This window comes from Streptomyces sparsogenes, assembly GCF_001704635.1.
Classification (GTDB): Bacteria; Actinomycetota; Actinomycetes; order Streptomycetales; family Streptomycetaceae; genus Streptomyces; species Streptomyces sparsogenes.
The window spans coordinates 103,954-157,718 of the sequence record NZ_MAXF01000136.1 but is presented as its reverse complement, the minus strand read 5'-3'; the positions used below and the strand labels follow the sequence as shown (position 1 = coordinate 157,718).

Sequence of the window (53,765 nt, the reverse complement as noted above, 5' to 3'; positions counted from 1 at the left end):
TTGTAGGTGGGGTCGACGAGCAGCACCCGATCGTCCTCGTCGAAGAGCAGGACCCCGGCCGCCAGGGTCTCGGCCCTGGGTTCCGGGGTCTGCACGATGTCGCAGCTGCCGGCGCCCTCGCGGACGGCGTCGGCGATGTGCTCGGCGGTCTGCCGAGGGGTGAGCCCGGTGGTGTCCACGACATACGCGTCGTCGAGGAGCCAGGACAGCGCCGAGCGGTAGGGCGCCAGGTGGTCCAGGCACCACCGGCGGACGGATTCGCAGGCGTCCGGGTCGCCCGGTATCGCCTCGCGCTCCGCTATTCGTTCGCGCAGGATCGTTTCGTCAGTGTGCAGCAGCACATGCCGCACGGGGATCCGCCGGGCCGCGAAGCCGCCGAAGATCTCATCGCGGTACTCCTGTCTGAGCACTGTCATCGGCACCACCAGCGGGCCGCCCACCTCCGCGATCAGGGCCGCGCCGGTGTCCACGACCAGCCGCCGCCAGGACGGCAGGTCCTGATAGTCGGACACCTCCTCAAGGCGCTTGCGCGGCAGCATCATCCGCAGGCCGTCGCCGATCAGCTCCGGGTCGTAGAACGTGCTGCCGGGCAAGAAGTCCACCAGTTCGCGGGCCGCGGTGGTCTTGCCCGCGCCGAACGCACCGTTCAGCCAGACGATCACATTTCCCCCTATTCCATCGCCCCCTGACAGTTGCCCGCATCACCCTGCCACGGAAACGCGCGGCCGCCGGGGAGTGCCGGATCGCGCCGCCGCGTGGACGGCGGCGCGCGGGCGGCGGCGCGGGTTCCGGACATCTCCGGCGGGCCGTCGGCGCGGGATCGAGGTCGTCCCGGTCGGCCTCGGCGAACTGCCGGCCGAGGTGGGGAAGGCCGAATTTACCGATAAGGGGTGACGGCGCGCGCCGTCAGCACACGGGCAGTCCGGGGAGGGGCTGGTCGTTGTCGCCGCCCTTGATGTAAACATCGCTGATGAACACGTTGGTGTTGCCGCTGTCGTCGTCGGTCTTGGCCCACCACACGTTCGTCCACTTGCCGTAGGTCTCGCGGCGGCCCAGGTTCTGCTGGCAGTAGAAGTAGTTCAGGCCCTGGTTGAGGGTGCCCATCGGCTCGCCGCCGGCCGTGTACGAGGTCGCGGTGCGCCACACGTCGCAGTTGTACTTCCCGCCGCCGGCGTCATGGCAGACCGGGGAGGGGCCGGGGTCCGCCGAGCCGCCACCGCCGCCGCCCGCGCCCCCGGAGCCGTCGCCGCCTCCGTCCGAAGCCCCGCCGCTGCCGCCGTCCTTGCCGCCGTCGGCGTCGCCCCCGGAGCCGCCCGAGGCGCCCTTGCCGCTGCCGCCCGGCTTGCCCGAGGCGGACGGGGAGCCGGAGTCCGCGGGCTCCCCGGTCTTCTTCCCGCCCCTGTCCCCCTTGGCGCCGCCGCCGTCCTTCCCGTCCTTCCCGTCCTTGCCGTCCTTGTCGCCCTTGCCGTCCGTACGGCCCTTGTCGCCGCTCTTCCCGCCCTCCGGCGAGGCGGAGTGGGACGCGGACGCCGACGGACCCCTCTGGCCCACGGCCGCGGTCTTGTCGTCGTCGCCACTGACGAGCGCGTACGTCACGCCTCCCCCGGCGAGCAGGACCGCGGCGACCGCCGACGCGATCAGCGCCTTCTTACGGGCGGGCCCGCGCCCGGGCCGCCCCGCCGGTGCCCCGCCGCCCACCAGCGGCTCCTCGGCGGCCGACGGCGGGCCGAAGCCGGGCGGCGCGGAGGACGGCAGCGGGGAGAGCGGCGCGGAGGACGCCCCCGGGCCGGAAGCCTGCGGAACGGAGGGCTGGTGACCCGACGCCTGGGGGCCGGAGGCCTGGGAACCCGAAGCCTGGGGGCCGGAGACCTGAGAACCCGACGCCTGGGGGCCGGAGACCTGAGAACCCGACGCCTGGGGGCCGGAGACCTGGGAACCCGAAGCCTGGGGGCCGGAGGCCTGGTGACCCGACGCCTGGGGATCGGTTGCCTGGGGACCTGCCGCCGGGAACGCGGCGGGCGGTGCGGCCGTAGGCCACGAGGCGGAGGGCTGGGGGCCGGCGGGCTGGGCGCCGGCGGGCGGCTCGCCGGGCCCCGCGGGCGGCCGCGCCGCCGCCGAGCCCAGCACGTCGGGCACCGTCGGCGTCCGCCCGGCCCCGCGCGGGGCGATCCGCGGCTCCTCCCCCGCCGCCACGGCCGCCAGCATCGCCCCCGCCTCGGCCGCGGACGGCCGCGTCGCCGGGTCCTTGTCCATCATCACGTGCAGGACCGGCGTCAGCGGCCCGGCCCGGCGCGGCTCCGGCAGCGGCTCGGTGACGATCGCCGTCAGCGTCGACCACACCGAGGTCCGGCGGAACGGCGAGGAGCCCTCCACCGCCGCGTACAGGGTCATGCCGAGCGCCCAGACGTCCGAGGCCGCCCCGGGCTCCTGGCCCTGGGCGCGCTCCGGCGCGAGGTAGTCCAGGGAGCCGATCAGCTCGCCGCTGCGGGTCAGCTTGGTGGTGGCGTCGTCGCCCGGCGCCTCCATGCTCGCGATGCCGAAGTCGGTGAGGACCACCCGGCCGTCGTGGTCGAGCAGCACATTGCCGGGCTTCACGTCCCGGTGCAGCACCCCGGCGTGATGGCCCGCGGCGAGCGCGTCCGCCACCCTCGCGCCGATCGCCGCGGCCTCCAGGGGGTCCACGACGCCCCGCTCGTCTATCACATCGTCGAGCGACCGGCCCTCGATCAGCTCCATGACGATGACCGGGAGGCCGCCCTCGTCCGTCACGTCGTGGACCGTGATCACGCCGGAGTGCCGGATCCGCGCCGCGGCGCGGGCCTCCCGCTGCATCCGGACGCGCAGATCGGCGAGTTCGGGCCCGGAGGAGTCGGTGTAGGCGCGCAGCACCTTGACCGCGACCTCGCGGCCCAGCACCTCGTCGACGGCCTTGCAGACCACGCCCATGCCGCCCCGGCCGAGCGTGCCCGTCACGCGGTACCGACCGCCCAGCAGCCTGCCGGTCAGGTCTCCGCCGCTCTCCCCCGATGACACCGTGCCTCAGTCCCCCTTGTAAGCCGTGGTCGCGCAACAGCTTAGGGGCTACCGCCGACAGTCCCGCTCAACTCCCCAGCGTGGCGCGGTCGATGAGAGGAGCGGCCCGGGACCGCCACCACGCGGAGGCGGACCGAGCCCCCGGCCGACCGAGCCCCTAAAGGAGCGGGAGCGCCGCCGCGGCCGCGCCGACCAGGCCGGCGTCCGTGCCCATCTGCGCGGGCACGACCTCCAGGCCCTCGACGAAGGACAGCGTCGCGTAGTCGCGCAGCGCGCGCCGCAGGGGCGTGAAGAGCACGTCCCCGGCGCCCGCCACCCCGCCGCCGATCACGGCCACCTCGATCTCGACGAGCGTGGCCGTGGCCGCGATCCCGGCGGCCAGCGCCTGCGCGGCGCGCTCGAAGGAGGCGCGGGCGACCGGGTCGCCGGCCCGCGCCGAGGCGGCGACGGCCGCAGCGCTCGTATCGCCGTCCGGGCCGGGGCGCCAGCCGCCCTCCAGGGCCCGGCGGGCGATGTTGGGCCCGCTGGCGATGCGCTCGACGCAGCCGCGCGCGCCGCACGGGCAGGGGTCACCGTCCAGGTCCACACTGATGTGGCCGATGTGCCCGGCGTTCCCCGTGGGGCCGGGGTGGAGGCGGCCGTCCAGCACCAGGCCGCCGCCGACCCCGGTGGAGACCACCATGCACAGCGCGCCCGTGCGCCCGCGCGCCGCGCCCTGCCAGTGCTCGGCCGCAGTCATGGCCACCCCGTCGCCGACCAGGGCGAGCGGCAGGTCGCCGACCGTCTCGCGGACCCCGGCGACCAGGGGGAAGTCGCGCCAGCCGGGGATGTTGACGGGGCTCACGGTGCCGACGCCGGCGTCGACGGGGCCCGCGCTGCCGATCCCGACCGCGGCGACCCGGGACCACTGCGCGGAGCCGGAGAGCTCCTCGAGCACCGCCGTGACCTCGCGCATCACGATCTCGCCGGCCTCCTGGGCGGGGGTGGCGCGCCTGGCCCGCGCCACCAGCTTGCCGCCGCCGTCCACCAGAGCGCCCGCGATCTTGGTCCCACCGATGTCGAGTGCGGCGATGAGGTCACGTGGCATAGGAATCGACTCCCCCGGCGGGCATAGGCGTATCGCTGTGAGGCAACAGTCTTCCCTGCCGCTGACAACGTTGTCCAGGGGCTATGCTCGGACACCCTTCCGCACCACGACCAGCGACGGGACAAGCGCACCGTGACCGAAACCGCCCCGGGCACCGCCACCACTTCGCGCCGCTACGGCACCCGGCCCACCATGAAGGACGTCGCCGCGCGCGCCGGGGTCGGCCTGAAGACGGTCTCGCGGGTGGTCAACGGCGAGCCGGGGGTGACGCCCGACACCGAGCGGCGCGTGCGGGAGGCCATCACCGCGCTCGGCTTCCGCCGCAACGACAGCGCCCGCATCCTCCGCAAGGGCCGCACCGCCAGCATCGGGCTGGTCCTCGAGGACCTGGCCGACCCGTTCTACGGGCCGCTGAGCCGCGCCGTCGAGGAGGTCGCCCGCGCCCACGGCGCCCTGTTGATCAACGGTTCGAGCGCCGAGGACCCCGAGCGCGAGCAGGAGTTGGTGCTCGCGCTGTGCGCCCGGCGGGTCGACGGCCTCGTGGTCATCCCGGCCGGGCGCGACCACCGCTATCTGGGCCCGGAGATAGCGGCGGGCGTCGCCACGGTGTTCGTGGACCGCCCGGCGGGCCGTATCGACGCCGACGCCGTGCTCTCCGACAGCTTCGGCGGCGCGCGTGACGGCGTCGCCCATCTGATCGCCCACGGCCACCGCCGCATCGGCTTCATCGGCGACCAGCCGGGCATCCACACCGCCGAGGAGCGGCTGCGCGGCTACCGGACGGCGATGGCCGAGGCCGGGCTGCCGGTCGAGGACGCCTGGGTGTCCCTCGGCCCGACCGACCCGGCCCGGGTCCGGGCGGCGACGGCCGCGATGCTGGACGCCCCGGAGCCGGTCACCGCCCTGTTCGCGGGCAACAACCGGGTGACGGTCACCGTCGTACGGGTGCTGAACGAGCGCCCCGCGCCGGTCGCCCTCGTCGGCTTCGACGACTTCGAGCTCGCCGACCTCCTCTCCCCCGGCATCACCGTGATCGCCCAGGACGCGGCCCAACTCGGGCGCACCGCCGCGGAGCTGCTCTTCCGCCGCCTCGACGGGGCGGGGGCCGAGCCGCGGCGGGTGGTCCTGCCGACCCGTCTGATCGCCCGCGGCTCGGGGGAGCTCCCGCCGGCCGCGTAACACGCCCACCAACGGACCACCCGGCTCGCCACGCCGTCCGTCTGCCGTCAGGCTGGGTCCGACGAAGCGGCCTTCCGGACGGTGCGACGGGACGAGGTGAGGCGCGATGGCCTGGTGCCGACTGGGGACGTTCTGCGCGGGGAGCCTGGTGGCGGCCATGGTGCTGGCATCCGCCGGATGCTCGAACGGCGGCGGCTCGTCGGCCCCCGCCTCCCGGGCCTCCGGGGCGATCGCCACGGCGACCGCCTCCGCGAAGTCCGAGCTGGACAAGATCAAGAACGGGGTGAGGGCGAAGGGCGACGTGAAGGCCGGCGCCGTCTCGATCGGCAAGGACGGCCACGCCGTCGCACCGATCACCGTCACCAACAAGCAGAGCGACGTGGTGAAGTACGCCGTGGAGGTGAACTTCCGCGACGCGAACGGCGATCTGGTCGACGTGGTCGTCCTGACGATCTCCTCGGTCCAGCCCCACTCGTCCAAGAAGGCGAGCGCGCGCAGCCACCGCAAGCTCAGCGGCCACCTCACGGCGCAGATCGGCGCTGCGGTGCGGTACTGAGGTCGCGGTGGCCGGTCTCAGGCCGCGAGCACCTTGGCCTTGGCCCGCTCGTACTCCTCGGCCGTGATGTCCCCGTGGTTCTTGAGCTCCACCAGCTCGGCCAGCTCCGTGGCGTGGCCGGTCGCCGCGGTCTCCCGCACGAACTGCTTCAGGTCCTCCTCCGCCTTCAGGGCCGCCGTCGCCTCGCGCTCGCCCATACCGCGCCCCCGGGCCACCAGGTACACGAAGATGCCCAGGAAGGGCAGGACGACGACGAAGAAGCACCAGCCCGCCTTGGCCCAGCCGCCCATCGAGTCGTCGCGGAAGAGGTCCCCGATCACGCGGAACAGCAGCATCAGCCACAGGACCCACAGGAAGACCCACACCGTGGTCATGAACACATTCAGCAGTGGATAGTTCATCGTCCGCCTCCATCCGACCCGCCGGCGGGCCGACGCGGGCTCCAGCCGGGGTCGACACTCTCAGCTTACGACTGCCGACCGCCCCCGGTCGGCGCAGCAGCGGATGCCGTTCGGGCGCGGGCGCGTACGAATGGAGACAGTGAAGTCGTCCCGACGCGGAGGCCGGAGAGGGCAGCCCATGGATCTGCAGATTCTCCCGCTCGCCGTCACCATGATGGCCGGGCCGCAGATCGTGTCCGCCGTCATCCTGGTGACCACCCCGCGCCCGGTGCGGGTGTCCCTGGCGTTCCTCCTCGGGGTGGCGATCGCCACGACCGTGGGGGTGGCCATCACGCGGGGAATCTTCGCGCTGTTGGGCCAGGTGGTCGCGCCGGGTTCCCCGTCCGACCGCGGCTCGGCCGGGACGGTGGTCCAGATCGTGCTGGTGGCGCTGCTGATCGCCGCCGCGGTGAAGGCCTATGTGCGGCGGGAGACGGCCGAGCCGCCGAAGTGGCTGGGCTCGCTGATGGAGGCGGGCCCCTGGCGGGCGTTCACCATCGGCTTCCTGGTCATCCTGTGCATGCCGTCCGACATCCTGGTGATGCTGACCGTCGGCGCGTCCTTGGAGCAGCATGGCGAGGGGCTGGTGGCGGCGCTGCCGTTCATCGGGCTGACGGTGCTGGTGGCGGCGTTGCCCCTGCTGGTCTTCCTGCTGCTCGGCCGGCGTGCCAGGGAGACCATGCCCAGGCTCCGGGAGTGGCTGACCTCCCACAGCTGGGTGGTCACCATCGGCACCTGTCTGCTCTTCGTCCTGCTCCTCCTGACCCCGTGACGGCCTCGTCCCGACCGACCCCGCGCGGTCGGCCGAGGCCGGTCAGGCAGGCGGCCAGCGCGACGACGAGCCCGAGCGCCCCGACGGTGCGGACGGTGACCCGCGGCACGCGCAGCAGCGCGTCGAGGAGGTCCGCCGCGGCCGCCCTGGACAGCACCCGCGGCGGCACGTGGTCGAGGCAGTAGCGGCGGGCGACGGCCAGGCCGACGGCGAGGGCGAGGGAGGTGACGGCGGTCCCCAGGGCGGCGCGGGCCAGGGCGCGGCGGCGTCGGCGGGCGAGCAGGATACCGGAGGCGCCGAGCACCGCGCTCAGCGCGGGCAGCCAGGCCGCCGCCAGGTCCAGCAGGCGTACTCCCCGGCGCACCCCGTCCAGTTCGGCGGAGCGGAAGAGGACCATGCGGCGGTGGACCTCGGGGATCTCCGCCGCCGAGGAGAATCCGGCGTTCAGCAGGTGCCGCTTGGCCTTCTCGACGGTCGCGCCCACGTCCAGGGTCACGGTGTCGCCGTCCACCGCGACCGGCCCGTGCCCTTCGCCGGTGAGGACGTGGACGAGGGCGGAGTGGGCGGCCCGGTTGACGCCGACCCAGACCGCCGGGAACTGTTCGCTGCGCACGACATGCGCCGCCACTCTCGTCAACGCCTGGTCGACGGCCGGGTCCAGCTTGGCGCCGAGCCCCTCGACGGCGTCGGCCGCCGTCGGCGGCAGCCCTTGGCGGCGAAGCCAGGAGGCGATGTCGGAGGTGATGTCCCGGCCGCTGTGCCGGGCGTCGAGGGCTCGGCGGACGTGGCGCAGCGCGGCGTCCTGGATCGCGGGGTCCTTCGCGAGCGGGCGGACGGTCGCCACGTAGCGGTCGGTGTCGAGGAGGACGTCGTGGAGCCATGCCGACACCACGCACACCGGTACGAGCAGACAGGCGAGCGCGATGAGCAGTCCCGACGCGGTGCTCCTGGCCAGGTCCCGGGCCCCGCGGCGGCGCGGCGGGCCGCCGCCCGCCCCCTCGGCGGCATGGTCGTGCGGTGGTGTCGGGGGCCTGCCCGGAGGGTCGTCGGGGGCGCCGGTCATGACAACATCTCCGGCCTTCCCCGGCGATTCCGCATCCCGGGTGAGGCGTTGGAGTGAGCCGGTACGGACCCGGCGGGGGCCGGCGTCGGCCCGGGCCCCGGCGCGGGGCCGCCGGGGTCAGCCCGCGCCCGCGCCGGGGGCGCGGCCGGACAGGGCGTCCAGGGTGGCGCGCGGGAGGCCGGTGAGGCGCTCCACCTCGGCGCGGTCCACCGCCCCGCAGTCCAGGCCGCGCAGCAGGTAGCCGCTCAGGGCCCTGGCCGTGGCCGGCTCGTCGGCGATGGCGCCCCCGGCGCCGCCCGCGCGGTTCACGTACGCGGCCAGGCGGGACGCGGCCTGGGGCAGGCCCTCCCGGTAGAAGGCGTAGACGGCGGCGTAGCGGGTCGGCAGATGGCCGGGGTGCATGTCCCACCCCTGGTAGTACGCGCGCGCCAATGAGCGCCGCACCAGGCGGTGGTGGAGCCGCCAGGCCTCGTGGACCTGCTCGGTCGTCCCGACGGGGAGGACGTTGGTCGAGCCGTCGGAGAGCCTGACGCCGGTGCCGGCGGCGGCCACCTGCATGACGGCCTTGGCGTGGTCGGCGACGGGGTGGTCCATGGACTGGTGGGCGGCGCTGACCCCGCAGGAGGCGCTGTAGTCGAAGGTGCCGTAGTGCAGCCCGGTGGCCCGGCCGCCGGCGGCGTCGATCATGCGGGCGACGGTGGCGCGGCCGTCGGGGCCGAGGACGGCCTGGGTGGTCTCGATCTGGATCTCGAAGCCGATCCGGCCCGCGGGCAGGCCGTGGGCCTTCTCGAACTCCCCGCACAGCCGGGCCATGGCGGTGACCTGTTCGGCGTAGGTCACCTTCGGCAGGGTGAGGAGGAGCCCGGGGGGCAGGCCGCCGGCGTTCATCAGCCCGGTGAGGAAGATGTCGAGGGTGCGGATGCCCCGGTCCCGGACGGCGGCTTCCATGCACTTCATGCGGATGCCGACGTACGGCGGCGCGGTGCCGTCCGCGACGGCCGCGGCGACCAGGGAGGCGGCGCGGGCGGCCGCGGCGTCCTCCTCGGCGTCGGGGCGCGGGCCGTAGCCGTCCTCGAAGTCGACGCGCAGGTCTTCCACCGGCTCGCGCTCCAGTTTGCCGCGCACCCGCTCGTAAACCGGTTCGGCGAGGTCGTCCCGGAGGCCGAGGACGGCGGCCAGCGCGGCGGGGTCGGGGGCGTGGGCGTCGAGCGCGGCGAGGGCCTGGTCGCCCCAGGCGCGGACGGTGCCCGCGGTGAGGAGGTCGGCGGGGACGTAGACGGTGTGGACGGGCTGGCGGGTGCCGGGGTCGCCGGGGTAGCGGCGCGCGAGTTCGGCGTCCACGCCGGCGAGGGAGGCGGCGATCCCGTCCCGCACGGCGCCGGGAAGGCTTGTCGCGAACGTCTCTGACTGCTCCATCCGCACACCCACCGCCTTTCGTGATACGGAATCCAGAATCCGCCGAGCGAACTTATCGACGGCCCGATCGCAGGTCAACACCGCCGCGGGAACGCGCGGACGCCCGGAAACGCGGACGCCCGGAAACGCGGACGGCCCCCGCGCACGGCGCATCGTCCGCGTGCGGGGGCCGTACGGCGAGGGGTCAGCCCTTGCGGGTCTTGATCTCCTCGGTCAGCTGCGGGACCACCTCGAAGAGGTCGCCGACCACGCCGTAGTCGACGAGGTCGAAGATCGGGGCCTCGGCGTCCTTGTTGATGGCCACGATCGTCTTCGAGGTCTGCATGCCGGCCCGGTGCTGGATCGCGCCCGAGATACCGGTGGCGATGTACAGCTGCGGGGAGACCGACTTGCCGGTCTGGCCGACCTGGTTGGTGTGCGGGTACCAGCCGGCGTCCACCGCGGCGCGCGAGGCGCCCACGGCGGCGCCGAGCGAGTCGGCCAGCGCCTCGACGATCGGGAAGTTCTCCGCGCCGCCGACGCCCCGGCCGCCGGAGACCACGATCGCGGCCTCGGTCAGCTCCGGACGCCCGGTGGACTCGCGCGGCGTACGGGAGGTGATCTTCGTGCCGGTGGCCTGGTCCGAGAAGGTCACGGACAGCGGCTCGACCGTGCCGGCGGCCGGCGCGGCCTCCACGGCCGCCGAGTTCGGCTTGACCGTGATGACCGGCGTGCCGTTGCTGACCCGGGACTTGGTGGTGAAGGCGGCGGCGAACACCGACTGGGTCGCGACCGGGCCCTCGTCGCCGGCCTCCAGGTCGACGGCGTCGGTGATGATGCCCGAGCCGATCCGGAGGGCCAGCCGGGCGGCGATCTCCTTGCCCTCGGCAGAGGAGGGCACCAGCACGGCGGCCGGGGAGACGGCCTTGTAGGCAGCCTGCAGAGCGTCCACCTTGGGGACGACGAGGTAGTCGGCGAACTCGGGCGCGTCGGCGGTCAGCACCTTGACCGCGCCGTGCTCGGCGAGCACCGGGGCGGCGGCGTCGGCGCCCGGGCCCAGGTGGACGGCCACGGGCTCGCCGATCCGGCGGGCCAGGGTCAGCAGCTCGAGGGTGGGCTTACGGACGGCGCCGTCCACGTGGTCGACATAGACGAGGACTTCAGCCATGGGAATCGATCTCCTGCGGGAAAGGTACGGGCGGTTGGCGGTGCGTCGGGCGCGGCCGGGTCAGCGGAAGGGCCGACCCGCGGGACCGCCTCCTCAGATGAACTTGCGCTCCGCGAGGAACGCGGCGAGCTGCTTGCCGCCCTCGCCCTCGTCCTTGACGATCGTGCCCGCGGTGCGGGCCGGGCGCTCCGTGGCGCCGTCCACCGCGGTCCAGGCGCCCTCCAGGCCGACCACGTCCGCGTCGATCTCCAGGTCCTCCAGGTCCCAGGAGGTCACCGGCTTCTTCTTGGCGGCCATGATGCCCTTGAAGGACGGGTAGCGGGCCTCGCCCGACTGGTCCGTCACCGACACGACGGCGGGCAGCGAGGCCTCCAGCAGCTCGCTCGCGGTGTCGCCGTCCCGGCGGCCCTTGACCGTGCCGTCCTCGACCGAGACCTCCGACAGGAGCGTGACCTGCGGGACGCCCAGGCGCTCGGCCAGCAGCGCCGGGAGCACGCCCATGGTGCCGTCGGTGGAGGCCATGCCGCAGACGACCAGGTCGTAACCGGTCTTCTCGATCGCCTTGGCCAGCACCAGGGAGGTGCCGACGACGTCCGTGCCGTGCAGGTCGTCGTCCTCCACGTGGACGGCCTTGTCGGCGCCCATGGACAGCGCCTTGCGCAGCGCGTCCTTCGCGTCCTCGGGCCCGACGGTCAGCACGGTGATCTCGGCGTCGTCCGCCTCTTCGGAGATCTGCAGCGCCTGCTCGACCGCGTACTCGTCCAGCTCGGAGAGCAGGCCGTCCACGTCGTCGCGGTCGACGGTCAGGTCTTCGGCGAAGTGCCGGTCGCCGGTGGCGTCGGGCACGTACTTCACACAGACAACGATCCTCAAGCTCACGCCGGCTCTCCTACTGCATCGTCTCTTCGTCAGCTGCCTTGTGCAGGCAGCATAGGCGCCATCGGGTGCGGATTCCGGCCGGTCGGCGACCGGGACCGCCCTGCACCGATCGAAATATTACTCGTCAGTACATCCAGGGTGTTCCCCGTAGGCAACCCGGTTGAACTGTGACCTTGCCAACGGCCGCCGCCGGTGGGCTCAGAGCACCGCGCCGAGCGCCGCGATCACGTCCGCCGTGCGGGGCTGACCGGCCGCGCGGCGCACCACGCGACCCCCGGCGTCCAGCACCAGCACCGTGGGGGTCCGTACGACGCCCAGCCCGCGCACCAGGTCCAGACGCGCCTCGGCGTCGATCTCCAGATGCGCCACGCCGTCCACCATCCGGGCGACCTCGGCGAGGACGCGCCGGGTGGCCCGGCAGGGCTGGCAGAAGGCGCTGGAGAACTGCACGAGCGTCGCCCGCTCCCCCAGCGGCGCGCCGAGCTCCGCCGCGCCCAGCCGCATGCCGTCGTCCGTCCCGCCCTGCCCGCTTCGCACCCGCCGTCCTTCCGTTCGCTCCCGGCTCCGCCCCCCGCCGGTTGCAGCGCCGGGACACCCCCGGGCATTCCTCTCCGCGCCCGCCCCGGCGCACGCTCCGCCCCGACGTGATGAGGATCTCGCGGCCGGAGGGGTCCGCCCGGTAGGCAGACCGGCACGCCATGGGGCACCATCTGCCACAAGACCGAACCTACGGCCGCGTAACTTCAGTCGGGAGAGCCCTCCCAGGAGAAGATGAAGGGTCCCCCTATGGCAGAGCTCGTCTACCCGCCGGTGATCGGTGTCGCCCGCACCATGTTCAAGGCGCTGGACCTGCGCTTCGACATCAAGGGCACCGAGAACATCCCCAAGCGGGGCGGTGCGGTTCTGGTGAGCAACCACATCGGCTACCTCGACTTCGTCTTCTGCGGGCTGACCGCCCGTCCGGCCAAGCGGCTGGTGCGCTTCATGGCCAAGGAGTCGGTCTTCCGGCACAAGGTCGCCGGGCCGCTGATGCGCGCCATGAAGCACATCCCGGTGGACCGCGCGGCGGGCATGGACGCGTACAAGCACGCGCTGCGGGCGCTGCGCTCGGGGGAGATCATCGGGGTGTTCCCCGAGGCGACGATCTCCGAGTCGTTCACCCTCAAGAACTTCAAGTCGGGCGCGGCCCGGCTGGCCCAGGAGTCGGGGGTGCCGCTGCTGCCGATGGCGCTGTGGGGCACCCAGCGGCTGTGGACCAAGGGCCACAAGCGGGATCTGGGCCGCAACCACTTCCCGATCACGGTGCGGGTGGGCGCGCCCATGGAGGCCGATCCGACCGAGCCGTCGGACACGCTGACCGAGCGGCTGCGCACCCGGGTGCAGGAGCTGCTGGAGGCGGCGCAGCGGGCGTATCCGGTGCGGCCGAAGAACGCGGAGGACACCTGGTGGGTGCCGGCCCACCTGGGCGGCACCGCGCCGGCCCCGGCGCAGGCGGCCGGGCGGGGCCACCACTGACCCCGCCCTGACCGGGTTCCCGCCCGGCCCCCGCCCGGACCGTCAGGCCTTGCCCATCTCCTCGCGGAGCGCGGCGACGAAGCCGTCCACGTCCTCCTCCGTGGTGTCGAAGGAGCACATCCAGCGCACGTCGCCGGCGGCCTCGTCCCAGAAGTAGAAGCGGTAGCGCTTCTGCAGCCGTTCGGCCACGTCGTGCGGCAGCCGGGCGAAGACGGCGTTGGCCTGGACCGGGTGGAGGATCTTCACCCCGTCCACCGTGCGGACCCCCTCGGCCAGCCGCTGGGCCATGGTGTTGGCGTGGCGGGCGTTGCGCAGCCACAGATCGCGGGCGAGCAGCGCCTCCAGCTGGACGGAGACGAACCGCATCTTGGACGCGAGCTGCATGGACAGCTTGCGCAGGTGTTTCATCCCGCGCACGGCGTCCGGGTCGAGGACCACCACGGCCTCACCGAAGAGCATGCCGTTCTTGGTGCCGCCGAAGGACAGCACGTCCACGCCCACCGCGTTGGTGAAGGCGCGCATCGGCACGTCCAGGGACGCGGCGGCGTTGGCCAGCCGGGCCCCGTCGAGGTGGACCTTCATGCCGCGCTCGTGGGCGTGGTCGCAGATGGCGCGGATCTCGTCCACCGTGTAGACGGTGCCCAGCTCGGTGTTCTGGGCGAGGGAGACCACCTGGGGCATGGCCCGGTGCTCGTCGTCCCAGCCGTACGCCTGGCGGTCGATGAGCTCGGGGGTGAGCTTGCCGTCCTCCGTCTCCACGGTGAGCAGCTTCAGCCCGCCCACCCGCTCGGGGGCGCCGCACTCGTCGACGTGGATGTGCGCGGTGTCGGCGGCTATGACCGCGCCCCAGCGGTCGGTGAGCGCCTGGAGGGCGACCACGTTGGCCCCGGTGCCGTTGAAGACCGGGAACGCCTGGGCCGCGGCCCCGAAGTGGCTGCGCATGACCCGCTGCAGATGCTCGGTGTACTCGTCCTCGCCGTAGGCGACCTGGTGGCCGCCGTTGGCGAGGGCGAGCGCGGCGAGGATCTCCGGATGGGCTCCCGCGTAGTTGTCGCTGGCGAATCCGCGCAGCTCGGGGTCGTGGTGGCGGCGGGCGTCGGTGCGCCCTGGGTTCACGGCTCGGGGGTCAGCCACAGACGGGTTCCGTTCACTTCCCGGGCGGGCCGGTCCCAGAGTCCGGTGATGGCCTCGGCCAGCTCCTTGACGTCCGTGAAGCCCGCGAACTTCGCGTTGGGGCGCTCCGCCCGCATGGCGTCGTGCACCAGCGCCTTGACCACCAGGATGACAGCGGCCGCAGCCGGGCCGCCCTCGTCCCCCAGCTTGTGGAAGGAGTCGGCGAGCGCGAGGGTCCACGCCTCGGCGGCCGCCTTGGCGGCGGCGTACGCGGCGTTGCCGGCGGTGGGCTTGGAGGCTCCCGCCGCGCTGATCATCACATAGCGCCCCTTGCCGCTGCGCAGCAGGGCGTCGTGGAAGGCGAGCGAGGTGTGCTGGGCGGTCCGGATCAGCAGGTCGTGGAGGGTGTCCCAGTGGGCGAGCGGGGCGTCGGCGAAGGTCTTGCCGCCGCGCCAGCCGCCGACCAGGTGCACCAGGCCGTCCACCCGGCCGAACTCCTTCTCGGTGCGGTCGGCCCAGGCGCGGGCGGCGCGCAGGTCGAGCAGGTCGACGGTGTCACCGGTGACGGTGGCCCCGCCGTGGGCGTAGCGGGCGGCGTCCACGGCCTCGGCCAGGCGGGCCGGGTCCGCGTCGGAGGCGACGACGGTCGCTCCGGCCTCGGCGAGGCGGAGCAGCACGGCGCGGCCCGCCGGGCCCGCCGCGCCGGCCACCGCGACCACGGCGCCGTCCAGGGGACCCCCGTTGCTCGGCTCGTTGGGGGTGGGGCTCGACGTCAGGGTGGTCATGGTCGTCGCCTCCTCGTGCCCTCCGCTGTCCCCTGCCACCGGCTTCACGCCGCCTCCCGGAGGTCGCTGTCGGCCGTGATGCCCTTGGTGGAGGCGACCACATCGCGCAGCTTCTTGGCGAGCGCCTCGTAGAACATGCTGAGCGGGAACTCGTCGGGGAGCACCTCGTCGACCAGTTTGCGGGGCGGCCGGCTGAGGTCCAGGGCGTCGGGGCCCTTGGCCCACACCGAGCCGGGGTGCGGGGACAGGTAGGACGACACCAGCTCGTACGCCTTGAACCAGTGGACGAGCTTGGGGCGGTCGATGCCGTCGCGGTAGAGCTTCTCGATCTCGCCGCACAGCTGGTTGGTGACCCGCGGGGCGCGGTCCCAGTCGATGTGCAGGGTGTTGTCCGTCCAGCGTACGACGTCGTGCTGGTGCAGGTAGGCGAAGAGCAGCTGGCCGCCGAGCCCGTCGTAGTTGCGCACCCGGTCGCCGGTGACGGGGAACCGGAACATCCGGTCGAAGATCACGGCGTACTGGACGTCGCGGGCCTGGGCGACCCCTTCGGCCTCCAGTTTCACGGCCTCCTTGAAGGCGGTGAGGTCGCAGCGCAGCTCCTCGAGGCCGTACATCCAGAACGGCTGGCGCTGCTTGATCATGAAGGGGTCGAAGGGCAGGTCGCCGTGGCTGTGGGTGCGGTCGTGGACCATGTCCCACAGGGCGAACGCCTCCTCGCAGCGCCGCTGGTCGTCGAGCATCCCCCGGACGTCCTCGGGGAGCTCCAGGCGCAGCGTCCGGACGGCGGCCTGGCTGACCCGCCGGAAGCGGGCGGCCTCGCGGTCGCAGAATATGCCTCCCCAGCTGAAGCGCTCGGGGACCTCGCGGACGGCGATGGTCTCGGGGAAGAGGACCGCGGAGTTGGTGTCGTAGCCGGAGGTGAAGTCCTCGAAGGCGAGCCCGAGGTAGAGCGGGTTGTCGTAGCGGGTGCGCTCCAGCTCGGCCAGCCACTCGGGCCACACCACGCGCACCACGACCGCTTCGAGGTTGCGGTCGGGGTTGCCGTTCTGCGTGTACATCGGGAAGACGACCAGGTGCTGCAGGCCGTCGACGCGCCGGGCGGCGGGCTGGAAGGCGAGCAGCGAGTCGAGGAAGTCGGGCACCTCGAATCCGTCCTCGGCCCAGCGGCGCAGGTCGGCGACGAGCGCCCGGTGGTAGGCGGCGTCGTGCGGCAGCAGCGGGGCCAGCTCCTCGACGGCCTGGACGACCTTCTCGACGGCGGCCCGGGCCCGGGAGGGGGTGGGTGCGCCGTCGGCCTCGAAGTCGATGGAGCCGTCCTTGGACTGCCAGGGCCTGATGGTCTCCACGGCGCCCTTGAGCAGGGGCCACGACGGGTGCTCGATCACCCGAGCCGCACGGTCCGCGGCCTCCCCACGGCCCGTACCGTCACCACGGTCCGCAGACAGAATGCCACCCTCCGCCACCATGGACGAAAGAATTTCCGTCACAGCAACACCTCCACCGAAGAAATTAACGTGAAGCCACCGTATCCATCGATGGATCAACCACTCAAGTGCTGCTGCCGGAAAATGTTCTGCCCCACCCCCTCCACACCGATGTTTTTCCTGTGTCGCCCGGTCGTACACCCTCCCTTCGCCGACCCGCGCCCACCTCGCGGCCCCGCCTCAACCCCCGCGTCACAGTCGGCCGTTAGGCTGAGCGCCGCTTTGGGCAGCCGCCTCGGCACGACCAGCAGAGCCGACAGAACAGCGAGACACCGTTTTGACCTTTCTCACCATCGGACACCGCGGAGTGATGGGCGTCGAGCCGGAGAACACCCTGCGGTCCTTCCTGCGGGCCGAGCGCGAGGGCCTGGACGTCATCGAGCTGGACCTGCATCTGAGCAAGGACGGCGCGCTGGTGGTGATGCACGACGCCGAGGTGGACCGCACCACCGACGGCGAGGGCCCCATCGGCGACTTCACCCTCGCCGAGCTGCGCGGACTCGACGCCGGCCAGGGCGAGCGCATCCCCGTCTTCGAGGAGGTCGTGGACGCGGTCGGGGCGCCCCTCCAGGCCGAGATCAAGGACACCGCGGCCGCGCGGGCGCTCGCGGAGGTGATCACCCGCCGTGATCTGCTGGACCGGGTGGACGTGCTCTCCTTCCACGACGAGGCCCTCGCCGAGATCCGGACCCTGCTCCCGGAGGCCCGCACCGCGCTGGTCGCCAGCCGCTACGGGCTCGATGTGATCGACCGGGCCCGGGCGGTCGGCGCCGGAATGCTGGTCCTCAACATCCGCAGGCTCACCCTGGAGCTGGTCCAGCGGGCCCACGCGGCCGACCTCAAGGTCATCGGCTGGACGGTGAACACCCCGGACCACCTCAAGCTGGCCCGCGGGCTCGGCCTGGACGGTGGCACCACCGACTTCCCGGAGATCAAGCGGGCGGCCCGCTACACCGCGTGACCGCCCGCGCCGCGCCCCTCACCCCAGCGGCTTGACCAACAGCTCGAACTCGAGACCGGCGCGGCGCGGAATGCCGAAGCGCTCGTCGCCGTACGGGAAGGGCGTCGTCCTCCCCGTACGGGCGTAGCCGCGCCGCTCGTACCACGCGATGAGTTCCTCGCGGGCCGAGATCACCGTCATGTGCATCTCCCGCGCGCCCCACTCGGCCCGCACCAGCCGCTCCGCCTCGGCGATGATCGCCTTGCCGAGCCCGCCGCCCTGCAGCGCGGGGCGCACCGCGAACATCCCGAAGTACGCGTGCTCGCCCCGGTGCTCCAGCTGGCAGCAGGCCACCAGCTCGCCACCCCGCTCGACCACCAGCATCCGGCTGCTCCCGTCCCGCACCACGGCCGCGACCCCCTCGGGGTCCGTGCGCTGCCCGTCCAGCAGATCGGCCTCCGTCGTCCACCCCGCCCTGCTGGAGTCCCCGCGATAGGCCGACTCGATCAGCGCGACCAGCGCCGGCACATCGGCCTCGGTCGCGGCCCGGAAGGTGAGCTCGGCGGCGGGCCGAGCGGCGTCCACGGTGTCCATACGTCGGATGTCCTCTCCCTGCTTGCGATCCCCCGCCGCTCGCGGTCCCCGCTGCTCACGACACCGGGGGCGGCGGCAATCGACCCTAACCCGCCGCCGGTGCGTAGGGTCGGGCCATGGTGCACGTACTGAGCAGCCGAACCCTGCTGCGGCCGACCGACCCCGAACGCTCCCGCGCCTCCTACGGCGAGGCCCTCGGCCTCGCCGTCTACCGGGAATTCGGCGAGGGCCCCGAGCGCGGGACGGTCTACTTCCTCGGCGGCGGCTTCCTCGAGCTCTCCGGCCGCTCCGACACTCCCCCCGCCCCCGGCCTCCAGCTGTGGCTCCAGGTCGCCGACGCCCACGCGGCCCACGAGCAGCTCGCGGCCCGGGGCGTGGAGGTGCTGCGCCCGCCGCGGAAGGAGCCCTGGGGACTGATCGAGATGTGGATCGCCGACCCGGACGGGGTCAACATCGTGATCGTCGAGGTCCCCGGGGACCATCCGCTTCGCTACCGACCCGGGATGTAGCGGAACTCCTCGGCCGACCGCCGGCCGGGACGCCTCTCAGTCGCGGCTGAAGGAGTAGGCGCGCTCCACCCGCGCGACCTCGATGCTGTAGGAGGCGTACCAGCGTTCGCGCCCGAGCCGCTGTGCTTCGAGATGCTCGGGGTGGGCCTTCCAGGCCGCTATCGAGGCCTCGTCCGCGTAGTAGATGACGACGAGGTCCCGGCCGTCCTCGCCCGTCAGCGACTCGCGGCCCAGATAGCCGGGCTGCGCCTCGCCGAGTTCGGCCATGCGCTCGCTCATCGCCGCGTAGCCTTCGAGGTCCGCGGTCGGCCGGGTGGTGATGATGACCGCGTAGTACGGCGGCTCGGGGCGGACGAACGAGGTGGTCATGCGACAGGCCCTCCGTCAGTAAGGAGCGTACGGCGCAAGGCTACTGACATGATCCTCCGGTTACCACCGTCTGGCGGCCGCGTCCCGGTGGGGCCACCGGACGGCGATCCGCGGCCGCGTATCCTCCCCCGATGGACAAGATCGCCGTGCGGCTGGAGGCGGAGACCGCCCCGGGAGCGCCCGCGCTGTTCCTGCGCCCCTGGGGCCCGGCGGACGCGGCCGGCCTGGTCGAGTGGTGCCGGGACGACGCCCTGCGCCGCTGGACGAGGACGGACGTGGACGACGAGGCGGGCGCCGCGCGATGGATCCAGGAGCAGCGGCGGGGATGGGCGGCGGGAGACCGCTTCGCCTTCGCCGTGGCCGAAACCCACCCCGGGGCGGCCGACGGGCGGGTGGCCGGGCACGTGGTGCTCAAGAACCTCAACCCCGGCTCTCCCTCGGCCGAGGTCGGCTACTGGACGGCCGCGCACGCGCGCGGCCGGGGGGTGGCCCCCCGGGCGCTGCGGGCCCTGACCGACTGGGCCTTCGCCACCTTCGCCGGTGACGGGCTGACGCGCCTGGAGCTGCTGCACCAGGTGGACAACGCGGCGTCGTGCCGCGTCGCGCGGAAGAGCCGGTACGCCCTGGCCTCGCTCCTCCCCGCCACGCCGCCCGCGTTCCCGCTGGAGGGCCATCTCCACGTACGGACGCGCGACGTCCGAAGCCGCGACGCCTGAAGCTACGAGAACGAGTCCAGGCAGGTGAGTTCGCTGGAGACCTCCCACAGCCTGGCCGCCGCCTTGGGGTCCACGGCCCAGGGCTTGACCCCGCCGATCAGCATGTCGTCCGTGGTGGCGGGCTCGGCGATGTCGCAGTCCTGGCAGTACGCGCCGCCATGGCCGTCCAGCAGGGGCGAGGTGGCGGCCCACACGGCCGTCGCCGCGCCCTGGGCCGGGGTCTTGAAGCCTTCGGCGGGCTTGCCGTCGGGGGTGATCCAGCCCTGGGCGAGCTGTTCGTCGTGGGGGATGTGCCGCTGGAGGGGGGTGAGGATGCTGCCGGGGTGCAGGGCGAAGGCGTGCACCCCGCGGTCCGCGCCCAGCGTGTCGAGGTGGCGGGCGAAGAGGGCGTTGGCGGTCTTGGACTGGGCGTAGGCCAGCCACCGGTCGTAGCCGGCGCGGAAGTGGAGGTCGTCCCATCGGATGTCGGAGAGGAAGTGTCCCGACGAGGCCACCGACACCACCCGCGCCCCGCCGGGGACCAGTGCCGGGCCGAGGCGGTTGACGAGGGCGAAGTGGCCGAGGTGGTTGATGCCGAAGTGGGCCTCCCAGCCCGGGCCCACGCGGGTCTCCGGGCAGGCCATCACGCCCGCGTTGGCGATGAGGATGTCGAGGGCACGGCCGGTGTCCAGGAAGCGGTCGGCGAAGGCCCGTACGCCCTCCGGGTCCGCCAGCTCCAGCTCCCACACCTCCGTCCCCGTGACGCCGCTCAGGGCGGCGCGCGCCGTGTCGGGCCGGCGCGCGGGGACGACGACCCGGGCACCGGCCCGGGCCAGGGCCCGGGTGGTCTCCAGGCCGAGGCCGGAGTAGCCGCCGGTGACCAGGGCGGTCCTGCCCGTCAGGTCGATGCCGGTGAGTACGTCGTCCGCCGTGCTGTGCGCGCCGAAGCCGCTGCCGATCCTGTGTTGCTCGGTGATCATGTCCCAGACGCTAGGACTTGGAGTGCGCGCGAAGTCAAGCGCGCGGCCGGGGCCCGGGATCCGGGGCCGCGCTCCCCCGTTGCCCCCGTGCGCTCCCGTGTGCGGGGCCCGCGCCGGGCAGCCTCCCGGGGATCCGTCCGTCCCGGGAGGTGCGCCGTGCACGGACCGCCGCTCGCCGGCTGGCTGCTGGTCGCGCTGTGCGCGGCCACGGGGTCGTACTGCCTGCTGCGCATGCGCGGCGAACCGCCCGGCCGGCTGCGGCGGGCCGCGGGGGCGGAGGCGCTGATGGGCTGGGGGATGGCGGTGATGGCGGTGCCCGCCGCGGCGCTCGATCCCCGGCCGTGGGGCCCGCCCTTGCTCGCCGCGGTGTTCGGGGTGGCGGCCGTGCGGGCGCTGCTGCCCGGGCGGCGCGACGGCGGGCCGCTGGGGCATCATCTGCACCACGCCGTCGGGGCTTCGGCGATGGTCTATATGGCGCTGGCGATGGCGGTGGGCGGCCCGGCGGGGGGCCACGGCCACGCCGGGCACGCGGGCCAGGAGCGGGTGCCGGGCGGGGTGCCTGCGCTCACCGGCGCGCTGCTGGTGTACTTCGCCGCGTATGTGGTGTGGTCGGCGACGCGCCGCCTGGTGCCGGCCGCGCCGAGCGGCGGGGCGGGGCCCGGTTCGGCGGCCGGCTCGGGCGGCGGGGCCGGCGGCCTCGCCTGGTCGCGGCGGCCCGAACTGGCGGAGGCCTGCAGGCTGTCCATGGGAATCGGGATGTTCGCGATGCTCCTGACCCTCTGAGGTGGTGGACGATCACCTCAGGGAATCCGTCCTGACTGGCTGTTTGGCCTGGTGAGTTGCCTCGTTGGTCAGTCCCGGTCAGACAGGGTTCCCCCTCCGTGAGACAAGATCATCTCCCATCTGTCTCCCATTTCCCCATCCACGAACAGCACAAAGACCGACCCCGGGATGCACCTGGGGGATGAGCAGAGCCCGGGGTCGGTCGTTCAGTGAGGGGGGTTAGTGCGCCGCCGCTAGGCGGCATCGAGCATTCAGCACTGCCTTGCCGCCGTCTGGATATATCCAGCAGGTACCCCGATTCCTAGCCTGATCACCTCACGAGGCAAGATCGCGTAGGGGTCGAGATGGCGGAGGCGCGGCACCGGCGCATCGCTACTGACATGCAGCGCCGCGTCGACTCCGGTGAGTGGAAGCCTGGCCAGCAGGTCCCATCGCGCACAGACCTGGCTGTCGAGTACGGCGTACACGAACAAACCGTGCGGCTCGCTGTCGCCCTCCTCCGACGCCAGGGCGTGCTCGAGGGAGAGGCACGCAAGCGCCTGACCGTGGCTTACCCTCCGGCCGTGCGCGCACTCACCAACCCAGATGGCGACTGGTCGTTCGGCTCGGAGGTCAGCGGCGCCGGGAGGTGCCCCGCGACCGCACAGTTGGCATCGCGCCTCGACGTCTCCCAGCAATCCGTCTTGCAATGGGAGATGCGAGAGTGCTGGGACCCGGGGGGGCCGGTCGGCGATGCTCATCATCAGTTGGTGGCGCGGCCGGCGCCGCAAGCACTCCTCTGCCATCTTCGAGGTCGATGCCGTGCAGCTGGACGCAGGGCAGGCTCAGGCGTTGCGGCTACCTATGGACACGGTGGCCTATCGGCTCGTTCGAACTCGTCTTGACGCTGCCGGGCGTCCAGTTGAGACATCGGATTTGATCCTCCCGATGGATCGCTGGGTGCTTCGGTTCGGTCCCCGCCCACGGAGTCAGGGCCAAACAGGCTGATGGGCCTGAACATGCCAGAGTCGAGTGAACCGCAGGTGGACGCGTCTCGCTAGGTGCATGACGTAGATATATGCGATGGGCACTTAACTCGTCGTTGATTGGCCACAGTGCGTAGAAGTCCTGGCCAGAGCCGATAACTCACGGATGCCGTGTGGCACACACAGGGCTGCAGACCATCAGCTCGGCAGTCTCAGCCAACTGGCCGTTAAGGCCCGGCCGCAGCTGGATGGTGCCGATGGAGCGGCACGTGTAGAGGCGGGCCCCGCACCAAGCGCAGGCCAGTCCCTGGAGTTGCTCCGAGGTGAGTGCGCCCGGATCCGGCAGCCGCGTGTGGAGCTCCACCCAGATGTACCCGCCGTCGGGTTCGTGCCCGTAGTCGTCGGCGCTGGCGAGGGTCGCGTACAGCATGTGGCGCCCGGCGTCGCTGAGGACGGGCGGGAGGTCCGTCTCGATGCGGGTGCGGCCGGCACCGACGCTGAGCCGCGGGGTGCTGCCGGTGAGCGCGGCGAGCTGGGCGGCGATGGATTCGGCCCTGGGGCTTCGGTGGGGGCGGGAGTCGGCTCTAGGCTCGTGCACGTCTGCCTGCTCTCTCCAGGTGGTCCATGCCCCCGGGCCGGTCGCACGGCCGCGGGGGTCTTGCTGTTCCTTCCCCTAGCATGCCGTAGCACGCTTGGTATGCCCTATCTCGCCTGATCAGGTGTGGCATGCCTAGCTTGGCGATGTGATCGACTTTGCTCCTGATGTTCCGCGGTGGCGGCAGGTCGCCGAGGTGCTGCGTAAGCGGATCGCCGACGGCACGTATCCGCCGCGGACTCGCGTCCCGTCGGTGCTGGCGCTGCAGCAGGAGTTTGGCATCGCGACCGCGACGGGCCAGAAGGTGCACCGGGCGCTGCGCGAGGAGGGTCTGATCTACACGGAGCCGGGGCTTGGGAGCTTCGTCTCTCCGACCGCCGGGCAGGGGTGATTGTCACTGCCTGCCCGTAGGCTTGTTCGCATGCCCGAGACTCCCCCGCCCCCGGATGCGGCGCCTGCCGCTGCGGCGAATGAGGCGATCCGTCGGTTCATGGCGGACCGGGCTGGGAGGCCTTTGTTTGAGGCGGAGCGGGCCGAGTACGCGCGGCTCGTCGTGGCGTGGGCAGCAGCCCAGCGGCGCCCGGTCACCGAGGCGGCGTAATCACTTTGGCGGCACCGCCAAAGTGATGCTCAGATGCCGGAAGCTGGACCTGTGTAATGCAGGTCCAGCTCGCTGACCGTGACTTTCACGCCTCCCCCGTCATGCCGCCGCCCCGCCGGTTCGACGGGGCGGTTCGCATCCGAGTAGCCGCGCAGCCCACGCAGTAAATCGGATAGATGATTCAAGGGTACGCGCGGGTGCCGACGGCGCCGGGGCGTGAAGAGGCCCCCGCCGACGGGGGATGCAGCGGGGGCCGACACCAGTGTGGCACGGGCGGCCGTCCGTAGGGTGCGGCTCGTCCGGGTTCGCCACACCCTGGACGCATGGCCGGAGTGCAGCGCGTCGTCGTGCAGCCGCCCTCAGCTTCGGGCGGCCGGCGAGTACGCGTGGATGGGGTCATCCTCGGAGTCGCCTACGGTGAGGCCGATCTCCGGGAGTTTCTACGGCGGGCCGGCCTGCCCGACGCCGACGACATGGACCTCGAAGCGTCGCCGCTCATCGAGTGGCGCGGTGGCGGACCGGACGTGTGGTGACAGCACGGCGCCCCCCAAGCGGAGAGACAGCAGAACGCCCCGCCCTGTTCGCAGCTCCAGGAACGGGGCATCCGGGCCCGAAGGGCCAGGTTCAGTCCGTGGGACGGTCGGGCGGCGGGCAAGGGCTGAGCAGCGAGCGAGTCCAGTTCGGGTCGGGCATGCCCTCGAGACGCTCGTAGTCCGGGCAGTTCCGGTTCAGGCAGACGACTCGCTCCGGCGCGTCGGGCGGGCAGTACATTCGCAGGCCGAACGTCTTGCACGACGGGCACTCGGGGTCGGGGCACGGTTTCGTGTACTTCTCGACGAACTCGGTGAACGATGCGGAAATCATCGCGCCATGGTGCGCCCCTGCCCGGCGGTAATGCCACAGGTCGGCACAGACTTTCTCGGGCCGCTGCCCGACAGGCGTCGGCCCTCCCGTGGGGAGGCCGGGAGGGACGAAGCGCCCCGCCCGCACGAGACGGGGCGCAGAGGGGGATCAACACTCCGCCTGGGGAGCAAGACGTGCGATGCCCACCCACAGAGCGCACCTCAAGGTCGGCGTGGGGAAGGGGCCGGACGCTGATCTTCCACATGGTGGGGTAGCGCATAACGTTCCCTTATGCGCTCGCGTCGTCCGCTCGCAGCACCGGTTCCGTGCGGATGTACTGATAGACCCACGGACCGCCCTCGGGGTCAGTGTTCACCCTGGGGGTATAGACCGCCTGCAGTTGGTTCTCCGGCGGAAGCTGTACTACCACGCTGTCCGGGGGTTCCATCGGATCACCAGACACAGGCAGGGTCTTCCCGTCGAGCGGCCCTCCGGTGAGCGTGACGTCGTAGGTCGGTATCTGTTCCACGGGCGCGGTTCCCCCTCAGTTAGAGGCCGATGTCCTCGGACGCGGCATCGGTCCACTTGTCGGCTTCCCGAATGTAGCCCCAGAAGGCGGGGCTGTTCTCGGCGTGGCCGGACTGGGCGCGGATCTTCTCCTCGCGCTTGCCTGCTCGGCGTGAGGTGGTGATGAACCCTGCTCGCATGCTGTGGCCGGTCAGGCGAACGGAGAGGCCAGCCCGTTCAGCATTGCGGGCGATGATCTCCCGGACGGCCTCCGGCGAGAGGGCCCGGTCGCCGAGTTGGCCCCAGACGGTGACGGGCAGGAAGGCGGGCCCCGTGGTGATGCCTGCTGCCGCGCGCCAAGTAAGCCAGGCACGGACAGGGCAGGTGTCGGGGTTCTTGCCGTAGCCGACGACCACATCCCGGGGCGGGCGGCCCTTGACGGCGGGGACGTGGACTTCGAGTCCTTGGCTGACGTGGACGATGGTTTCGGCGCGGAGGGCGGCGACCTCGGCGGAGCGGCCGGCGATGGCGAAGGCCATGAGCCAGAGGGCGCGGTCGCGGAGTCCGGTGAGTCCGTCGGCGACGGCGGCGTTCATCTGCTGCAGCTGCTCGGGCGTCGCGGCGGGTGCTTTGCCTCGGCCGCGTGCCACGCGTTCGGGGTCGTTCTTCAGCGGCTTGAGGGCCTGGCGGGCAGCGACGGTGGCGGCCTTGGGGACTTCGACGCCGTGGTCGTTTCGCGCGGTGACGGTGACGCCGGTGATCCTGCGGTCGATGCTGTTGGGCGCGGCGAGCTTGATGGTGTCGAGCCAGACGACGAACCCGACGAGCGTGCCCTTGGTAACGGCGGTCAACGGCAGGGCCTGCCCGGTGCGTTCGCCGAGCCAATCGTGGAACTCTTCCCAGAGTGCCCAGTCGTTGGCGTAGCCGCGTTTGGTGTTGTGGGGGCGGATGGCGTCGAGGTGCTTCTCGGCTGCCTCTTCCATGGCGTGCAGGACGGCGAGCGTCGCAGCATCGTAGGCAGCGGGGGAACGGTCGCTGCTCGACGTGACTTGCAGGTCGGTCACGGGCGCTCCACCTCGTAGTCGTAACGGGGGGCGCGCTGACGGACGTTACGGGCGGCGTGCCAGAGCCATCCTGACCAGTCCCTGATCCATACGAAGTGCTCGGCTTCTGCGTCAGGTGCAGGTGGGACGAGGGCGGCGATGGATGCCAGGGCCGTGACCACGTCGTCCCGGGTGCCGGGATGCGAGGGGCCGATCGGCAGTTCCACGCCTGGGTGCGGCAGTTCGCCTTTCAGAGTGGTTGCGGCTTTGCCGATCCATTCGACAAGGTCTTCGATCCGATCGTAGTCACGGACCAAAACCGGGTCACGCGGGAGGGCTTGCACGGCTTGGGTCAGGTCTTCGACTGTGGCATCGAACGGGTGGGGCAGCTGATGTGTCATGAGTTCTAACCTCTCAGGCGATGTAGGCGGCGGGGGTGGCGCCCGGCTGGCGCGGGACGAGGTCAGTCACGGGCGTTCCTCGATCGCGCGAACAGTGTCGCAGGGGTACAGCACGGGAGCGTGGTCGGAGCAGTGGGCGCACTGCTGTGAGCGCTGCCCGTCTACGGGGTCGGTGTAGAGGACTGGCCTGTGCAGCTTCCGCACGCGAGCGAGAGCGGCCGTGGCGGGAGGCTCGGGCGCTTCGGCGTCCAGGATCCCGGCGAGAGCGATGGCCAGACCGACGTCCCCGGCGGTGCGGTCGCGCCACAGGATCGTGGCTTCGGTGATCGCCTTCAGCTTCGTGCGGAGCTGATCGCGCTCGACTCGCCGTTCGTCGGCGGCGTCGAACCAGTACTTGGTGGCCGCGACGTGCTCTTCAAGGCTCGCGGCGGGCACCTGCGTCGTTCGCATCACCCCGGCCTGCCGGTCCAGTGCGGTCCGGTACTTCGGCTCGTATGCGAGGCAGGACGCGCAGGTCGCCTCGACGCTCTCCGTCAGCGGGCCCTGTGCGGTTGAGCGTCCGCAGATGGCTGGGCCGGTCGCCCATGCGTCGAACATCGGCAGCCACTCGTATACGGCCAGGTGCACGAGATCCGGCTCGTCGGGGAGTTGGAGGCGAGCAACGGGGCGGAGGTAGCGACGGGAGCGGTCGAGACCCTGCTCGTCCCCGAGATGCACGTTGACGGTCATCGGTCACGCTCCCAACGCGCGGCCCAGTGTCGCTCCTGGTCGTCCATGACGCAGGCGTGGATGCCTGCCGCGCGCTGCCGCTCGAACATGGCGGCTATCCAGACATGGTCCGGGGCGTGGATCGCGAGGTCGGCCCACGCTTCGTCACTGAGTCGCATCGGGTCTTTCCGGTGGCCGCAGTCACACGGGCAGTTGGGGACGGGGTCGAGGAGGACGTTGACGCCCCAGCACCGGTGGTGCCAGTGCTGGGCGCACGCTTCGCACGCATCTCGCGGGATGACGAATCGCGTTGCCCACGCTGGAGGGCCATCCGTCTTCACATCGATCGGCTTCGACAGAGAGGCCCGGCGGACTCTGTTGCTTCGGCGGGAAGCGCGCCGAGCAAACAACTCATCAGGAGGGTTTGGAGGCATGTCTAATTGTACCGTTTTTTCGCCCGCGATATGGCATGTTATCGAGAGCCGCGCCGTTCAACCGCAGGCGCCCGGGGCGCCGTTGCGCAACCCCTCACCCTTGCGGGAATCTTGTTAGCACATCTTGATGGGGCATCAAGATGCGCTATCTTGAAGTATGAGCCACGACGACTCCCCCCGCCTCATCCCCACCGGCAAGTGCTGGTGTGGCTGCGACAGGGACACGAGCCTCGGCAGCTTCTTCACCCGGGGCCACGACAAGATGGCGGAAGCCGCGATCCTTGCTCTTAAGTACGAGGGCTCCGTGGCGCGGCTCCTCGACGAGCATGGCTTCGGCCCCCACAACTCCCTCAAGGAGACGGCTCTTCGAGCGAGAGTCTGGGAGCAGTGCCCGCACTGCAACTACGCCGGGGCTCCGGCCAGCATCCGCAACCACATCGGCAAGGACCATAAGGACGAGGAGAAGTGACCATGCCCACGAAACAGCCCGAGCCGACTGCCCCGCAGGCGGTAGCACTCACTCACATCGCGAAGGGAGGCACATACCGCTGGGAGCACAGCGGCACTTGGTACATCATCGCGCCGGACGGCACCACCATGTCCAAGACGACAGTGAACGCGCTGGTGCGGCGAGGATGGGTCGAGTACGGAACCCTGCGCGGCATCAAGCGGCCCCTGACTATCACCGAGGCCGGGAGGCAGGCCCTTCCGTCCGCCACCTCCTGACCCTCCCCCGCCCACGTCCGCGTGTGGGTCCGCCGCACCACCAACACAGAGGAGACACCGTGACCTACTCCGACTACATGCCGCCTGTCGGCGGCGAGAAGGCGAACTACTTCCCGCTCGAAGACGAATGCGTCGACGGGGACGGCCGGCCGTACCCCGAGCACGACTACCCGCCGGTCGGCGAGGGCAACGAGTGCCGCCGCTGCGGAGCCGAAGCCGACGACGTCGAGGAGAGCTGACCGTGACCACCCCGAAGGGACACTGCCAGGTGTGTGGCCGCCCCTATCGGCTGAAGAGCGACGGCACAGTGCGCTCACATTGGGCACGGAACCCCGACGGGACAGCCGCCGCCGGACTGAAGGACTGCGGCGGCGTCGGGGAGCCGCCCGCCGAGGCTCTGAACCGCGCCCTGACCGAGGCCCACACCCGCACCGTCGCTGACCTGGGCCAGGTGCTCGACGTCGAAGCCGGGCTCGCCGAGATCCTGAACCGCAGCAACGACAACAAGGAGAAGCCATGACCAGCAGGTCGGACCTGATCGAGACGCTACGGGCGTCTCGTGCTGTCATGTCGGAGAATGAGGCCGCCTACAAGGCGTACATCAAGGCGAGAGACGAGGCGAACGCCGCCTTCTGCCAGTACAGCAACCGATTCGGACTCCGCGACGCCCTCGCCGCGAAGAGGGAGGCCGACGCCGACTCCCCCGACGCGATGCCCGTCACCTTCGACCACGCCTGAGCGCACGCAGCACGCCGCCCCCGCCTGAGGTAAGCAGGCGGGGGCGGCGCTGTGTCAGGCTACCTGGTCAGCGGGCGAGGACCACCGTCAGCTCCTCGTCCGGGCAGTCGGCTGCCAGCTCGACCAGGGCCGCCGCCTCACGCCAGTCCGCCGACAGACCCCAGCGGGTCTTGACCGCCGTCCACTCCGTCACGTACCGGCAGAGGGCCCCCGTCGCGGACGGCAGCCACTCGGCCGGGTCCTGATCAGCCTTCCGCCGGTTCTCCCGCGCCGTCACCGCCACCAGCGAGCGTTCGTCGTCGAGGTCGTTGGCGTATGCCTGCCGCTCCCCCGCCGACCAGGCCGACGCCCCCGAGTCCCAGGCTTCGGCCAACGGGACCATGTGGTCGATGTCGAGGGCGCGGGCCTCAGTTTGGTCCGCGTCGTCGTAGTAGGAGTGCCATGTGCCGCCAGTGAGCACGCAGCCGGCGCTGACCGTAGGTGGCTCCACTGCCTCCTCGATCAGCACCTCGGCGCGCGTGTTGCATCCGTCCCGGTCCGCGTCCACCCAGTGCCTGAACTTGGTCCGCTCGTACCCGGTGCGGTTCTCGTCCGCGACGGGTAGGTCGGCGATCGCCTGCCGCAGCGTTGTGTGCACCACCTCGCCCGGGTCCGCAGACGCCGCGGGCGCCGAGCCGGCCAGAGCTGCCGCTGCCGCAACACCGACCGCCAGCGCCTTAAGTTTTCCCATGCTGCTCCTCCTCGATGGGGGTCAGCACGGTCGTATCGCGGGCGACTGAGCAGGCGGTCGAGAACGACAGGAAGATCACTCAAGAGTGGGGCTGGTCAATCGCCGCCCCAACCTCGCATACCTCATCACAACTCGGCTACCAATCGACCACACCCCCTTCACCATCCAGTCGGCACGGCTACGGTCATCCCGCACGTACCAACCAAGGGGGGCACCATGCGCAGATGCGCTATCGCCGCGCTCATCCTGGCCGCCAGCCTGCCGCTCACGGCCTGCAGCGGCTCGGACAACAAGGACAGCAGCAAGGACGCGAAACCGAAGGCCGCGGGGAAGACGTCGTTCGACTGCGACGACCCGAACGGCGACCAGGCTGCCTGGGTCGAGCACTGCGCCGACGAGAAGCCCGCGCCGGCCGAGCAGTCGAGCACAGGGCTCGCTTTCGGGAAGACGTACACCTGGCCGGACGGGCTCAAGGTCTCCGTCGTTGACGCCCGAGAAGTCACCAAGTTCGGGGAGTACGACAGCACGCCTGACCCGGGCGAGACTGGGTTCCGGGTCGAGCTGAAGCTCACGAACACCGGGAAGGCCGCGGCCAAGCTGGACGACCTGTCACTTATCGTCGAGGGAGCAACGAACGGCGGCGAGGCAGCCACCACGACCTACGAGACCGGGTCAGATCCGCTCGAAGGGCGCCTCGCACCCGGCATGACCGTCACCAAGAACGACGACAGCGTGCTCGGGACGAAGTACGGGAAGAAGATCGTCGTGACCGTGCAGCGCTCCTCCGAGAACTTCGACCTGGAGTTCCCCGAGTTCAGCGGAACCATCCAGTAGAGAAGACGAAGCGCCCCGCCCTCCCGGAGGAGAGCGGGGCGCCATGTTGTGCGGATCAGTCCTCCCACGGCCAGGCGGCGTCGCGGCCGGCTTCGAGGAGCGGCACCATGCGGAAGGCGTGATCGGTCAGGCCGCCGAAGGTGTGGCGGCCTGTGGTCCCGGACGGCATGGCGCCGGGCTTGTACCCGGCCATGTTCCACATGTAGACGGGGGTGGTCTTGGGGACGAGGTCGTCGATGGCGGTCTCCTGCATCCCGCCGTAGCGGTGCATGTTGGAGGGCAGCCAGCCGGGCCGGGTCTGTTCGTCGGTGACGATGACGATCCGGTCGTGGGCGAACCAGTGGCGCTTCACGGCGGTGGGGATGTCGGTGCCGTCGATCTGCCCGTACTGCTCGACGAGTTTCAGGACGCTGCCCCCCTTGGGGACAGCGAGTTCCTTGGATTCGCCGCCGAACTCGACGAGGGTGGGCTTCTCGGCTCGGAGGGCGAGGGCGGATCCGAAGACGGCGGCTTGCTCAGCGAGCGTGATGTCCGAGGTGTTCGGGGTGGAGAAGCCGTAGCCGGGGAACATCGACGGCGACCGGTCCACCAGGATCAGCGTGGTGCCCTTCAGGCGGGGCACGTTGACAAGGGAGTGGCCTAGGGCCTGCTCGAGCGCGTGGGCCCAGCGCAGGGACGGGGCGTGCTTGTAGGCGGCCCACCAGCGGAACGGGAACATACGGGACTTCGCCACCTGCTCCGCGTCGACGAATCGGGCGCAGAGCTGTGCGGCGACCGCGTCGGCGACGCCGGCTTCGTCGAAGTTGCGCAGGTTCCGGGCGAGCGCCATCAGGCCCATGGACGGGATGAGGGCCTCCCACAGCTTGGCCTTGTCGACCTTACTGCCCGCTATGGACAGCGCCGTTTCCCAGGTGAGCCCGGCACGCTTGATCTCCTCGGCGCTCAGCAGGATGTTCGGGTCCTGCTCGACGAATTCGGCGAAGGCGAGGTTGCGCGCCAGGATCGGGAGCGTGTCGGGGTCGGGTACGGTGCCCCGCTTGTGGCGGCGGTCCAGGGAGTAGGCGAACAGGTCTCCCTGCCACGCCTTGCCCGGGTCGGGCGATGCATGGACGAGGTTGAGGACGTCGCCGAAGCGGTAGCCCTTGCTGTCGGTGTCGTACTTGAGGAGCGACCGCTCGTTATAGAGCCGCTGGACGGCATCGGCGATGCCGCGCTTCACCGGCTTCGGCAGCTTGCGGCCGTACTTCGACGTCCAGTAGCCGAGCATCTCCCCCGGCTCGTCGGCGCGCTGGAGGACGGAGGCGATGACCTGCCGGGAGTAGCCGGGCACCTCGTGCAGCAGGCGTTCGGCGGTGAACTCGGCGGCGCCGACGAGGGCGGCGGTGCGCATGTTGCCCTCGCCGCGCAACCAGCCGAGGAGTCCGGCTGTCCACTCGGGGTCTTCGATGGCGAGCTTGCGGACGAGCTGAGTGTACCGGTCGTCGCGCTGGCCGCCCTTCTCGTAGAAGGTGTCGACACCCACGAAGTTGCTGACCGCGAGCAGGAAGAGTTCGCTCTTCGCGTCCCGGAGGTGTCCGGTGGCGCCTTCGTGTGTGATGGTCCGTTCCCCGGTGGTGGTCACGGGCGAGTGGACGGCGGGACGGCTGCCGCGCTGGTTGAACCTGGCCATGAAAAAGCCCCTCACGTAGAGGGAAGGACCAGCAGTAGGGTGCCCGAGATCAAATCGGCTGGGGAAACGTAGCGCTCTAGGCCGCTGAGCTACCTCCGGTCCCCTGGACCGGAGGGCGGGATTCGAACCCGCGTCTCTCTCTTGGCAGGAGAAGTATCCCCGGCCTGCGCACCGGGCACCCCCGATGCTGTGCCTCCCGAGATCAAAGTCGGCGTGCGGCGTGATTCACCCAAAGAAGTAGCCGCGGCCTGCGCACCGGGAGGTGCATGAAGTTGTGGCTCAAGAGTACATGGGGGTGCCGACACGGCAAACGAATAGAAGCCCCGCCGCCTGCACTTGGCAGGGGCGAGGCGTTCCTTCATGGATTCTCGGGCGCCGCCCCGTCGTAGTTGGGCGGCGGTGGCGGCTCCGGGGAGGGCTCGGGCTGCGGCTCCACCACCCCCATGTCCACCAGGGTGCCCATGTCCGCCGCGGACGTGTCCGGGATCGGCACGGCCGGCTGCGGGGCGGGCTGCTCCTCAGGGGTCGGCATGGTCATACTCCAGTTCGGTTGTACTCATCCACCAGCGAGTGCGGCTCCGGAGGCTGGCCGACAGGGTTCCGAGCCCACCGATACAGCTCGTCCACCGTCCACGAGAACGCCCGCAGTAGCGACTCCAGCCTGCTCTGCCTCTGCCGTAGCTGCCCGTTTTCCATGTCCACCCGTTCCACCGTGGCCTGCAGAACCGACAGACTTGCCTGCTGGTTGGCTGGCTCGGCGGCTGCCCGCGCTGCGGCCTCGTTCGCCCGTGCCGTGGCGGCGGCTGCCCGCGTGGTTGCTCGCGCGGTGAAGATCCCGCACGCGATCACGCCGACGGTGCCGAACGCGGTGACGAGGCCCGCCCAGATGGTCATGCGCCCTTGCCTCTCCGGGGGCGTCTCGGCGCTGGGGGGACCGAATGTTCGGGCACCGTTGCGGCCCACAGGATGACCCCCACATGGGAGGTGAGGTACCAGATTGCGACGAACCCGCCGCGGGGAAAGGTGCCGTTGACGACGGCAGATGTGTAGGCCGTGGCCCACACAGTGGGGGGTATCAGGGCGGCGAAGAACCCGATGCTGTCGCGGCCTACACGGACGAAGGCGCTGCCCGCGGTGACCAGGCCGGCCGTGATCCATAGCCAGGCCCAGTAGTGCAGGGGCATGGCGTGGGTGAGGAGTTCGAGGCCCTGTGTGCTTCCTTGGGGTGTGGCGATGAGGCCGATGCCCCAGCAGGTCTTGCCCGTGCCGAGGATCAAAAGGAACGTGCCGCGGCGGCCCAGGTGTTTCTGTAGCCGTCGGGCCACCCGGCACGGCATCAGACGCCCGTCGGGCCCGCGGGGGCGGCCGGACTGGAGGGTGTGACCTGGACGCGGGTCAGCAGGGTGAGTGCGGCGAGGACGAGCGTGTTGATGGCGCCGACGGTTTCCTGGCTGACCTCGTAGCCGAATGCGGCGACGGCGGTGGCGCCGGCTGCGACGATGGCGGTGAACGCCTGCGGAGCGACGGGTCGGGTCATGGCGGCGGCGATGCCGCCGAGGATTGCGGAGACCACGGCGACGATCGCGCCGGACTGTTCGGCGGTCAGGCTGGTGATACCGAGGGTGACGATCAGGCCGAGGATCGCCGAGAGGCTGTTCAGAACCACGACCGGTTCTCTGCCGAAGATCTTCATGGTCGAGCTCACTTCCAGTAGAGGCCGCGCACGCGCGACGTGGTGATGGTGACCGACTTTTCGTCGCCTGAGGTGGCGGGGAAGTAGGCGACTTCGAAGCGGAGCTTCTCGGTGGCGGCGATGGATCCGGCGTGGGGGAAGTCGACGAAGCTGCTGCCTGCTGTGGTGGGGCGTTCGACGATGCCTGAGTCCCAGCGGGATCCGTCTGTGCGCTGGTGGTAGAAGCGGCCCTGGAGGGTGCCGCCGGCGGGTGCACCGTCGACGGTAAGCATGACGCTCGCGGTGTAGGCATTGGCGCCGGTGACGATATCGGTCTTTTCGACCGTGAGCGTGGTCCATTTCCCCGGGACGAGGGGCCGGTCGGTGGTGCTGTACAGACCGAGCGTGGTGGGCATGTCGCTGTCTTCTCCCTGCTGGTGCGGGGTGGTGGGGGTGCTGGCGCCCTTGGCGTGGTCGAGGATGGCGCCCATAGGAAATAGGCCGGGGTCGCCGTGGTCGTTCTCGGGGACGTGCTGGTGCCCGCAGTGGCCGGTGAAGCTGTTCCATTTGGCGGCGGTCATGCGCACCCCGTTGGAGCCGTAGCTGCCCGGGTATGCCTTGAACGTCACCGCGCTGGTGAGCGGCACGCCGTGCTGGTCGTGGGCCCACTTAACGAAGGCGGCCAGGTCACGGATCACCCAGTCGGGCAGCTCCGAGGTGTACAGGTGCGGGGTGCTGCCCCACTTCTTGTGCGTGGACGGGTCGCAGGTGCCGACGAGTTCAACCTGGCACACATTGAGCGTGTTGGTCTCGACCCCGCCAGGCCGGTTGACGAGGGCACGGGCGGAGGTGTCGAAGTCGAAGTGCTGGTACCAGAGCAGCCGCTTGTTCTTGAAGTCGGGCACGGCGGTGAAGTTGGGGGCCTGCGCTCCCCCGCTGTAGGAGGGGAGGCTGGTGCCTTCGGTGGTGTGCCAGACGATGACGTTCGACTCCATCGAGTCGCCACCCCACGCGGACTGGTACCAGTAGGTGGTGGATGCGCCGGGGTAGCGCTGTGGTCCCGTCTTGGCCACGGAGGCCTCCAGACATGAAGAAGGCCCCGACTCTGCGGGGCGTGCGGTGAGGGATGTTCGTGGTCAGAGGCTGTAGAAGACGCCGTTGAATCCGATCCACGGAGGTTTGCTGGTGCCGTCGGCGCCGGTGCCTGTGCCGTAAATCTTCAGGTGGCCGTCAGGCTGGGCGTCCAGCTTGAGAGTGATGCGGACGCTGGACACGTCTGAGCAGGGGATGACGACGGTGCGGAGGCTCCCTGGCCGGGCGGAAGACGGGAGTGGGGAAGAGGTGACGATGCCCCCGTTGGCGATGTTGCTACCGCTGTAAGTCGCGTTGACGGCGCCCTGGAGCATGACAGTGGGCTCGCCGAAGAGATTGACCACCCTGTATTGGAAGTTCCCGTTGCTGTTGCCATTGTGGGTGAAGCCGCTGGCCAGCGGTACGTTCGTCCAGGCGGAGGTGCCCGCAGCGAGCACCACCCAGGCGGTACCGTCGTAGCCAGTAAACAGCTTCTCCGTAGTGAGGTAGGCGACCATGCCAGCTACCGGGCTGCTGAGGGTCGCGTTGCGCGCCGAGGCCGAGGAGAATCGCATCACGGACCGTTCGGTGAGCTCATCGACGGGCCCGAAGATGAGTGAGTTGGCGTTCGGCTGATCCGTCAGCGCAGTGATCGGAATGCCTTGCCCGTAGGCGTCCGTTGTGGCCATCAGGCTCCCTCGCCGACCTGCTCCACGGCCACGCTGTAGCGAGTGGCGGACGTCGATCCGACACCGGGAAGGCTATCGAGGTGTTGCCGCACCAGCGCGATCAGCTCATCTTCCGAGAACTGGATGCCGTTGGTGGTTGCGACGAGGTCGACGCTCACCGACTCCTCGGGGTTGGTGCCCTGCCCGAAGACGGTGATGTAGGGCAGGTTCGTGGGGTTCATCGCCATGAGGGTCTCCTAGGAGGCGGCTTCGTACAGGAAGTCGATCCGCAGTTGGTTGCCACTGGCCCAGGCGAAGGGCCTGTCGGAGCGGCACGAGACCAACGGCGGAGTAGTCGTACTGGGGAAGTAGCACTTGCTGGCGGTCTGCGACGGGGAGATCACGAACTGGCCTGCGAGGCGGCTACCGGCCAGGGCCTCGGCGTGGCAAAGACGCGTCCCTACGCTCGCGGCCTGCACCGGCAGGGAGAAATTCCAGTCGCTGCTGCTGCCGAACGTGGTGGTGGATCCTGCGACGAGGTTGATCCAGCCGACGATGGTGCGGCCGTCTCGTTTCCATCGGCCGGTCAGCGTGCCGTTGCCGACGCTGGGTTGCGGGTTGGCGTCGGTGGTCCAGATGGGGTTGTAGTCGTCCCATTCTGTGTCGGTGGTGCTGGAGGTTCGTCCGCAGGCCAGCCAGTTGCCGTTGCCGGACTGGGTGATGACGATGTGGTCGCCGACCGCCGGGTTCTGGTAGGACTCCAAGCGGCGGGCAGTGATCGTGCCGCAGTCCACGGTGCCGGCGCCGACCGCTGTGACGGTGGCGGTCTGCCAGTCGGCGCCCCGAACCGTCGGCTCGGTGGCGCCGGCGGTGACGGCTTGGAGGCGGATGGCGTCTGCGAGATCGGCTATGGAGGTCACGCGTCCTCCTTCGCGGCGATCGTGTCGAGCGTGAATGATCCACTGGTGTCGAGCGGCACTGTGAACGACTGGATCTGGTGGAGCTCCTTGCTGCCGTCCGGGTAGAGGACGCGGATTACGTCGCCGGGCTCCAGGGCAGGGTTCGGCAGGCTGGTGATGTCGGCGCTTGCGTTGGGAGCTTTGGCGGCGCGCAGCTTGAGCGTGGCGGCCGAGGTGCAGGCGTTGACGCTGGTCAGGGTGGCCGAACTGTAGAAAGTCGGCCGGTGTCCGAACGGCCCCGACCAGTACGTGGGCGATGTCGGGTCGTCGTCCACCACCAGCGCCGAGACAGCCGGGATGTCCGCCTCGGTGTTCTCTCCCTTGGCCAACACCCCGTTGTAGACGCCGTCGAGCGACATGCCACGGTTGGCGGAGACATAGGCGCCGCCCTCCCCCGCCGCCAGCGTCCACACCGGGGGCACGGCGAGCAGATCGGGCAGCTCGGAGATGATGAAGACCCCGTCCGTGTCCGTATACACCTCGGCGCCGATCGCCGCGGCACACTCGGCGACAGCCGCCCACCGGTCACCTTCGGTGTCATAGGTGCGGGGTCCGATCGTGGCGTCCACGGCCCGGTTGATGACCGTGGCGCTGGGGAGCGAGGCCTGGATGAGGCTGGTCACCGCGCCGACCGCTGTACCGCTGACCTTGACCGGGGTGGTGAACTTGTCGTCGGCGACCATGGCCTCAAGACTCTTGCCGCTAATGGTGACGGGGCCTTCGTCAACATCGCCGCTGACGCTATCGACGCGGAACAGGCCGACCGGCACAAGCTCCCGCGAACCGTCCGCGTGCTCGACACCGCAGCTGATCCGCAGCTGTGCGCCGTAGACGGAGAGCTTGTCGGTGGCCGTGCACGGAATGAGGCTGGTGTCGGCGACGGTCACGGAGCAGGTGCGGCGGGTGGCCTGCCCTCGGTCCACTGTGACGCTGCCCCCGATGTGAGGCAGTGTCTCCACCTGGCCGTTGGCCAGGAACAGGACCACCTCGGTCGCGATGTTGTGGGACTCGACCAGCCGAGCCAGGAAGCGGTCAGAGACGGGGTACACCTCAGCCCCCGATCCTGCGGTCGAAGAGGACGTCCTCCCAGGTGGCATAGGAGTTGAGTACGTCCTGCCATGTGGCGAACTGAGTGAGGATGTCCTGCCAGGTGCGGCCCGCCGAGCCGGCGACGCCAGTCGTCGTTGGCATGTCGACCTGGCGGAGAGCCAGTGTCCAGGCTCGCCACGGCTCCGGTGCGTATCCGGTGACCCGCGCTTCGGTGACCTGGCCGACCACCACGTACATGTCGCTGACGCCCATGCCGGCCACGGCCTGCCACAGCAGGACGTTGCCGGAGTCGAGGAGCCAGTGCAGCCCATCGCGTTCGTCGTCGCTGCGGGTCCAGATCTGCAGATCGCCCTCTAGGCCCCCGCGCACGTCCGAGAGGATCACGCTGTTGCGCCGACCGCGGACCCTCATCTCGGCCTGCTCGATACTCCGCTGCCAGTCCGGGGCCCGCGCCACCAGCACCTTGAGGTTCCGCTGGGGCTGGCCCGGGTCCTTCAGCCAGCACTCGTTAATGTCGCCCGGAGTGAGAGTCACCGTGTCTGAAGTGCGGGTGCTGGGTGCGGACGTGCCGGGGGTGAGGATCTCGACATAGTAGGAGATAGGGACGCCGAGGGGTGCCTCGTAATCCTCGATGACAACCTCGCCGGCTGTGATCGGTGTCTGGCTGTACAGCCCGGAGGGGCCGCGCGCCAGCGTCCTGGATCCGTCCGGGAGGACCCGGTACACGGTGAGGAGGTCCCCTATCGTGAGCTCGCGCAGCGTCACCGTAATAGAGGCGGTGCTATCGTCGGCGCCCACCGACGTGTACGGGAGGGCCAGCCACGCGCCCACCTGGTCGATGCGCCACACGCTGCTGGCGGCCGTAGCGGTGAGTGTGTACTCGAGCGCGGCCTGAGTCGCGTTTGTTGGGATGGTGAAGTCGTTGCTGAGTGACCACCAGCCCGGCGAGGGAGCGGTGATCGGTGTGCTGGTTGTGGCCCCGAGGTCTGTATTGGACGCGTCGGACCACCTGATCCCGCGGCTGACCGTCCAGCCTCCAGCCGTCACCTGAGTGAGCACCTTCGTGCGCAGGTTCTGGCCTGCCACTGCCCCGGCAGGCAGAGGGAAACGGCCGGACCTGACCACGCTGGTGGTGGCGGTGGCAGAGGTGATGGTGCCCGAGTAGCCGCCCTCGAAAAAGGATGCGCCCCAGGGGCTCGATCGTGCGATGGTCGCCGCGCCGGAGGCCACGGCCCATCCGGCGACGCCCTGCTCGAAGGACGCGTCCGCGTAGGGCACAGCGCTGCCCGCGTACAGCACGGGCGCTGTGCTGACGACCACCCAGTCGAGCCTCAGCACCTGACCAGCCGTCGCGCTGTCAATACCGGCGGCGATGGAGCAGGAGGCGGTGCCTGCCGGGGCGACGGCAGAGGCGCGCTGCCGGTACCAAGCGGTGCCTGGGGCCGCGAGCACCCCGCGCGTCGCCTGGATCTGCGTTCCCATCCCGTCGTAGAACCGCAGCTCAACCCAGGTTGTTGCCGCGCTTGTGGGCGGATTGAGGTAGGCGTGGGCGATGTATTCCACGCCTGGTGTGGCGTCAGGCCGGTCGGTGCTGCACATGCTGGCATTGCCGTTGGCAGTGACCGTCATGGCGATGGCGTGGCCGCCTGCCCAGTAGTTGGTGACGGCCCACTGTACGGGCGGGGCCTGGCGTGCGATGGTGCAGTTCGCCTCGGCCAGCCAGCCGCTGACGTCGATCTCGCCGGACTCGGTGTTGAACCCCACAAGGTTGCCGGTCGTGGTCTTCGGATAGCCGAAGTAGAAGTTCTCGAAAAAGTTCGTGACGTTGGCTGCGGCTGGCGTCGCAGACACCAGCACATATGCGTGATGCGTATTCGCCGGGGCCACACCGCCCACGGCAATGCGGTGCCAACTTGACGATGCGGAAGCCGTGGTTAGCGACCAGGTGATACCGATCTCGGTGTTGCTGGAGTCCATCCAGCGGATGCCGATTCGCTCCGGCACCGTGCCGCCGGCCGCATCGCAGAACGCCTCGTATTCGACCCACGGCGTCGCGAAGAACGAGGAGAATGATCGGACCTGCATCTCCCCGGCAGCGGAGGATTTCACAGCGAGGCAGCCGTCGCCATTCCTGCCGCCGCTACCGAGGGAGATGGTGCAGTTCAGTTTGGCCGCCCACCCGGAGGTGTTCGGGTCAACCTGCTCGGTAGTCGGGCTCATGAAGTTGCCGGGGATCGGCAAGCCGCTCACCCCCGCCTGTTCGCGCGCAATGCAGTCGCTACTGCGCCCATCTCTTGACGCACTTCGCCGCGCACCTTCCCGAGGAACTCACCAGAGTCGAGGTAGAGATCTCCGGTGAACTCGCCGCCACCCCCCGATGGCGCGGCAGCGCGCCGCACGAGGGCGTTGGCCTGCGCTGTGGTGAATACGGGCTCCGGCCTGCCGGTGCCGTTGTAGGCGAGGTTCAAGCCCGGCTGGAGGTAGCCGCCGGAGTCGTAGCCGCCCGCCCGGTTGTACGCCCGCGGCAGGCTGCCGTAGGCCGCCAACGCATACCGCATCGATGAGTAGATGTTGGCGAGCGGGTCAACGCTCACCCCGTACATGAACGGGCCCTTCTTCCGGTACTTGCCCGCATAGTGCTGGAACGTCGGCCGGATTACCTGCATCAACCCGGTCGACGGGTATCCGGCCTTGGCATTGCTGTCCCAAAGGTTGACTGCCGTCGGGTTGCCCCCGGATTCCTGGTTCATTCGCCGAAGGGTGATGCCCAGGTAGGACGCGGGCTGATGCAATTGCTTGAGTGCGTCCAGCACCTCGGGAGTCCAGCGCGAGACCCCTTTACCGGCCTTACCGATGAACTTCAGCAACCCATTGGCATCCCGGGTGAACCAGCCGGAAACCTTGTCTTTGATGAGCTTCTTCAGACTACTGATGGCCATCTTGGGCAGACCGATTGCCGCCTTTCCCCAGCTTGTCTTGCTGAGCCATCTGGCCCCGTCGAGGAACGGCTTCAGCATGTTCCCGAAGGTCTTCACCGGATTCTTGAGGAACGACGTGGCCGAGCCGATGATGCCGCCCTTGGCGAGCATCTGCGTCCCTGCGGCCTGGTGCAGGGCGAGGGCCCGGGACCGGTACTTCGGATCTGTGGGGATTACGAATTCCGGATACCGCGGGTTTCCCTCGCCTACGATCGCGGTCGGCTGGTTGTAGATGCCGGGCTGCGGGCCTCGAAGGGTGCCACCTTGGGCCAGGAGATCGACTTTGCCCAGCTTCGGCACGCCCGGAATCCAGCCCGTGACCTTCTCCCAGACTTTGACGATACCCTTGTTCCAGACGTGGTCCAGCACCCAGTTGATAGGGGTTTTCGTCGCCTCCTTGACCTTATCCCACGCTGTCTTGATCGCCTTGCGAGCATCGTCAAAAGCATCAGCGACCTTGCCGATAGCAGACTTGATCGCGTTGAACACCGGCCGGATCCCCGTCCGCCAAACAATGCCGATCGTCGTGGAGATTCCGTCGAAGACGGGTTTGATTACGCTGTCGTGCAGCCAGTGGGCCACATCAGCTATTCCGTGGAACGCAGGCGACAGGGCCTTCTGCCACAGCCATTTTCCTGTGTCACCTACGGTGTGGAATGAGCTGCTGATCAGGTCGAAGGCGGTTTTGATGGCGTTGGTGTACAGCCAGCTGGCCACTGTGGCGATGCCATCGAACGCCGGACTGATCGCTTCCTGCCACAGCCAGGTGACAACCGTGGCTATGAGCTGGAATGCCAGGTACAGGGGGGTGATCAGAACCGTGAGGATGGCCGTGATGAGGATCCCGGCAGCGAGCGCGATGCCCTTGAACGCTGGGCCGATGATGTTCTGCCACAGCCAGGTGGCCTTGTCTCCAACCCACTGGATCGCGCCCCAGATCGCCGTGAACGTGGGCAGCAACACAACTGTCCAAGCGGTGGTGAAGGCGGTTGAGATCCCAGACCAGACGCCCGTGACGATGTCGCGGAACCACTTGAAATGGTCCCATGCATACTTGATGGCCACCACTAGGCCGATCAGGCCAAGGATCAGCCAGCCCAGCGGTGTGATGGACATCGCCAAGCTCAGCAGCTTGAAAGCGATGTACGCGCCGTACAGGCCCTGGACCAGCCACGGCAGGTTCTCTGCGATGTACACCACGCCATCGGCGAGCGTGCCGATCACTGTGAGGATCGGCCCCGACAGCGGCGAGAGCGCCTGCCCGACCGCCAGGAACGCCCCCGCAATCTTCCCCAGCGCTTCGGCGACCTTCGGCCCCTGGTCGGACGAGTAGGCGAGGAACCGTTCAAACGACGGGGAGCCCTTGAGTGACGTGCCCCAGTCGGCGAACCGGCTCGTGATCCGCTGCATGCGGCCCGAGATCGAGTCCATGTGTGGCAGGAAGGCGTCGATGATGCCGACCATGCCTTTGAAGATGTTGCCGAACGCGACACCCAGGCCGACGATCGCGGGTTTGATTGAGGTCGCCAGGTCGGCCTTGAACTCTTTCCACCAGGGCTTCTTGAACCCGGCCGAGGCCCGGTCCTGCAACTCCTTGATGCCGTCGGCTGCAGCAAGCACCAGCGGCGTGAGCCCTGGAAGCGAGTTCTTGATGCCCTCCAGTGCCCGCGTAAAGATCGGCATCACCGCAGGCTGAAGACTCTTCGACCACGCCGAGAACGCCGACCTCAGATCCACGAACGCGTCGAAGGTGTCCCGGGCCGCAGGCGTCAGCTTCGCCAACTTCTCCTGGTACTTCTCCTGTGCCAGGGCAGCCTGATCCACACCACCGGCGGCCGAGATGGACGCCGACTCGATCTGCTGCTGGGCACTAGCCACCGCGTCCGCTGCGTTCTGCTGGGCCACGGCCACGTTCGCGGTCGCCTCACCCACACGCTGCTGTGCTTCGGCCACCTGCCGGGCGGTCTCCACCTGAACCCTTGCGGCCTCACCCTGAGCGTCCCGCACTGCCTGAGCCCGGTCCTCCACCTGCTGCTGTGCTTGAGCCAGTCGATCCTGCGCCTGCCGGACCGTGTCCGAACCCTCAACGCCCTTCTTCGCCGCGTCGGCCTGCTCGGCCTTCAGCCGCTTCGTCTCGGTCGTCTGCTCCTTCAGCCGCTGCACTGCCTGGTCGTAGGCGAGCTGCGCCTGGTCTCTCTGCAGCTTCGTGGCCTTCGGATCCGCCAGAACTCTGTTCAGTTCAAGCTGAGCTTCCTGCACCGACAGCGCCGCGTCCCGCTGGGACAGCTGCGCGTCCGCGTACCGGTTCGCGAGATCCTCAAGCTCCTGCCCTGCCTGCTTCCGCGCTGCCGTCAAGTCGAGCTGGGCTTGCTTGGAGTCCTTCTGTGCCTGAGCGAGCTGCCGCTCTGCGTCCTGCACCTGCCGCGCGGCTTGGGCGTTCCGTTGTGCCGCCTGTGCGACCGCATCGGCCGCCGCCTGCTTCGCCTGCCGCACTTGCTGCTGGGCCTGCGCGATCTGCCGAGCACCGGTGCGTTCCGCCGTCGCCAGGGCCTGCTGAGCGCCGGCCATCTGAAGAGCCCGTGACGCCCCTTGGTTAGCGGCCTGGCCGCCCCGCAAGGTGGCATTGGTCGCCGCGTCCTGGGCCTGCTTCTGGGCCTGCAGAGCCCCCCCAATAGCAACGAATCCAGGGATCGCCACCGCAGCCAGTGCACCCACGCCGACCGCCGCCGCGACACCCGCCGAGGCCACCGCCCCGAGGGCGGCAGCCAGAGCCGGGATCGCGGGGAGCACGGCGACGCCGCCGAGTGCCACCATCAACTGGAAGATCGATGCGGTCGCTCCGCTGGTGTCGATGTCGATCTTTGCCCGTTTGCCGTCCACTGCATCGATCTCGGCCCGCACCAAGCGCAGCTCTGCGATCGCCCTCGCGGTGTCGGCCCTCACCTGCACGTTCGGATGCCGGGCGCCGAGCCGCGTCAGCTCCGCCTCGATCAGCGCGATCTCAGCTTTGGCGTCCGCAGCAGAGATGTCGATGCCGATCCGCTTGTCCGCCAAGGTCTCCATACGGACGCGCACAGCCTGCAGATCCGCGTCCACCTCAGAGGTGTCCGCGCCGATCTGCAACTGCGGCAGCGACCGGAACGCCGCCTGCAGATGAGCCCTGAGCGCCCGGGAAAACGCACCAGCAGTCTGGTCACCCTGCCGCACCGCCGCTGGGCGAGCCGTCTGGCCGCCGCGCGTCACACCATCCCGGATCGCATCCCGCAGCGACGCGGTGATCCGGTTGGCGATCTGCTGCCCGATCTCCTCGCCGATTCGCAGGCCGATGTCAGCAACCTGGCGTTGCATCGCCGCACCGAACGAGCGCCCCGCCGCCGAGCCAGCGTCCTCGCCGGCCCGGGTTGCGGCAGGCACGAGCCCCGCACGGAGCCGGCCATAGATCCCCTGTGTGTTGGGGATGACGTCGACCTCGACCGAACCGACGCTGATGGCCACGGGAGCCTCCTCCCGCGCGTCAGGCCGCGCCCCCATTGATGAGCTGGAACAGCGTCTCGGCGCTCGACTCGCTGAGTTTCGACTTCGGCCTCTTTGCCTTCGCGCCCGGCCGGGCGATCGGCTCCGGCGGGGTCGGCTTCTTTCCCTTGCTGCCCGAGTTGGCGAGGATCGTCACGTACTCCAGGCGCGCCACCCGGTCCGCGATCAGCGCAAGCAGCTGCTCGACCTGCGACCAGCGGCCCTTCTCCGGCTCGCCCGCCTCGGCCTGCTCGGCCATCTCCTCATCGCTCAGACTGTTGCGGAGCTCGGTCATCGTGGCCGACTCGGGTGGCAGATGCTGGATCAGCACCCGCAGTCGGCGCCACGACAGACGGCCCCGGTACACGTCCAACAGGTCAACGCCCGGGTAGTAGCGGGCGAAGTCTCCCTCTACCGCCTCCGCGTGGGCCTCGAGGACCGAGACGGTCCACTGGACTTTCCCAGGGACTCCCCGGAGGCTCGCACAACCGCCTCGGCGAAATTGCCGATGCCCTCCGCAGTCGGGTCGAGCTCTTCGTACAGCTCGTAGTCGTCCTGGTGGAGGACGAGCGCGAAGAAGCCGTCGAAGTCGCCCTGGTTGAGGGCACGCAGCGCGCTCGACCGCCAGCGCGTGTTCGGGAGGGCACGCACGTCCTTGGTGACGCCGTCGTAGCCAGCGAGCGCCACGGTGACGTACTCGCCGCCGTCCGCCTCCAGTTCCTGCGCGGCGGCCTCCTCCTTCGCAGCGTCGAGGGCGGCTTTGGTTGTGGGCATGGCACGGGCCTCTCTATCTCACGGCGCGGGCGGGCAGGGGAAGTGGTGGGTGGGTCGGGCCCGCGCCAGGGCGACCCACCCACCAGTCATTGAGGGCTCACGAGCCCGTGTACGCAGGCGTCGCCGGGACGCTGTCCGTGTGATAGACGGTGTTGCCCGCGGCGTCCGGATACGCGGTGATAGTGATCTCGTAGCCGCTCATTTCGTCCTGCTTGAACGTGACGTCGCTGCGGTCGGAGATCTCGCCGGCGGGGACGTAGAAGCCGCGGGCCGAGTCGCCATCGAACACGGCGAACCACCACGCACGACGGTCCACCGACGGCGACGCGGTCTCCGCGAACGAGGTCAGGCCGGACGACGGAGTGAGGTCGGCGGCCGGGATGCGGAACATCACCGACTGGACCGCCACCCGAGCGGTCTCCCACAGTGTCACCTTGAATGTGCGGATCGACTTGGTGATCGTCGTGCGCAGTGGCGACGTCAGGCCCCAGGGGGTGAACTCCTGGCTGTCCTCATCGAAACCGAACACAAGGCCATCGTCCGAGATGGCTCCGAGCGGCTCCCACGGGCTGACGGGCTGCACCAGCGGCGAGGACGGGGCCGTCGTACCGACGTCCGATACCCAGCCCCCGCCGTTCGAGCCGATGACGGTGAGGTCCGCGGCCCTCGTGATGTTGACCATGTGGGTCTCCAGATATGCGAAGACCCCGCCAACAACGGACGGGGTCGGGAAAGGGTCCGGCGCGGGCCCAACCGGTCAGGAGACCGGGTGAAAGAAGATCTCGTATGTGGCCCCGCATCGGCGGAGCCCCGTGTTCTCGTAGGGGCGCCACGAAGGCGCCGACACTGTCGACACTCGACCGAAGACCGCAGCCGGCGTCTTCGTCCCTGGCAGCCTCATCACCAATGCGTCACGGGTCTCGCGGGCGAGTAGGGAAGCGCCGCCGCGTGTCGCCGCATAGGCGTCCACGTCCACGAGCGCCCGGTCGAGCCGGAAGCTGTCATCCGAGCCACCAACCCGCTGCACCTGCCCCACAGGCAGAACGTCAAGCAGGTTGGCCGGAAGCTCTGCCGTGAAGTGCGCATCAACTTGGCTGTCGAGCCACGCTATGAGCTCGACCTCCACATCGGGCCAGATCATCAACCACCCCCGGCCCGAGCGGCGCGCAGCATCACGTGGTGGGCAGGGACGCGTTCGGTGCCGTACTCCACCCAGCGGGCGTAGTAGGCCGTGTTCGTCACATACGCCACCGCGCGGTCACGGCGACGACCGCCGCGCCTCGTAGACGTCACCACCACCGATGCCTTATACAGGCCCGGATGCGGGTCTCCGGGGGTTAGGCCGACCGGGGCCGTGGCCTCGGCCGCCGCCTTGATGAGCTCGCCTCGGCGCACCATCTCCGACTCGATCACTTCGGAACGGAGGAGTTCCCCGATCCCGCTGCGGGAGCCTCGGAACCGTGCCGCCATGGGCCACCTCCAGCCGTCATCCGGTGACGCGCTCAAGCGCGGCAACCACCGGGCCATTGGATCCTGTGAAAGGTGACCGGAAGACCCCGGCTTGGCCATCGACCTCGTAGAGCACGCCCGCGACCCTCACCTGATCCGTTGGCCTCAGATCGGTGCCGGCGGGCGCGTACAACGTGAGCCCAATGATGACCGTGTCTCTGGCCTGGGTCTGTTCGTTCCCTCCTGCCGCGTTGCCGTCCCTGGGGGCGATGCCGCAGCCGGGCACCGGGATCTCCTCGGGAGGGCCGGGGGTTTCCACGCCGTATTCGTTGTACCCGGTTGGCGCTCCGGGGCGGACGATGGTGACGGTTTCACCTTGGGGCAGTGCGCGCATCGCACACCTCCTCCACCGCGTCACACCAGGTGCTCAGGTCTGCCGTGGGGTCGAGGGCTTTCGAGCGGGCCTTGGCACGGCGTGATGCCGCCCGGTACACGGTGGGATCGTCGAGTGCCTCGATTGCCTTCTGCCAGGCATCGATGTCGTTCCGGTCCTGGAAGAGGCCCGCTGCCCCGAGGGATTCGGTGAGACCCTCGGTGGGGTGGGCGAGCACGGGTATTCCGCTGGCCATGGCCTCGACGCCGACACGCCCCCAGGACTCGTAGTCGGAGGGCATGAGCAGGAGTCTGGTGCGGGCGTATACCTCGTCGCGCATCCTGCGTCCGTCCATGTGGTCGAGCACGAGTACGTTCAGCAGATCGGGCGGCTGCTGTTCGCCATAGCCTCCACGGACCGCAAGGAACTTGCGATCCGACAGGCGCTCGGCGAGCTCAGCCAGAACGCCGATCCCCTTGGTGGCGGTGCAGTTGATCAGCGTGATGCAGTCGCCCGGCCGCGTCCGATACTCGTTCGCGTGCACCGGGGGCCGCACCACCAGCATCCTGTCTGGACGCCGCATCTGACCATCGAAGTGCTGCTGGGCCTCGGCCAGCATCCATTCGGAGTTCACGACGACCAGGGCTGTCGAGCCGGCGGCTATCGGCTGCCAGGTCAGGTCGAAGGTGTTGTGGCACACGACGACCATAGGCACGCCGTGGCCGCGGGCCACGCACGCGGTGAGGGGCACGTTCTCCAGGTGGCTGACCAGCGCATCGGCTCGGGCTGCCGCTGAAGCGAAGCTGCCGCCGGGACTGTGCGGGACGACACGGACGCCGTCCACCTCATAGGGATCTCGGCTGGCGGCCCACTGCGACAGCCACACCTCAGCGGCGTGACCACGGCTGACCAGGGCGCGCAGCATCTCGTGCAGCGCCCATTCCGCCCCCGCATTGTGATCAGGTGGGTATGCGTGGACGCGTGCGACTACCCGCACCGGGCGCGTCACCGGAACCTCACCATCGACATGCCAGCCTTCGGTCGATACCCGGCGTCGGCGAGCTCACGGCGGTCCTCGTCCGTCATCAGCACCGCAGTGCCGACCCCGGAGCCGTCGGTGCGGTAGCTGTAGGGGCCGATCGTCTCCCCCGTCACCCCGCCAGCCAGCGTTGGCGCGGTCAGGGTTCGAAGCGCCATGCGTGCCACCACCGCGACCACGACGTCGGGGATCCGCGCGTCGCCGTGGCTGTAGGTGACCCGATAGGTGCCTGGGTAGGCCTCGGCATCGTCCTCGTACCAGAGTTCCGGCAGGTTGATGACAGGGCTGTCAGTGCAGGTGCGGACAATGTCGAGGCCGTCCCACTCCCAGCCCACCACAGGTAGGTCGGGGGCTCCGCCGGTGCCGATGGCCACTACAGAGGTCACGTCGAGGACTGGCCGTTGCGGCAGCCGGATCTCGCCCTGCTGGGCGCGCACCACGACGATCTCGTTGTCGGTGCGGGTGAAGTTCTGCTTCGTATAAGCCCGCACCTTCGCTGACGCGTCCACGAGCAGGGCCTGGGCTCGGGCCGCTTCGGCAGAGGTGAGCGGCCTTCCGAGTCGGTCAGAGAGGTCGGTCGCGCTAGCGAGGGGATCCACGGCGAGCCACCCCCTCCATAGCCTGACACCACAAGTCGAGCTCCGGCTTTGGATCCTGCTCTGCGGCGTGGGCCGCCGCGGCCTTGGATGCCTGCGGGTATACCTTCGGGGAGAACAGTCGCTTCACTGCCGCCTCCCACGCATCCAGGTCGTCCCGGTCGGCGAAGACACCGGCTTCGCCGAGGGATTCTCTGAGTCCCGGAGTGGGGTGGGCGACGACTGGAATGCCCGAGCACATTGCCTCCACGGCCACGCGGCCGTAGGACTCGTAGGAGGAGGGTGCCAGTAGCACCCGCGTGCGCGCGTACACCTCCTTGGCCATACGGTCACCAGGCGTGTGCGGCAAGATCTCCACGTTCGGCAGGTCCTCGCGCACGATCTGTGCCCCGTAGCCGCCGATGACGCCGAGGAACTTGCGCTTCGGCATGCGTTCGGCGAGGGCGTAGAAGACCTTGGCGCCCTTTTCCTCCGTCAGGTTGACCAGGGTAATCCGGTCGCCCGGCGAAGCGTGATAGTCCTCCACGGCCACGGGCGGGTGCACGGTGATGCCCCACGGCATCGGACGGTCGCCGCGGTGGATGCGCCACCACGCCTCAACGTCGCGACGCATCCAGTCCGTGTTGTAGACGGCCAGCGACGGCAATCCCTTCACCAGCCACGACTTGGACTTCTCGTAGGTGTTGTGCAGCAGATGCACGACGGGGATCCGGTTGAGTTCGCCCAGCACCGACGCCCTGGCGGTGTTCTCAAGGTGCGTCACGATCACATGGGCTCGACCCTCGCCACGCATCCAGCGAGAGGGATCCGCCTTGCCCCGGTACGGGTATACGGACACGCCGTCGATCTCGTAGGCGGAGTCCGCAGAACGCGGATCCGACAGCAGAACATCCACCTCGTGCCCGCAGCCTGCCAGTTCACGTAGAAGGCTGTGAGCGGCCCACTCGGCGCCCGCGTTGTGGCCCGGAGGGTAAGCGTGCAGCATCGCCAGAACTCGCACCAGAACTCCGATCTGCCAGCGGCCGACAACCCACACAGGGCTGCCGGCCGCGTTCGGTCAGGACGCTGCGGTCGTCGCCTGCACGACGGCGAACGGGGACCGGGTGGCCGAGTTGGTGTTCAGGCGAGTCGCCGGGTTGGCCGTTGCGAACGCGACGCGCATGACGACCCGCATGGCGACCGAGTCCTGCTGCATCAGGTTCAGGATGACCTTGCCGTCGTCGTCGGAGATGACGCCCTCGGTGAACAGCTTGAAGCTGATGTCCTGGCGGACGCCCACGATCGCCTTCGTCCAGTCGCCCATCAGCAGCTCGGCCTCGGACAGGTCCCAGGCGCCGTTGGTGAGCTCGGACATCGGGTAGCCGTACAGCGTTCCGCCGAGCCCGCCCTGCAGGTTGGGCTGGTAGATCGGCACGCCTTGCTCGGAGCGCATCGTGTTGAGCTTCCACGTCAGGCCGGGCCGGCTGATGAACCCGTTGACCGCGAAGCCGTCCTCCGACACCTTCCCGGCTGCCGTCGCAACATCGACAGCGAAGTCGGTGCCGGTGCCGGAGATGACCGCGTTGCCTGCGGCCACAGCGGACTGGTAGACAGCCGTGGGCCAGGTGGACGGCTTGTCGAGCCCGAAGAGACCCGCCGCGTCCAGCTTGGCGCCGATTGCTTCGACGAGCCGAGGCCGGACCTCGTTCCAGATCGGCATCTGGGCGTCGTCGAGGTACGCCTCGGGGATCGGGACGATCGCCGCGATCTCCTCGGCGACCAGGTCGACGTTCTTCCAGTCCTGAGCTGAGGTCTGCTTCAGACCGGTGTCACCGCCGACGAAGTAGGCGAGCGGCAGGACGTCGAGAACCGGCTGGCGCTGCGTCTTGCTCGACATCGGAACTCGCCGGGCTCGCTGCAGAAGCGCCGATGCTGCCGGGAGCTCCTCGATGATGTCCGCCGAGACGGGAGTCGGGACGAGCGGATCGTTGCTGGCGTCCCGGCTGATGAGCGAGTTGTACGTAGGCACGGGGTCTCCTTCCGGAAAAGCAGCGACCCCGGCCCCGTGCGGGTGATTCCGGCGCTGCGGTGAAAGTGGTTAACGACCGGCCATGCGCCGGATCCAGTCGTCCGGGCTGGTCGCGGCTGTTCCGGACGCCGTCGCGGCGCCGGGTGTGAGGGCTTCGACGGGCCTCGGAGAGGTGGGCGCGGCGGTCGGTGCGGCAGCCTTGAGGCGCTCAGCGAGCACCTCTGCCCGGGAGTTGATCTCCTCGTCGCTACCGGCTCCGAGCAGGTCGATCAGGTCCGGGGGGATGTTGTGCGTGGCCGCCGCCATCAGGCGGGCGTTTGTCGCGCGGAGGTCGCTGAGCTGCTGCTCGACGCTCTGGGCGCGCTCGTTGGCCCGCTGCAGTTCGGACTTCTGCGTGTCCTCGAACTCCTGGTACTTCTGTGCGGCTGCACGCAGTTGGTCGATCTCGTCCTTCGACTTGAAGCCGAGTGCGGCCAGATGCTTGTTCTCGTGCTGCCGGGACAGCGCCTTCCACTTGATCGCCTCGGACTCCCAGTCCGTGACCTCCTGCTTCGGCTCTCCGGCGTTCTGCTGGGCTGCTCCCTCCTGCTGCTGGGCGGGCGGAGTCTGCACCTGCTGGGGGATCTGCCCTGCGGCTACCGCTTCGGCGGGGGTGGGGACGGCCGGCGTGCCGCTGGCGGTCTCCGTGGTGTTCTCGGCCATTTGTGCTCCCGTGTCGGGTGTGCGGCCATGTCGGCGCGCGCGAGTGGGGGAATGCGAAGAGGCGCCTGCCATGTCGGCGGACGCCTCGCGTGGAGACAGCGCGCAAGCGCTGCAGATTGGGGTCAGGCTCGGTCGGGTGCCTGGTAGGCGGCCCGGCCTTCGGACTCCCACCAGCGGCGGAACGCGTTCACGGCGTGCTTGCCGCCGCGACCTCGCGTTTCCCGCAGCCAGTCGTCGTAGAGCTTCTCGGCGATGCCGATGAAAGGCTCGTTGAGGGTGAAAGCGGGCCAGGCCTGGCACGCGCAGTGGTCGTGGTAGCGGTCGCCGCCCTGCCGCGGGTCTCCGGCAGTCTGCGCCGATTTGTAGACCGGCCCGCGCGACGCGAGCATTGCGCACCAGGCGCACGGATCGCTGTCGGTGACCCGGGACCATCCGGTGGCCTTCTCGTCGGCGGCGACGGACTGGTTCATCACCGACCGGCCGCCCTCGAGTGCCAGGAACTGTGTCGACCCGACCATGCGGACCGCCGCCGCGTCCATGGCCTGCTGGGGGTTCTTTCCGGCGGCGATGGCCTTCTTAAACTCCACCGGGCCTGTCACATCCAGCGACGCCTCAAGGCGGTCGATGGCCAGTTGTAGTGGGCTCTCAGGGTCGAACCCGCCATCCGGTACACCAGCAGCCCGACGCGCATCCATGTATGCCGCCCGGGCCAGCGCAGCGGACTGCTCCCGCGCCTGCTGCACGATCGGCATCAGTACCGCGCGCACCGCCGGCCATGAGCCATCCACCTTCGCCGGGTTCATCAGGTCACGCCACACCCGCAAGACCTGTCGCGCCATCTGCGCTGCCAGCAGTGCTTGCGTGCGCCGGAAACGCTGCGCCTCCCCGGCCACCTCAGGCCGCCGCGGCAGGCGTCTCGGATGGCGTCGTGGAGCCGGCCGGAGGCTGCATCTGCTTCTCGATGATCCCGTTCAGGCGGTTCATCGCGTCGCCCTCGGACGCGGCCGTCTTCCAGCGCTCCACATCGGTCTGAGTCACGCCCGGGACCCGCTCCCACAACTCCTGCGGAGGCACGCCAAGCATCGTGACGAGCTTTCCGAGCGCGTCCACCGTCTGGGCCAGCGAGCGGGCCGACGTGTCCCGCCACACCACCTGAGCCGCCGTATCCTCCCAGGCGCCCAAGTCGTTGGAGGCCAAGCCGACCAGCCTGAGAAGCTGCTCGTGCGACTCGCCGCACAGGCTTTCTCGCTCGTCTGTCTTGCCGTCCAAGCCGTCCCGGGCCGCGGCAAGAGCCTCCGCGGACAGGTTCACCATCTCTCCGAGCAGGTGGTACGGCGGCACCTGCGAAATCGTGGCTGCGTGCCGGATCGATGCCTCACGCGACTTCAGGTAGCCGGTCAGGTCAGTGGCGTCGAACTCGCCGAACTTGGTGTCCGCGTCCTCGGCGACAAACAGGCCGTCCACGCGGGACTTGAACGGCTCCATCGGATTGCCGCTCTCGTCCACCGGGGGCGCCATTCCCGTAACCCAGCGCTGACGGAACGCCGCATACTGCTGCGCCATCAGCAGATTGAACGTGGTCATGTTCAACTGGTCCTGCACATCGAACAGCGGCTCGACCTCGCCAATCACGCCGTCACCATCAAGATCCTGCGTGTTCACGTACCGCACGATCGGGCAGACTCCGAGACGGTGCTCCATGCCCCAGTCGGCGCCGTCCGGCTTCAACTGCGACCCATCCGGCTTCCCCACCAGGGTGTAGCGAGCCCGGTCGTCGTAGAGCCGCACGATGCGCCGTTTGCCGTCCTTCGTGTTCTCCAGACGCTCCTCGACCCCGTAGATCGGCCACTCGTCGTTCACCGAGTCCGCGTACACGGCCGTCATCCGCCGCGGCGAGAACGGCGTGATCACCGGTACCGGCTTGCCCGGCATCACCACCGCATACGCGGCTCCATACGTGAGGACAGACCGGTGGATCCCGTGCTGGCGGGCGTCCATCCGGTTCGCCTGCCACACCCGCCACGGCGCCGCGTTCTCGTCCGAGCCTGCTGGCCGGTACCCGTCCACGTACATGTTCTGCGCGACCACCGTTACGACCAGCGGCAGGATGTTCACCCGGGCCCGCTCGATCAGCCACCGGTACTCCGCGCGGGCTCCCCGCGGCACGTACACGCTCGAGTGCTTGCCGCACATGTAGTCGGCGATCTTCTGTAGGCGCGTCTGCTCCCCCTCGCGCATCTCCAGCAGATGACGCGCCGTCGACACCGCCTCCGGCTCCGACATCACCACGACGCGCCCACCCCCTCGCTACGCGAACCCATGCACGCGGCCCGTCCGCCGGCGCTTCTTCTGCCGCTTTGCCCAATCCGGCGACGCCAACAGCGCCCGCCGCGCCATGTCCGCCAGCTGCATCGCCGCAAAACCGTCCACCTTCTTCGGCGACTCCCGCGACTCCTTACCGAAGGAGACGCCCCACCGGTTCGGGCGCCGCCGGGCGTTCCCGACATGCCGGTTCAGCACCTTGTGATCCGTGTGGAGGATCTTGACGTCCTCGATCGCCTGCACCAGCGCCTCGGTGGCCTTCGTCAGCTCCTGCTGGTGGCCGCGCATGTCGTAGCCGATCACCGACTTCGGTGAGGCCTTCGCCACCAGTTCGTCCCGGTAGGTCTCGCCCCACTCGTCGATGTACGACTCCCACAACTTCACGTCGGCGAAGAACGCCCGCACCTGATACAGGCCGAAGGCGTGTGCCACAAGGTCGGATACCTGCTTGCGGTCGA

At 69.9% G+C, this 53,765-nt stretch carries 66 protein-coding genes and 1 tRNA gene (2 of these 67 only partly in view); 17 read left to right on the top strand and 50 right to left on the bottom strand.

Features of this window, described 5'->3' with window-relative positions:
- The 3 genes from BBH68_RS29015 to BBH68_RS29005 form a co-directional block, all read right to left on the bottom strand.
- Positions 1-662: the 5' portion of an NUDIX hydrolase gene (locus BBH68_RS29015; RefSeq protein ID WP_065966669.1), read on the bottom strand. Its footprint begins 373 nt before the window's first position; only the first 662 of its 1,035 coding nucleotides appear in the window; the start codon lies at positions 660-662; the stop codon falls past the left edge of the window.
- Positions 663-906: 244 nt separating this feature from the next.
- Positions 907-3,033 (bottom strand): serine/threonine-protein kinase, encoded by a 2,127-nt coding sequence (locus BBH68_RS29010; protein ID WP_065966668.1) that lies wholly within the window; start codon positions 3,031-3,033, stop codon positions 907-909.
- 157 nt (positions 3,034-3,190) lie between these two features.
- Positions 3,191-4,120 (bottom strand): ROK family protein, encoded by a 930-nt coding sequence (locus BBH68_RS29005; RefSeq protein WP_065966667.1) that lies wholly within the window; start codon positions 4,118-4,120, stop codon positions 3,191-3,193.
- A 132-nt stretch (positions 4,121-4,252) separates the two neighbouring features.
- Here BBH68_RS29005 and BBH68_RS29000 point away from each other — a divergent pair, with 132 nt between their 5' ends.
- Both BBH68_RS29000 and BBH68_RS28995 read left to right on the top strand, forming a co-directional pair.
- Positions 4,253-5,299 (top strand): LacI family DNA-binding transcriptional regulator, encoded by a 1,047-nt coding sequence (locus BBH68_RS29000; protein ID WP_065966666.1) that lies wholly within the window; start codon positions 4,253-4,255, stop codon positions 5,297-5,299.
- A 106-nt stretch (positions 5,300-5,405) separates the two neighbouring features.
- Entirely contained in the window at positions 5,406-5,855 is a 450-nt protein-coding gene (locus BBH68_RS28995; protein ID WP_079254614.1) for a hypothetical protein, read from the top strand.
- A 17-nt stretch (positions 5,856-5,872) separates the two neighbouring features.
- Here BBH68_RS28995 and BBH68_RS28990 read toward each other — a convergent pair whose 3' ends face one another.
- The gene (locus BBH68_RS28990) at positions 5,873-6,256 is read right to left on the bottom strand and encodes an SHOCT domain-containing protein (RefSeq protein WP_065966665.1); all 384 of its coding nucleotides are present in this window, start codon (positions 6,254-6,256) and stop codon (positions 5,873-5,875) included.
- A gap of 178 nt (positions 6,257-6,434) precedes the next feature.
- Here BBH68_RS28990 and BBH68_RS28985 point away from each other — a divergent pair, with 178 nt between their 5' ends.
- The gene (locus BBH68_RS28985; RefSeq protein WP_065966664.1) at positions 6,435-7,067 is read left to right on the top strand and encodes a GAP family protein; all 633 of its coding nucleotides are present in this window, start codon (positions 6,435-6,437) and stop codon (positions 7,065-7,067) included.
- Here BBH68_RS28985 and BBH68_RS28980 read toward each other — a convergent pair.
- The 5 genes from BBH68_RS28980 to BBH68_RS28960 all read right to left on the bottom strand — a co-directional run bounded on the left by BBH68_RS28980 (position 7,018) and on the right by BBH68_RS28960 (position 12,076).
- The gene (locus BBH68_RS28980) at positions 7,018-8,130 is read right to left on the bottom strand and encodes a hypothetical protein (protein ID WP_174589107.1); all 1,113 of its coding nucleotides are present in this window, start codon (positions 8,128-8,130) and stop codon (positions 7,018-7,020) included. The genes BBH68_RS28985 and BBH68_RS28980 overlap by 50 nt on opposite strands.
- Positions 8,131-8,247: 117 nt before the next feature.
- Positions 8,248-9,546: a DUF6986 family protein gene (locus BBH68_RS28975; RefSeq protein WP_065966707.1), complete on the bottom strand. Its 1,299-nt coding sequence runs from the start codon at positions 9,544-9,546 to the stop codon at positions 8,248-8,250.
- A 184-nt stretch (positions 9,547-9,730) separates the two neighbouring features.
- Entirely contained in the window at positions 9,731-10,693 is a 963-nt protein-coding gene (locus BBH68_RS28970) for an electron transfer flavoprotein subunit alpha/FixB family protein (protein WP_065966663.1), read from the bottom strand.
- Between the two features lie 93 nt (positions 10,694-10,786).
- Entirely contained in the window at positions 10,787-11,572 is a 786-nt protein-coding gene (locus tag BBH68_RS28965; protein WP_065966662.1) for an electron transfer flavoprotein subunit beta/FixA family protein, read from the bottom strand.
- A 198-nt stretch (positions 11,573-11,770) separates the two neighbouring features.
- Positions 11,771-12,076 (bottom strand): TlpA family protein disulfide reductase, encoded by a 306-nt coding sequence (locus tag BBH68_RS28960; protein WP_079151260.1) that lies wholly within the window; start codon positions 12,074-12,076, stop codon positions 11,771-11,773.
- Between the two features lie 282 nt (positions 12,077-12,358).
- Between BBH68_RS28960 and BBH68_RS28955 the strand changes: the two genes are divergently transcribed.
- The gene (locus tag BBH68_RS28955; RefSeq protein ID WP_065966660.1) at positions 12,359-13,087 is read left to right on the top strand and encodes a lysophospholipid acyltransferase family protein; all 729 of its coding nucleotides are present in this window, start codon (positions 12,359-12,361) and stop codon (positions 13,085-13,087) included.
- A 42-nt stretch (positions 13,088-13,129) separates the two neighbouring features.
- Here the strand turns inward: BBH68_RS28955 and BBH68_RS28950 are convergent, their stop codons facing one another.
- The 3 genes from BBH68_RS28950 to BBH68_RS28940 are packed head-to-tail and all read right to left on the bottom strand — an operon-like array spanning position 13,130 to position 16,472.
- Positions 13,130-14,203, bottom strand: coding sequence for a threonine aldolase family protein (locus BBH68_RS28950; RefSeq protein ID WP_065966659.1), 1,074 nt, complete (start codon positions 14,201-14,203; stop codon positions 13,130-13,132).
- Positions 14,200-14,985: an SDR family oxidoreductase gene (locus tag BBH68_RS28945; protein WP_065966658.1), complete on the bottom strand. Its 786-nt coding sequence runs from the start codon at positions 14,983-14,985 to the stop codon at positions 14,200-14,202. Before BBH68_RS28945 ends, BBH68_RS28950 begins: the two co-directional genes overlap by 4 nt.
- A 44-nt stretch (positions 14,986-15,029) precedes the next feature.
- Positions 15,030-16,472, bottom strand: coding sequence for a DUF6421 family protein (locus BBH68_RS28940; protein ID WP_076972097.1), 1,443 nt, complete (start codon positions 16,470-16,472; stop codon positions 15,030-15,032).
- A 274-nt stretch (positions 16,473-16,746) separates the two neighbouring features.
- On the opposite strand from BBH68_RS28940, the gene BBH68_RS28935 reads away from it, so the two are divergent.
- Positions 16,747-17,430 carry a glycerophosphodiester phosphodiesterase gene (locus tag BBH68_RS28935; protein ID WP_065966657.1) on the top strand — a complete coding sequence of 228 codons (684 nt, stop codon included), beginning with the start codon at positions 16,747-16,749 and terminating at the stop codon, positions 17,428-17,430.
- A gap of 18 nt (positions 17,431-17,448) precedes the next feature.
- Here BBH68_RS28935 and BBH68_RS28930 read toward each other — a convergent pair whose 3' ends face one another.
- The gene (locus BBH68_RS28930; RefSeq protein WP_065966656.1) at positions 17,449-18,003 is read right to left on the bottom strand and encodes a GNAT family N-acetyltransferase; all 555 of its coding nucleotides are present in this window, start codon (positions 18,001-18,003) and stop codon (positions 17,449-17,451) included.
- A 116-nt stretch (positions 18,004-18,119) separates the two neighbouring features.
- On the opposite strand from BBH68_RS28930, the gene BBH68_RS28925 reads away from it, so the two are divergent.
- Positions 18,120-18,512: a VOC family protein gene (locus BBH68_RS28925; protein ID WP_065966655.1), complete on the top strand. Its 393-nt coding sequence runs from the start codon at positions 18,120-18,122 to the stop codon at positions 18,510-18,512.
- A 36-nt stretch (positions 18,513-18,548) separates the two neighbouring features.
- On the opposite strand, the gene BBH68_RS28920 is transcribed toward BBH68_RS28925, so the two are convergent.
- A complete protein-coding gene (locus BBH68_RS28920) occupies positions 18,549-18,881 on the bottom strand; it encodes an antibiotic biosynthesis monooxygenase family protein (protein WP_065966654.1) in 333 nt (110 codons plus the stop codon).
- Between the two features lie 131 nt (positions 18,882-19,012).
- Here BBH68_RS28920 and BBH68_RS28915 point away from each other — a divergent pair, with 131 nt between their 5' ends.
- Entirely contained in the window at positions 19,013-19,597 is a 585-nt protein-coding gene (locus tag BBH68_RS28915) for a GNAT family N-acetyltransferase (protein ID WP_065966653.1), read from the top strand.
- Between the two features lie 2 nt (positions 19,598-19,599).
- Here BBH68_RS28915 and BBH68_RS28910 read toward each other — a convergent pair whose 3' ends face one another.
- A complete protein-coding gene (locus BBH68_RS28910; RefSeq protein WP_065966652.1) occupies positions 19,600-20,556 on the bottom strand; it encodes an SDR family NAD(P)-dependent oxidoreductase in 957 nt (318 codons plus the stop codon).
- Between the two features lie 156 nt (positions 20,557-20,712).
- Here BBH68_RS28910 and BBH68_RS28905 point away from each other — a divergent pair, with 156 nt between their 5' ends.
- Both BBH68_RS28905 and BBH68_RS44695 read left to right on the top strand, forming a co-directional pair.
- Complete coding sequence (locus BBH68_RS28905; protein ID WP_065966651.1) at positions 20,713-21,339, top strand: DUF5134 domain-containing protein; 627 nt, start codon at positions 20,713-20,715, stop codon at positions 21,337-21,339.
- Between the two features lie 344 nt (positions 21,340-21,683).
- On the top strand, positions 21,684-22,223 hold the full coding sequence (locus BBH68_RS44695; RefSeq protein WP_076972098.1) for a GntR family transcriptional regulator: 540 nt from the start codon (positions 21,684-21,686) through the stop codon (positions 22,221-22,223).
- Between the two features lie 241 nt (positions 22,224-22,464).
- On the opposite strand, the gene BBH68_RS28895 is transcribed toward BBH68_RS44695, so the two are convergent.
- Complete coding sequence (locus BBH68_RS28895; protein ID WP_065966649.1) at positions 22,465-22,902, bottom strand: hypothetical protein; 438 nt, start codon at positions 22,900-22,902, stop codon at positions 22,465-22,467.
- Positions 22,903-23,047: 145 nt separating this feature from the next.
- Here BBH68_RS28895 and BBH68_RS28890 point away from each other — a divergent pair, with 145 nt between their 5' ends.
- On the top strand, positions 23,048-23,290 hold the full coding sequence (locus BBH68_RS28890) for a GntR family transcriptional regulator (protein WP_245738355.1): 243 nt from the start codon (positions 23,048-23,050) through the stop codon (positions 23,288-23,290).
- Between the two features lie 533 nt (positions 23,291-23,823).
- A complete protein-coding gene (locus tag BBH68_RS28880; protein WP_065966647.1) occupies positions 23,824-24,033 on the top strand; it encodes a hypothetical protein in 210 nt (69 codons plus the stop codon).
- 91 nt (positions 24,034-24,124) lie between these two features.
- Here BBH68_RS28880 and BBH68_RS41595 read toward each other — a convergent pair whose 3' ends face one another.
- The 6 genes from BBH68_RS41595 to BBH68_RS42210 all read right to left on the bottom strand — a co-directional run bounded on the left by BBH68_RS41595 (position 24,125) and on the right by BBH68_RS42210 (position 27,181).
- Complete coding sequence (locus BBH68_RS41595; RefSeq protein WP_141713079.1) at positions 24,125-24,364, bottom strand: hypothetical protein; 240 nt, start codon at positions 24,362-24,364, stop codon at positions 24,125-24,127.
- A 268-nt stretch (positions 24,365-24,632) separates the two neighbouring features.
- Positions 24,633-24,872: a hypothetical protein gene (locus BBH68_RS28875; RefSeq protein WP_065966646.1), complete on the bottom strand. Its 240-nt coding sequence runs from the start codon at positions 24,870-24,872 to the stop codon at positions 24,633-24,635.
- A gap of 19 nt (positions 24,873-24,891) precedes the next feature.
- Positions 24,892-25,914 (bottom strand): tyrosine-type recombinase/integrase, encoded by a 1,023-nt coding sequence (locus BBH68_RS28870; protein WP_079151249.1) that lies wholly within the window; start codon positions 25,912-25,914, stop codon positions 24,892-24,894.
- A complete protein-coding gene (locus BBH68_RS41590) occupies positions 25,911-26,294 on the bottom strand; it encodes a hypothetical protein (protein ID WP_141713078.1) in 384 nt (127 codons plus the stop codon). Before BBH68_RS41590 ends, BBH68_RS28870 begins: the two co-directional genes overlap by 4 nt.
- A 66-nt stretch (positions 26,295-26,360) precedes the next feature.
- Positions 26,361-27,023: a hypothetical protein gene (locus BBH68_RS28860; protein ID WP_065966644.1), complete on the bottom strand. Its 663-nt coding sequence runs from the start codon at positions 27,021-27,023 to the stop codon at positions 26,361-26,363.
- Positions 27,020-27,181 carry a hypothetical protein gene (locus tag BBH68_RS42210; RefSeq protein WP_158080389.1) on the bottom strand — a complete coding sequence of 54 codons (162 nt, stop codon included), beginning with the start codon at positions 27,179-27,181 and terminating at the stop codon, positions 27,020-27,022. Before BBH68_RS42210 ends, BBH68_RS28860 begins: the two co-directional genes overlap by 4 nt.
- A 412-nt stretch (positions 27,182-27,593) precedes the next feature.
- On the opposite strand from BBH68_RS42210, the gene BBH68_RS28855 reads away from it, so the two are divergent.
- Genes BBH68_RS28855 through BBH68_RS28835 form a run of 5 tightly spaced genes read left to right on the top strand, consistent with a single transcriptional unit; the run spans position 27,594 to position 28,900 of the window.
- Entirely contained in the window at positions 27,594-27,905 is a 312-nt protein-coding gene (locus BBH68_RS28855) for a hypothetical protein (protein WP_245738354.1), read from the top strand.
- Between the two features lie 2 nt (positions 27,906-27,907).
- Positions 27,908-28,162 carry a hypothetical protein gene (locus BBH68_RS41585; RefSeq protein ID WP_141713077.1) on the top strand — a complete coding sequence of 85 codons (255 nt, stop codon included), beginning with the start codon at positions 27,908-27,910 and terminating at the stop codon, positions 28,160-28,162.
- 59 nt (positions 28,163-28,221) lie between these two features.
- On the top strand, positions 28,222-28,401 hold the full coding sequence (locus BBH68_RS28845; protein ID WP_065966642.1) for a hypothetical protein: 180 nt from the start codon (positions 28,222-28,224) through the stop codon (positions 28,399-28,401).
- Positions 28,402-28,403: 2 nt separating this feature from the next.
- Entirely contained in the window at positions 28,404-28,682 is a 279-nt protein-coding gene (locus BBH68_RS28840; protein WP_065966641.1) for a hypothetical protein, read from the top strand.
- Positions 28,679-28,900: a hypothetical protein gene (locus tag BBH68_RS28835; RefSeq protein ID WP_065966640.1), complete on the top strand. Its 222-nt coding sequence runs from the start codon at positions 28,679-28,681 to the stop codon at positions 28,898-28,900. Before BBH68_RS28840 ends, BBH68_RS28835 begins: the two co-directional genes overlap by 4 nt.
- A 67-nt stretch (positions 28,901-28,967) precedes the next feature.
- Here the strand turns inward: BBH68_RS28835 and BBH68_RS28830 are convergent, their stop codons facing one another.
- Positions 28,968-29,630: an HNH endonuclease family protein gene (locus BBH68_RS28830; RefSeq protein ID WP_065966639.1), complete on the bottom strand. Its 663-nt coding sequence runs from the start codon at positions 29,628-29,630 to the stop codon at positions 28,968-28,970.
- 216 nt (positions 29,631-29,846) lie between these two features.
- Between BBH68_RS28830 and BBH68_RS28825 the strand changes: the two genes are divergently transcribed.
- A complete protein-coding gene (locus BBH68_RS28825) occupies positions 29,847-30,464 on the top strand; it encodes a hypothetical protein (protein WP_065966638.1) in 618 nt (205 codons plus the stop codon).
- 55 nt (positions 30,465-30,519) lie between these two features.
- On the opposite strand, the gene BBH68_RS28820 is transcribed toward BBH68_RS28825, so the two are convergent.
- From BBH68_RS28820 to BBH68_RS28700, 27 genes are all read right to left on the bottom strand, one after another.
- Positions 30,520-32,133, bottom strand: a complete 1,614-nt coding sequence (locus tag BBH68_RS28820; protein ID WP_065966637.1) for a TROVE domain-containing protein — start codon at positions 32,131-32,133, stop codon at positions 30,520-30,522.
- A gap of 104 nt (positions 32,134-32,237) precedes the next feature.
- A tRNA-OTHER gene (locus BBH68_RS42205) sits at positions 32,238-32,318 on the bottom strand.
- A 173-nt stretch (positions 32,319-32,491) separates the two neighbouring features.
- Positions 32,492-32,665, bottom strand: a complete 174-nt coding sequence (locus BBH68_RS42200; protein ID WP_158080391.1) for a hypothetical protein — start codon at positions 32,663-32,665, stop codon at positions 32,492-32,494.
- A gap of 2 nt (positions 32,666-32,667) precedes the next feature.
- Positions 32,668-33,027, bottom strand: coding sequence for a hypothetical protein (locus BBH68_RS28815; protein ID WP_065966636.1), 360 nt, complete (start codon positions 33,025-33,027; stop codon positions 32,668-32,670).
- A complete protein-coding gene (locus tag BBH68_RS28810; RefSeq protein WP_245738353.1) occupies positions 33,024-33,458 on the bottom strand; it encodes a hypothetical protein in 435 nt (144 codons plus the stop codon). The genes BBH68_RS28815 and BBH68_RS28810 overlap by 4 nt, the downstream gene beginning before the upstream one ends.
- 11 nt (positions 33,459-33,469) lie before the next feature.
- Positions 33,470-33,826, bottom strand: a complete 357-nt coding sequence (locus BBH68_RS28805; protein ID WP_065966634.1) for a hypothetical protein — start codon at positions 33,824-33,826, stop codon at positions 33,470-33,472.
- 8 nt (positions 33,827-33,834) lie between these two features.
- Positions 33,835-34,878 carry a hypothetical protein gene (locus BBH68_RS42590; RefSeq protein WP_174589106.1) on the bottom strand — a complete coding sequence of 348 codons (1,044 nt, stop codon included), beginning with the start codon at positions 34,876-34,878 and terminating at the stop codon, positions 33,835-33,837.
- 63 nt (positions 34,879-34,941) lie between these two features.
- A complete protein-coding gene (locus BBH68_RS28795; RefSeq protein WP_065966633.1) occupies positions 34,942-35,565 on the bottom strand; it encodes a hypothetical protein in 624 nt (207 codons plus the stop codon).
- On the bottom strand, positions 35,565-35,792 hold the full coding sequence (locus tag BBH68_RS28790; RefSeq protein ID WP_065966632.1) for a hypothetical protein: 228 nt from the start codon (positions 35,790-35,792) through the stop codon (positions 35,565-35,567). The genes BBH68_RS28795 and BBH68_RS28790 overlap by 1 nt, the downstream gene beginning before the upstream one ends.
- 9 nt (positions 35,793-35,801) lie before the next feature.
- Positions 35,802-36,464, bottom strand: coding sequence for a hypothetical protein (locus BBH68_RS28785; RefSeq protein WP_065966631.1), 663 nt, complete (start codon positions 36,462-36,464; stop codon positions 35,802-35,804).
- Entirely contained in the window at positions 36,461-37,552 is a 1,092-nt protein-coding gene (locus BBH68_RS28780; protein ID WP_065966630.1) for a DUF5047 domain-containing protein, read from the bottom strand. The genes BBH68_RS28785 and BBH68_RS28780 overlap by 4 nt, the downstream gene beginning before the upstream one ends.
- Position 37,553: 1 nt before the next feature.
- A complete protein-coding gene (locus BBH68_RS28775) occupies positions 37,554-39,803 on the bottom strand; it encodes a hypothetical protein (protein WP_245738352.1) in 2,250 nt (749 codons plus the stop codon).
- Positions 39,800-44,026 (bottom strand): transglycosylase SLT domain-containing protein, encoded by a 4,227-nt coding sequence (locus BBH68_RS43435; RefSeq protein ID WP_245738351.1) that lies wholly within the window; start codon positions 44,024-44,026, stop codon positions 39,800-39,802. The genes BBH68_RS28775 and BBH68_RS43435 overlap by 4 nt, the downstream gene beginning before the upstream one ends.
- Positions 44,027-44,045: 19 nt before the next feature.
- The gene (locus tag BBH68_RS28765; RefSeq protein WP_245738350.1) at positions 44,046-44,411 is read right to left on the bottom strand and encodes a DUF5361 domain-containing protein; all 366 of its coding nucleotides are present in this window, start codon (positions 44,409-44,411) and stop codon (positions 44,046-44,048) included.
- A gap of 44 nt (positions 44,412-44,455) precedes the next feature.
- Positions 44,456-44,818 (bottom strand): hypothetical protein, encoded by a 363-nt coding sequence (locus tag BBH68_RS28760; protein ID WP_065966628.1) that lies wholly within the window; start codon positions 44,816-44,818, stop codon positions 44,456-44,458.
- Positions 44,819-44,915: 97 nt separating this feature from the next.
- Complete coding sequence (locus BBH68_RS28755) at positions 44,916-45,500, bottom strand: phage tail tube protein (RefSeq protein WP_065966627.1); 585 nt, start codon at positions 45,498-45,500, stop codon at positions 44,916-44,918.
- Positions 45,501-45,575: 75 nt separating this feature from the next.
- Complete coding sequence (locus BBH68_RS28750) at positions 45,576-45,959, bottom strand: hypothetical protein (RefSeq protein WP_065966626.1); 384 nt, start codon at positions 45,957-45,959, stop codon at positions 45,576-45,578.
- The gene (locus BBH68_RS28745) at positions 45,959-46,288 is read right to left on the bottom strand and encodes an HK97 gp10 family phage protein (protein WP_065966625.1); all 330 of its coding nucleotides are present in this window, start codon (positions 46,286-46,288) and stop codon (positions 45,959-45,961) included. The genes BBH68_RS28750 and BBH68_RS28745 overlap by 1 nt, the downstream gene beginning before the upstream one ends.
- 16 nt (positions 46,289-46,304) lie before the next feature.
- Entirely contained in the window at positions 46,305-46,661 is a 357-nt protein-coding gene (locus tag BBH68_RS28740; protein WP_065966624.1) for a hypothetical protein, read from the bottom strand.
- Positions 46,639-47,649 (bottom strand): glycosyltransferase family 4 protein, encoded by a 1,011-nt coding sequence (locus BBH68_RS28735; RefSeq protein ID WP_245738349.1) that lies wholly within the window; start codon positions 47,647-47,649, stop codon positions 46,639-46,641. Before BBH68_RS28735 ends, BBH68_RS28740 begins: the two co-directional genes overlap by 23 nt.
- Positions 47,646-48,188 (bottom strand): hypothetical protein, encoded by a 543-nt coding sequence (locus tag BBH68_RS28730; protein WP_141713076.1) that lies wholly within the window; start codon positions 48,186-48,188, stop codon positions 47,646-47,648. Before BBH68_RS28730 ends, BBH68_RS28735 begins: the two co-directional genes overlap by 4 nt.
- A gap of 73 nt (positions 48,189-48,261) precedes the next feature.
- Positions 48,262-49,260 carry a glycosyltransferase family 4 protein gene (locus BBH68_RS28725; protein ID WP_079151259.1) on the bottom strand — a complete coding sequence of 333 codons (999 nt, stop codon included), beginning with the start codon at positions 49,258-49,260 and terminating at the stop codon, positions 48,262-48,264.
- Positions 49,261-49,332: 72 nt separating this feature from the next.
- Complete coding sequence (locus BBH68_RS28720) at positions 49,333-50,283, bottom strand: phage major capsid protein (protein WP_065966621.1); 951 nt, start codon at positions 50,281-50,283, stop codon at positions 49,333-49,335.
- A gap of 69 nt (positions 50,284-50,352) precedes the next feature.
- Positions 50,353-50,985: a hypothetical protein gene (locus BBH68_RS28715; RefSeq protein ID WP_065966620.1), complete on the bottom strand. Its 633-nt coding sequence runs from the start codon at positions 50,983-50,985 to the stop codon at positions 50,353-50,355.
- A 122-nt stretch (positions 50,986-51,107) separates the two neighbouring features.
- Entirely contained in the window at positions 51,108-51,878 is a 771-nt protein-coding gene (locus BBH68_RS40945) for a VG15 protein (RefSeq protein ID WP_065966619.1), read from the bottom strand.
- 1 nt (position 51,879) lies between these two features.
- Positions 51,880-53,268, bottom strand: a complete 1,389-nt coding sequence (locus BBH68_RS28705; RefSeq protein WP_245738357.1) for a phage portal protein — start codon at positions 53,266-53,268, stop codon at positions 51,880-51,882.
- 24 nt (positions 53,269-53,292) lie between these two features.
- Positions 53,293-53,765, bottom strand: the final stretch of a protein-coding gene (locus BBH68_RS28700) for a hypothetical protein (protein WP_065966617.1). The gene runs 1,177 nt beyond the window's last position; 473 of the gene's 1,650 nt are visible here — the last part of the coding sequence; the start codon falls outside the window, past its right edge; the stop codon is at positions 53,293-53,295.

Excerpts from the sequence above, each read along its gene's own strand:
- BBH68_RS29005 (WP_065966667.1), bottom strand. The coding sequence starts at position 4,120 with ATGCCACGTGACCTCATCGCCGCACTCGACATCGGTGGGACCAAGATC.
- BBH68_RS28995 (WP_079254614.1), top strand. The coding sequence starts at position 5,406 with ATGGCCTGGTGCCGACTGGGGACGTTCTGCGCGGGGAGCCTGGTGGCG.
- BBH68_RS28990 (WP_065966665.1), bottom strand. The coding sequence starts at position 6,256 with ATGAACTATCCACTGCTGAATGTGTTCATGACCACGGTGTGGGTCTTC.
- BBH68_RS28985 (WP_065966664.1), top strand. The coding sequence starts at position 6,435 with ATGGATCTGCAGATTCTCCCGCTCGCCGTCACCATGATGGCCGGGCCG.
- BBH68_RS28980 (WP_174589107.1), bottom strand. The coding sequence starts at position 8,130 with ATGACCGGCGCCCCCGACGACCCTCCGGGCAGGCCCCCGACACCACCG.
- BBH68_RS28975 (WP_065966707.1), bottom strand. The coding sequence starts at position 9,546 with ATGGAGCAGTCAGAGACGTTCGCGACAAGCCTTCCCGGCGCCGTGCGG.
- BBH68_RS28970 (WP_065966663.1), bottom strand. The coding sequence starts at position 10,693 with ATGGCTGAAGTCCTCGTCTATGTCGACCACGTGGACGGCGCCGTCCGT.
- BBH68_RS28960 (WP_079151260.1), bottom strand. The coding sequence starts at position 12,076 with ATGCGGCTGGGCGCGGCGGAGCTCGGCGCGCCGCTGGGGGAGCGGGCG.
- BBH68_RS28955 (WP_065966660.1), top strand. The coding sequence starts at position 12,359 with ATGGCAGAGCTCGTCTACCCGCCGGTGATCGGTGTCGCCCGCACCATG.
- BBH68_RS28945 (WP_065966658.1), bottom strand. The coding sequence starts at position 14,985 with ATGACCACCCTGACGTCGAGCCCCACCCCCAACGAGCCGAGCAACGGG.
- BBH68_RS28930 (WP_065966656.1), bottom strand. The coding sequence starts at position 18,003 with ATGGACACCGTGGACGCCGCTCGGCCCGCCGCCGAGCTCACCTTCCGG.
- BBH68_RS28925 (WP_065966655.1), top strand. The coding sequence starts at position 18,120 with ATGGTGCACGTACTGAGCAGCCGAACCCTGCTGCGGCCGACCGACCCC.
- BBH68_RS28920 (WP_065966654.1), bottom strand. The coding sequence starts at position 18,881 with ATGACCACCTCGTTCGTCCGCCCCGAGCCGCCGTACTACGCGGTCATC.
- BBH68_RS28915 (WP_065966653.1), top strand. The coding sequence starts at position 19,013 with ATGGACAAGATCGCCGTGCGGCTGGAGGCGGAGACCGCCCCGGGAGCG.
- BBH68_RS28910 (WP_065966652.1), bottom strand. The coding sequence starts at position 20,556 with ATGATCACCGAGCAACACAGGATCGGCAGCGGCTTCGGCGCGCACAGC.
- BBH68_RS44695 (WP_076972098.1), top strand. The coding sequence starts at position 21,684 with ATGGCGGAGGCGCGGCACCGGCGCATCGCTACTGACATGCAGCGCCGC.
- BBH68_RS28880 (WP_065966647.1), top strand. The coding sequence starts at position 23,824 with ATGGCCGGAGTGCAGCGCGTCGTCGTGCAGCCGCCCTCAGCTTCGGGC.
- BBH68_RS41595 (WP_141713079.1), bottom strand. The coding sequence starts at position 24,364 with ATGATTTCCGCATCGTTCACCGAGTTCGTCGAGAAGTACACGAAACCG.
- BBH68_RS41590 (WP_141713078.1), bottom strand. The coding sequence starts at position 26,294 with ATGACACATCAGCTGCCCCACCCGTTCGATGCCACAGTCGAAGACCTG.
- BBH68_RS28860 (WP_065966644.1), bottom strand. The coding sequence starts at position 27,023 with ATGACCGTCAACGTGCATCTCGGGGACGAGCAGGGTCTCGACCGCTCC.
- BBH68_RS42210 (WP_158080389.1), bottom strand. The coding sequence starts at position 27,181 with ATGCGACTCAGTGACGAAGCGTGGGCCGACCTCGCGATCCACGCCCCG.
- BBH68_RS28855 (WP_245738354.1), top strand. The coding sequence starts at position 27,594 with ATGAGCCACGACGACTCCCCCCGCCTCATCCCCACCGGCAAGTGCTGG.
- BBH68_RS41585 (WP_141713077.1), top strand. The coding sequence starts at position 27,908 with ATGCCCACGAAACAGCCCGAGCCGACTGCCCCGCAGGCGGTAGCACTC.
- BBH68_RS28835 (WP_065966640.1), top strand. The coding sequence starts at position 28,679 with ATGACCAGCAGGTCGGACCTGATCGAGACGCTACGGGCGTCTCGTGCT.
- BBH68_RS28830 (WP_065966639.1), bottom strand. The coding sequence starts at position 29,630 with ATGGGAAAACTTAAGGCGCTGGCGGTCGGTGTTGCGGCAGCGGCAGCT.
- BBH68_RS28825 (WP_065966638.1), top strand. The coding sequence starts at position 29,847 with ATGCGCAGATGCGCTATCGCCGCGCTCATCCTGGCCGCCAGCCTGCCG.
- BBH68_RS28820 (WP_065966637.1), bottom strand. The coding sequence starts at position 32,133 with ATGGCCAGGTTCAACCAGCGCGGCAGCCGTCCCGCCGTCCACTCGCCC.
- BBH68_RS42200 (WP_158080391.1), bottom strand. The coding sequence starts at position 32,665 with ATGCCGACCCCTGAGGAGCAGCCCGCCCCGCAGCCGGCCGTGCCGATC.
- BBH68_RS28815 (WP_065966636.1), bottom strand. The coding sequence starts at position 33,027 with ATGACCATCTGGGCGGGCCTCGTCACCGCGTTCGGCACCGTCGGCGTG.
- BBH68_RS28805 (WP_065966634.1), bottom strand. The coding sequence starts at position 33,826 with ATGAAGATCTTCGGCAGAGAACCGGTCGTGGTTCTGAACAGCCTCTCG.
- BBH68_RS28795 (WP_065966633.1), bottom strand. The coding sequence starts at position 35,565 with ATGGCCACAACGGACGCCTACGGGCAAGGCATTCCGATCACTGCGCTG.
- BBH68_RS28790 (WP_065966632.1), bottom strand. The coding sequence starts at position 35,792 with ATGGCGATGAACCCCACGAACCTGCCCTACATCACCGTCTTCGGGCAG.
- BBH68_RS28760 (WP_065966628.1), bottom strand. The coding sequence starts at position 44,818 with ATGCCCACAACCAAAGCCGCCCTCGACGCTGCGAAGGAGGAGGCCGCC.
- BBH68_RS28755 (WP_065966627.1), bottom strand. The coding sequence starts at position 45,500 with ATGGTCAACATCACGAGGGCCGCGGACCTCACCGTCATCGGCTCGAAC.
- BBH68_RS28750 (WP_065966626.1), bottom strand. The coding sequence starts at position 45,959 with ATGATCTGGCCCGATGTGGAGGTCGAGCTCATAGCGTGGCTCGACAGC.
- BBH68_RS28745 (WP_065966625.1), bottom strand. The coding sequence starts at position 46,288 with ATGGCGGCACGGTTCCGAGGCTCCCGCAGCGGGATCGGGGAACTCCTC.
- BBH68_RS28740 (WP_065966624.1), bottom strand. The coding sequence starts at position 46,661 with ATGCGCGCACTGCCCCAAGGTGAAACCGTCACCATCGTCCGCCCCGGA.
- BBH68_RS28725 (WP_079151259.1), bottom strand. The coding sequence starts at position 49,260 with ATGCTGCACGCTTACCCTCCGGGCCACAACGCGGGCGCCGAGTGGGCC.
- BBH68_RS28715 (WP_065966620.1), bottom strand. The coding sequence starts at position 50,985 with ATGGCCGAGAACACCACGGAGACCGCCAGCGGCACGCCGGCCGTCCCC.
- BBH68_RS28705 (WP_245738357.1), bottom strand. The coding sequence starts at position 53,268 with ATGTCGGAGCCGGAGGCGGTGTCGACGGCGCGTCATCTGCTGGAGATG.